36 protein-coding genes and 3 pseudogenes (2 of these 39 only partly in view) are annotated in these 57,671 nt (G+C 67.7%); 20 read left to right on the top strand and 19 right to left on the bottom strand.

What is annotated here, in order from left to right; genetic code table 11:
• From BCR55_RS22910 to BCR55_RS22895, 4 genes and pseudogenes are all read right to left on the bottom strand, one after another.
• Nucleotides 1-350 carry the start of a choline ABC transporter substrate-binding protein gene (locus BCR55_RS22910; protein WP_006409742.1) on the bottom strand. Its footprint begins 601 nt before the window's first position, so the window shows 350 of its 951 coding nt (coding positions 1-350); it begins with the start codon at nucleotides 348-350; its stop codon lies beyond the left edge, outside the window.
• A 99-nt stretch (nucleotides 351-449) separates the two neighbouring features.
• Complete coding sequence (locus BCR55_RS22905) at nucleotides 450-1,448, bottom strand: GlxA family transcriptional regulator (RefSeq protein ID WP_006396291.1); 999 nt, start codon at nucleotides 1,446-1,448, stop codon at nucleotides 450-452.
• A gap of 109 nt (nucleotides 1,449-1,557) precedes the next feature.
• On the bottom strand, nucleotides 1,558-2,454 hold the full coding sequence (choW, locus tag BCR55_RS22900; protein ID WP_006405970.1) for a choline ABC transporter permease subunit: 897 nt from the start codon (nucleotides 2,452-2,454) through the stop codon (nucleotides 1,558-1,560).
• A pseudogene (locus BCR55_RS22895) lies at nucleotides 2,447-3,732 on the bottom strand (glycine betaine/L-proline ABC transporter ATP-binding protein); the annotation flags it as partial. The pseudogene BCR55_RS22895 and the gene choW, both read right to left, overlap by 8 nt.
• A gap of 447 nt (nucleotides 3,733-4,179) precedes the next feature.
• On the opposite strand from BCR55_RS22895, the gene BCR55_RS22890 reads away from it, so the two are divergent.
• From BCR55_RS22890 to BCR55_RS22845, 10 genes are all read left to right on the top strand, one after another.
• Nucleotides 4,180-7,140 carry a DUF2339 domain-containing protein gene (locus BCR55_RS22890; RefSeq protein ID WP_065496039.1) on the top strand — a complete coding sequence of 987 codons (2,961 nt, stop codon included), beginning with the start codon at nucleotides 4,180-4,182 and terminating at the stop codon, nucleotides 7,138-7,140.
• Nucleotides 7,137-8,531 carry a DUF3999 domain-containing protein gene (locus tag BCR55_RS22885; protein ID WP_006405967.1) on the top strand — a complete coding sequence of 465 codons (1,395 nt, stop codon included), beginning with the start codon at nucleotides 7,137-7,139 and terminating at the stop codon, nucleotides 8,529-8,531. The genes BCR55_RS22890 and BCR55_RS22885 overlap by 4 nt, the downstream gene beginning before the upstream one ends.
• A 269-nt stretch (nucleotides 8,532-8,800) precedes the next feature.
• The gene (locus BCR55_RS22880) at nucleotides 8,801-9,451 is read left to right on the top strand and encodes an NADPH-dependent FMN reductase (RefSeq protein ID WP_006411298.1); all 651 of its coding nucleotides are present in this window, start codon (nucleotides 8,801-8,803) and stop codon (nucleotides 9,449-9,451) included.
• Between the two features lie 223 nt (nucleotides 9,452-9,674).
• A complete protein-coding gene (locus BCR55_RS22875; protein WP_006396283.1) occupies nucleotides 9,675-9,893 on the top strand; it encodes a hypothetical protein in 219 nt (72 codons plus the stop codon).
• Between the two features lie 96 nt (nucleotides 9,894-9,989).
• Nucleotides 9,990-10,892 (top strand): aminomethyltransferase, encoded by a 903-nt coding sequence (locus BCR55_RS22870; RefSeq protein WP_065496037.1) that lies wholly within the window; start codon nucleotides 9,990-9,992, stop codon nucleotides 10,890-10,892.
• A gap of 942 nt (nucleotides 10,893-11,834) precedes the next feature.
• The gene (locus BCR55_RS32710; protein ID WP_065496733.1) at nucleotides 11,835-18,482 is read left to right on the top strand and encodes an ESPR-type extended signal peptide-containing protein; all 6,648 of its coding nucleotides are present in this window, start codon (nucleotides 11,835-11,837) and stop codon (nucleotides 18,480-18,482) included.
• 121 nt (nucleotides 18,483-18,603) lie between these two features.
• A complete protein-coding gene (locus BCR55_RS22860) occupies nucleotides 18,604-19,266 on the top strand; it encodes an OmpA family protein (protein WP_045593467.1) in 663 nt (220 codons plus the stop codon).
• Nucleotides 19,267-19,535: 269 nt separating this feature from the next.
• The gene (locus BCR55_RS22855) at nucleotides 19,536-20,681 is read left to right on the top strand and encodes a DUF2827 domain-containing protein (RefSeq protein ID WP_006396278.1); all 1,146 of its coding nucleotides are present in this window, start codon (nucleotides 19,536-19,538) and stop codon (nucleotides 20,679-20,681) included.
• 14 nt (nucleotides 20,682-20,695) lie between these two features.
• Nucleotides 20,696-21,850, top strand: coding sequence for a DUF2827 domain-containing protein (locus tag BCR55_RS22850; RefSeq protein WP_065496731.1), 1,155 nt, complete (start codon nucleotides 20,696-20,698; stop codon nucleotides 21,848-21,850).
• Between the two features lie 148 nt (nucleotides 21,851-21,998).
• The gene (locus tag BCR55_RS22845; protein WP_060043764.1) at nucleotides 21,999-23,135 is read left to right on the top strand and encodes a DUF2827 family protein; all 1,137 of its coding nucleotides are present in this window, start codon (nucleotides 21,999-22,001) and stop codon (nucleotides 23,133-23,135) included.
• 327 nt (nucleotides 23,136-23,462) lie between these two features.
• Here BCR55_RS22845 and BCR55_RS22840 read toward each other — a convergent pair whose 3' ends face one another.
• The 7 genes from BCR55_RS22840 to BCR55_RS22810 form a co-directional block, all read right to left on the bottom strand.
• Nucleotides 23,463-23,837: a hypothetical protein gene (locus tag BCR55_RS22840; protein ID WP_006410096.1), complete on the bottom strand. Its 375-nt coding sequence runs from the start codon at nucleotides 23,835-23,837 to the stop codon at nucleotides 23,463-23,465.
• Between the two features lie 119 nt (nucleotides 23,838-23,956).
• Nucleotides 23,957-24,772 carry an EAL domain-containing protein gene (locus BCR55_RS22835; RefSeq protein ID WP_006405956.1) on the bottom strand — a complete coding sequence of 272 codons (816 nt, stop codon included), beginning with the start codon at nucleotides 24,770-24,772 and terminating at the stop codon, nucleotides 23,957-23,959.
• A 708-nt stretch (nucleotides 24,773-25,480) separates the two neighbouring features.
• On the bottom strand, nucleotides 25,481-26,623 hold the full coding sequence (locus tag BCR55_RS22830; protein ID WP_006405955.1) for a DUF2827 domain-containing protein: 1,143 nt from the start codon (nucleotides 26,621-26,623) through the stop codon (nucleotides 25,481-25,483).
• A gap of 264 nt (nucleotides 26,624-26,887) precedes the next feature.
• Nucleotides 26,888-28,900, bottom strand: a complete 2,013-nt coding sequence (locus BCR55_RS22825) for an acetyl/propionyl/methylcrotonyl-CoA carboxylase subunit alpha (protein WP_006396269.1) — start codon at nucleotides 28,898-28,900, stop codon at nucleotides 26,888-26,890.
• A 59-nt stretch (nucleotides 28,901-28,959) separates the two neighbouring features.
• The gene (locus tag BCR55_RS22820; protein ID WP_006396268.1) at nucleotides 28,960-29,745 is read right to left on the bottom strand and encodes an enoyl-CoA hydratase/isomerase family protein; all 786 of its coding nucleotides are present in this window, start codon (nucleotides 29,743-29,745) and stop codon (nucleotides 28,960-28,962) included.
• Nucleotides 29,746-29,764: 19 nt separating this feature from the next.
• Nucleotides 29,765-31,372 (bottom strand): carboxyl transferase domain-containing protein, encoded by a 1,608-nt coding sequence (locus BCR55_RS22815; protein WP_006396267.1) that lies wholly within the window; start codon nucleotides 31,370-31,372, stop codon nucleotides 29,765-29,767.
• 30 nt (nucleotides 31,373-31,402) lie between these two features.
• Nucleotides 31,403-32,584, bottom strand: a complete 1,182-nt coding sequence (locus BCR55_RS22810) for an isovaleryl-CoA dehydrogenase (protein WP_006396266.1) — start codon at nucleotides 32,582-32,584, stop codon at nucleotides 31,403-31,405.
• A gap of 170 nt (nucleotides 32,585-32,754) precedes the next feature.
• Here BCR55_RS22810 and BCR55_RS22805 point away from each other — a divergent pair, with 170 nt between their 5' ends.
• Complete coding sequence (locus tag BCR55_RS22805) at nucleotides 32,755-33,501, top strand: TetR/AcrR family transcriptional regulator (protein ID WP_175403844.1); 747 nt, start codon at nucleotides 32,755-32,757, stop codon at nucleotides 33,499-33,501.
• A gap of 44 nt (nucleotides 33,502-33,545) precedes the next feature.
• Here BCR55_RS22805 and BCR55_RS22800 read toward each other — a convergent pair whose 3' ends face one another.
• On the bottom strand, nucleotides 33,546-35,468 hold the full coding sequence (locus tag BCR55_RS22800; RefSeq protein ID WP_065496034.1) for an SMP-30/gluconolactonase/LRE family protein: 1,923 nt from the start codon (nucleotides 35,466-35,468) through the stop codon (nucleotides 33,546-33,548).
• Between the two features lie 531 nt (nucleotides 35,469-35,999).
• Nucleotides 36,000-37,193, bottom strand: a complete 1,194-nt coding sequence (locus tag BCR55_RS22795) for a porin (protein ID WP_035946791.1) — start codon at nucleotides 37,191-37,193, stop codon at nucleotides 36,000-36,002.
• A gap of 273 nt (nucleotides 37,194-37,466) precedes the next feature.
• Between BCR55_RS22795 and BCR55_RS33590 the strand changes: the two are divergent.
• Both BCR55_RS33590 and BCR55_RS22790 read left to right on the top strand, forming a co-directional pair.
• A pseudogene (locus BCR55_RS33590) lies at nucleotides 37,467-37,650 on the top strand (GNAT family N-acetyltransferase); the annotation flags it as partial.
• A gap of 98 nt (nucleotides 37,651-37,748) precedes the next feature.
• On the top strand, nucleotides 37,749-38,483 hold the full coding sequence (locus BCR55_RS22790; protein ID WP_065496729.1) for a metallophosphoesterase: 735 nt from the start codon (nucleotides 37,749-37,751) through the stop codon (nucleotides 38,481-38,483).
• A gap of 107 nt (nucleotides 38,484-38,590) precedes the next feature.
• Here the strand turns inward: BCR55_RS22790 and BCR55_RS22785 are convergent, their stop codons facing one another.
• On the bottom strand, nucleotides 38,591-39,919 hold the full coding sequence (locus BCR55_RS22785) for an ATP-binding protein (RefSeq protein WP_065496033.1): 1,329 nt from the start codon (nucleotides 39,917-39,919) through the stop codon (nucleotides 38,591-38,593).
• A complete protein-coding gene (locus tag BCR55_RS22780; RefSeq protein WP_006396259.1) occupies nucleotides 39,916-40,656 on the bottom strand; it encodes a response regulator in 741 nt (246 codons plus the stop codon). The genes BCR55_RS22785 and BCR55_RS22780 overlap by 4 nt, the downstream gene beginning before the upstream one ends.
• Before the next feature lie 228 nt (nucleotides 40,657-40,884).
• Here BCR55_RS22780 and BCR55_RS22775 point away from each other — a divergent pair, with 228 nt between their 5' ends.
• Nucleotides 40,885-41,466: a thioredoxin family protein gene (locus BCR55_RS22775; protein WP_006410104.1), complete on the top strand. Its 582-nt coding sequence runs from the start codon at nucleotides 40,885-40,887 to the stop codon at nucleotides 41,464-41,466.
• A 75-nt stretch (nucleotides 41,467-41,541) separates the two neighbouring features.
• On the opposite strand, the gene BCR55_RS22770 is transcribed toward BCR55_RS22775, so the two are convergent.
• Nucleotides 41,542-42,180, bottom strand: coding sequence for an FMN-binding negative transcriptional regulator (locus tag BCR55_RS22770; protein ID WP_065496031.1), 639 nt, complete (start codon nucleotides 42,178-42,180; stop codon nucleotides 41,542-41,544).
• 162 nt (nucleotides 42,181-42,342) lie between these two features.
• Here BCR55_RS22770 and BCR55_RS22765 point away from each other — a divergent pair, with 162 nt between their 5' ends.
• Nucleotides 42,343-43,848 (top strand): PLP-dependent aminotransferase family protein, encoded by a 1,506-nt coding sequence (locus tag BCR55_RS22765; protein ID WP_065496030.1) that lies wholly within the window; start codon nucleotides 42,343-42,345, stop codon nucleotides 43,846-43,848.
• 162 nt (nucleotides 43,849-44,010) lie between these two features.
• Nucleotides 44,011-46,242, top strand: a complete 2,232-nt coding sequence (locus tag BCR55_RS22760) for a penicillin-binding protein 1A (RefSeq protein WP_065496029.1) — start codon at nucleotides 44,011-44,013, stop codon at nucleotides 46,240-46,242.
• 4 nt (nucleotides 46,243-46,246) lie between these two features.
• Here BCR55_RS22760 and BCR55_RS33970 read toward each other — a convergent pair.
• Nucleotides 46,247-47,586: pseudogene (locus BCR55_RS33970) on the bottom strand (hypothetical protein).
• Between the two features lie 199 nt (nucleotides 47,587-47,785).
• Nucleotides 47,786-49,204: an MFS transporter gene (locus BCR55_RS22750; protein ID WP_006405936.1), complete on the bottom strand. Its 1,419-nt coding sequence runs from the start codon at nucleotides 49,202-49,204 to the stop codon at nucleotides 47,786-47,788.
• Nucleotides 49,205-49,633: 429 nt separating this feature from the next.
• Here BCR55_RS22750 and BCR55_RS22745 point away from each other — a divergent pair, with 429 nt between their 5' ends.
• On the top strand, nucleotides 49,634-52,081 hold the full coding sequence (locus BCR55_RS22745) for a DUF3772 domain-containing protein (RefSeq protein WP_006405934.1): 2,448 nt from the start codon (nucleotides 49,634-49,636) through the stop codon (nucleotides 52,079-52,081).
• A gap of 112 nt (nucleotides 52,082-52,193) precedes the next feature.
• On the opposite strand, the gene BCR55_RS22740 is transcribed toward BCR55_RS22745, so the two are convergent.
• The gene (locus BCR55_RS22740; protein ID WP_065496725.1) at nucleotides 52,194-53,705 is read right to left on the bottom strand and encodes an aldehyde dehydrogenase family protein; all 1,512 of its coding nucleotides are present in this window, start codon (nucleotides 53,703-53,705) and stop codon (nucleotides 52,194-52,196) included.
• 605 nt (nucleotides 53,706-54,310) lie between these two features.
• Between BCR55_RS22740 and BCR55_RS22735 the strand changes: the two genes are divergently transcribed.
• The 3 genes from BCR55_RS22735 to BCR55_RS22725 all read left to right on the top strand — a co-directional run.
• A complete protein-coding gene (locus tag BCR55_RS22735) occupies nucleotides 54,311-55,891 on the top strand; it encodes an amino acid permease (protein ID WP_065496025.1) in 1,581 nt (526 codons plus the stop codon).
• Between the two features lie 134 nt (nucleotides 55,892-56,025).
• On the top strand, nucleotides 56,026-57,294 hold the full coding sequence (locus tag BCR55_RS22730) for an FAD-binding oxidoreductase (protein WP_065496023.1): 1,269 nt from the start codon (nucleotides 56,026-56,028) through the stop codon (nucleotides 57,292-57,294).
• Nucleotides 57,295-57,419: 125 nt separating this feature from the next.
• Nucleotides 57,420-57,671 carry the 5' end (the start) of a TetR family transcriptional regulator gene (locus tag BCR55_RS22725; protein WP_012468043.1) on the top strand. The gene runs 423 nt beyond the window's last position, so the window shows 252 of its 675 coding nt (coding positions 1-252); its start codon is at nucleotides 57,420-57,422; the stop codon falls past the right edge of the window.

Genomic DNA, 57,671 nt, shown 5'->3' with positions numbered 1-57,671 from the left:
TATTTCGCGCCGGTCAGGTTCGGCGTCGCGAGCACCTTGATCGTGCCGGCCTTCGTGAACGGCTGGATGATCGGGTCCATCGTCGGCGACCAGTAGCCGAGGAACACGTCGATCTGTTTGCTCTTGATCCCCGCGAACGTGATCGGCACCGACGCGATCGTCTTCGTCGGGTTGTAGCCGAGACCTTGCAGCATCGTCGACGCGAGGCCCGTGGTCGCCGCAATGTCGGACCAGCCGACGTCCGCGAACCGGACGTTCTTGCACACCGGCGGATCGGCCGCGTAGACGGCCGATACCGGCGCGGCGGCGATCCCGACGCCACATGCCGCTGCGATCAATAGGCGCTTCATCTTCTTCTCCTCAAAGTGATGCTGTTTGCACGAGTGCGGGATCGTTGATGGACACCGCGCGCCGCGATCCCGGCGGCGTCGCGGATGGTGTTGAAGCCGTCAGCGGCCGGGCAGCCGGCGCTCGTAGCTCGGCGCGTGGCCGAACTGCGCGCGATAGGCCTTGCTGAAGTGACACGGCGAATGAAAGCCGCACACGGTCGTCACGCGCGCGATCGACGCGTCGGTCGTGCGCAGCAGATCGCGCGCGCGCTTCAATCGCAGCGTCAGGTAATAGTGCGTCGGCGACACGTTCAGATACACCTTGAACATGCGCTGCAGATGCCGCTGCGACAGCCGCACGAGCCGCGCGAGCTCCTCGAGCGACAGCGGTTCCTCGATGTTCGCCTCCATCAGCCGCACGACCTCGATCAACTCCGCGCGCGAAAAGCCGACGCGCGCATCGACCGGAATCGGCTGCGTATCGGTCGAGCTGCGGATGCGTTCGAGGATGAACTGCTCGGACACCTGCGCGGCGAGCTGCTGCCCGAAGCGCATGCCGACGAGGTTCAGCATCAGGTCGAGCGGCGCGGTGCCGCCGGTGCAGGTGAGCCGGTCGCGATCGACGACGAACAGCTCGTCCGCGAAGCCGACCTGCGGAAACTCGGTATGTAGCGCCGACAGGTTTTCCCAGTGCACGGTGCAGCGGTAGCCGTCGAGCAGCCCGCTCGACATCAGCGCATAGGCGCCGGTGCAGATGCCGCCGAGCGGCAGCCCGCGTTCGGCGAGCGCGGCGAGCGTGTCGCGCGCGACGTCGTCGACGACGTCGCGGATGCGAATGCCGCCGCACACGATCATCACGTCGGGCAGGCGCGTGTAGTCGAGCGCCTGCGTGGGCCGCACCGCGATGCCGTTGCTCGCGTGCACGGGCGCGCCGTCGAGCGAATAGATCGACCAGCGATAGTGGTCTTCGCGCGCGACGTAGTTCGCCATCCGCAGCACTTCGACCGCGCTCGAGAACGCGATCATCGAGAAGTTCGGCAGCGTCAGGAAACCGAAGTGTGCGAGGGACGAAACCGGTGAAACGCAGGCGGCGGGCGCGACAGCGGCGGCGGACGTCACATCGCTCTCCTATCGAGAGGTTGCACGAAACCTGCCCCGCGGCGCGAACCGCGGGAGCAGGAACTGGACGAGGGAGAGGCGGCGGGACGAGGCGCCCGCCGCCGGGCGATCAGGCCTGCGCGGGCGCGGCCTTCACGCGAAACAGCTGCTTGAGTCCGGCGAACAGCGGTGCCCGCGCGGCGCCCGGCGCACGGCCGAAGCTTTCGGTGATGCGGTCGAGAATGATCGCGAGCAGCACGACCGACAGACCGCTTTCGAAGCCGAGGCCGATATCCAGGCGCTGGATGCTCGCGAGCACGTCGTTGCCGAGGCCGCCCGCGCCGACCATCGACGCGATGATCACCATCGACAGCGCCATCATGATCGTCTGGTTCACGCCCTGCATGATCGACGGCAGCGCGTTCGGGAACTGCACCTTGTACAGCAGCTGCCACGGCGTGCAGCCGAATGCCTGGCCGGCTTCGACGATCTCGCGGTTCACGTGGCGGATGCCGAGGCTCGTCAGACGCACGGCCGGCGGCATCGCGAAGATCACCGTCGACAGGATCCCCGGCACGCGGCCGAGACCGAACAGCATCGCGGCCGGAATCAGATAGACGAAGGCAGGCATCGTCTGCATCAGGTCGAGGATCGGACGCACGATGGCGGCGACCCACTTGCTCTTCGCGGCCCAGATGCCGAGCGGAATGCCGAGCACGAGGCTGATGATCGTCGACGACAGCGTGAGGCCCAGCGTGATCACCGTCTGATCCCAGAAGCCGGTCGCAAAAATCAGCAGCAGCGACAAGGTGGTGAACAGCGCGAAGCGCCAGCCCACGCGCCACAGCCCGATGCCGATGAAGAACGCCATCATCAGCCACATCGGCACGGCCTGCAGGCCGTGCTCGATCAGTGCGGCCAGCCCTTCGATCGCGCGACCGATCGCATCGAACGTCGCGGCATCATGGTCGAGCAGGTAATGAACGGACTGGTCGACCCAACTACCGAGCGGAATCATTTCAGACATGGGAGCCTCGCGAACGCGTGATGGCCTTCAGGATGAGCGCGCGGTCGACCGAACCGCAGTAGCAGCCGTCGTCGTCGACGACGGGCAACGCGTTCGGGCTCGCGACCACGCGCGCGACGACGTGCTCGAGCGACGCGTCGCGGCGGATGCTTTCGATCGGACGCAGCGCCGGCGTCGTGCTGCCGATCGCGTCGCGCGTGACGAAGCCGCGGATCTTGCGTTCGGCGTCGAGCACGAATGCGTATTCGGCGCTGCCGTTCAGCGATGCGGCGACGTTGGCCGCGTCGAACTTCGACACGAGCGGCACCGCGCCCGTCTGCATCAGGTCGCCGGCCGTCAGGTAGCGGCTGGTGTCGATGCCGTCGAAGAACGCGCGTACGTAGTCGTCGGCCGGGTTCGCGATGATGTCCTGCGGCGTGCCGACCTGCACGAGCCGGCCGCCTTCCATGATCGCGATGCGGTTGCCGATGCGCAGCGCTTCCTCCAGATCGTGCGACACGAACATGATCGTGCGGCGCTGTTCCTTCTGCAGCTGAAGCAGCACGTCCTGCATTTCGCGGCGCTTGAGCGGATCGAGCGCGGAGAACGCCTCGTCCATGATCATCAGCGACGGGTTCACGGCCAGTGCGCGGGCGAGGCCCACGCGCTGCTGCATCCCGCCCGACAGCTCGGACGGCAGCTTGTGCGAGAACGGTGCGAGGCCGACCTGCTCGAGCACCTCCATCGCGCGCCGTTCGCGCTCCTTCTTCGCCATGCCGGCGACCTCGAGGCCGAACGCGGCGTTCGACAGCACGGTGCGGTGCGGCATCAGCGCGAACGACTGGAACACCATGCTCATGTCCTTGCGGCGCAGCGCGGTGAGCGCCGAGCGGCGCGCCGACGCGACGTCGAGCCCGTCGATGAGCACCTTGCCGGCGCTCGGATCGACCAGCCGGTTCACGAGGCGGATCAGCGTGGATTTGCCGGAGCCGGACAGGCCCATCAGCACGAAAATTTCGCCTTCCTGCACGTCGAACGATACGTTATGCACGCCGACAACCTGGCCCGTGCGCTTCAGTACCTCGTCCTTCGTCGCACCGGCAGCGAGCATGTCGAGCGCCTGCTGCGGGTTGCTTCCAAACACCTTGCACAGACCTTCGACTACGACCTTGGGGGCATCCATCGAAACCTTCTCCTCGTGTAGCGGGGACTCACGCGTGTCACAGCGTGCCTACATAGTTGCCAGAAAAAACCCGGGCCTGCCGACGAATTACGACAAACGCTTGCGCAAATACGACACGGCCCGCGGCCGCGCCGCGCCTCGCGCCACACGGCGCGGCATCCGATTGCGGCGATGCAAAACCCGCTGGGCCAGCAGCGACGGGCGATCGCGTACGCGCTTGTGCGCAGCAACGCACGATTCGTCTGACGACGTTTTGCGACAAGCGCGTTCGCCTGCGCGTCGCTTTACGACAATTTCACGTCCGATCGGCCGCATCCGCGGATAAAAGCATGACCGTGCAAAAAGGCCGCGCGCGCGTCGCGGCCAACGCGGCAATTGCGGGCGGCCGCTGTGATACATTCCGGGCAAACCCGCAGCCCGCCATGACGGCGCGATCGCCGCGACACAACGATCGCGCACACACGACACCGCATGCCGGTTCGCCTGCCGGCTGCAGCATACCGCCTCGATCCGCACGCGTAGCGATCGAAGGACGATAACGATATGAGAGAGGGAACTAGGCGATGAACTGGGCCTTTGCCGCAATCGGCTTCATCGTGGGCGGCATCGCCGCCCTGATCGAGAACGTGTCGCTCGAAACGGGCGCGCTGCTCGGCGCGGCCGCCGGCTTCTATCTGGGTCACCTGCTGAAACGACGCGGTCGCGACGATCGCGCCGCCGCTGCGCCGGAGCACTTCGGCGCGCACGACGCGCAACCGCCTGCCGCGACGCTCGCCGAGCGCGTCGCGCGCCTCGAAGCGACCGTCGATACGCTCACGCGGGAGCTCACGTCGTTGCGCGCGCAACTTGCCGGTGCGAAGACGGGCGCGCCATTGGAGAGCTACGAAGATGCGGCGCCGGCCGGGTCGTCCGCTGCATCGCCTTCCGAAGCGGACGACGTCGCACCGGTCTCGCCGTCGCCGGCCATCGCCGCGACGCCGGTCACCGCCGCCGTGCAAAGCACCCGCGCGCAAACCGTTGCGCACGCACCCGCTCCTGCCTCTGCCCCGGCTACCGGGAGTGCCGCAACGCCGCCCGATCGCACCGGCGCCACGCCGACGCCTCGCGAACCGGGCCTCGCCGCCCGCGCGCTCCGGGCCGCGCGCGAGTGGCTGTTCGGCGGCAATACGGTCGTGCGCGTCGGGATCGTCGTGCTGTTCTTCGGCGTCGCGTTCCTGCTGAAGTACGCGGCCGACAACGATCTGCTGCCGATCGAATTCCGCCTCGCCGGCACCGCGCTCGCCGCGACCGTGCTGCTCGCGCTCGGCTGGCGGCTGCGCGCACGTCGCGCCGCTTACGGGCTCGTGCTGCAGGGCGGCGGCGTCGGCCTGCTGTATCTCACCGTGTTCGCCGCGACGAAGCGCTACGAGCTGCTGCCCGTCGGCGCCGCCTTTGCGCTGATGGTCGCGATCTGCGCGCTGAGCGCGTTCCTCGCGATCCGGCAGAACGCCATGTCGCTCGCGACGATGGGCAGCGCGGGCGGCTTTCTCGCGCCCGTGCTGCTGTCGACCGGGCACGGCAACCATGTCGCGCTGTTCGGCTACTACGCGCTGCTGAATGCCGGCATCTTCGCGATCGCATGGTTCAAGGCGTGGCGTCCGCTGAACCTGCTCGGCTTCGTGTTCACGTTCACGATCGGCTCGCTATGGGGCGCGATGTCGTACCGCCCCGCGCTGTTCGCCAGCACCGAGCCGTTTCTCGTGCTGTTCTTCCTCATGTATGTCGGCATCGCGTTGCTGTATGCGGTGCGGCGCGAACTTGCGCTGCGGCACTACGTGGACGGCACGCTCGTGTTCGGCACACCGCTCGTCACGACCGCGCTGCAGGCGGCGCTCGTCGCGGACGTTCCGTTCGCGCTCGCGTGGAGCGCCGTCGCGTTGTCGGCGTTCTACGTCGCGGTTGCCGCATGGCTCGCGCCGCGGCGCGCACGGCTCGCGCTGCTGTTCGGATCGATGCTCGCGCTCGCCGTGATCTTCGCGACGCTCGCGGTGCCGCTCGCGTTCTCCGGCCCGACGACGAGTTCCGCCTGGGCGCTCGAAGGTGCGGCGCTCGTCTGGCTCGCGGTACGCGAGAAGCGCATCGTGCGGTTCGGCTTCGGCCTGCTGATGCAGCTCGCGGCAGCCGGCGCGCTGTTCGTGGGCCTGCTCGTCCGCGACGATGCCGCCGCGTTGCCCGTGCTGAACAGCGTGTATGTCGCCATGCTGCTGATCGCGCTCGCCGGCGTGTTCACCGGCTGGTGGCTGCACGGCCGCGACGATGCGCGTGCGTGGCACGCGTGGATGCCGGCGATCGGCATCGCGGCGGCCGCGTGGGGACTGCTGTGGTGGATCGGCGGCGGCGTGCATGAAATCCTCGCGTACGCCGCGCGCCGCATCGATCCGCATCGCGATCGCTTCGTCGTCGACGCGTTCGTGCTGTTCGCGGCCGGCACGGCATCGCTCGCGCATATTCTCCGCCGCCGGCTCGCATGGCCGATCGCCGAATGGCCCGCACTCGCGCTCGCGCCGGCCCTCGCGTTGCTCGCGGTGTACGCGTACGCACTGTATGAAGCGCCGCTGTCCGGGATCGGCGCACTCGCGTGGCCGATCGCCGCGATCGCATGCTACGTGCTGCTGTGGCGCCAGTCGCGCAGCACGGTGAACGGCGATCCGGCCACCGCCTCGGCGCCCGATCGCATCGTGCGCGCGCAGACGTTTGCGATCGCGCCGCTGCATACGCTGATGTTCTGGACGCTGTGCGGACTATGCGCGCTGGAAGGGTTCTGGCGCCTGCGCGCGTTCGTGCCCGAAGGCGCATGGAGCTGGAGCGCGTGGGCATACGGCTTCGGTGCGCTGCTGCTGCTCGTCGCCGGGCCCGGCGCGCGGCTGCGCTGGCCGGTTGCCGCTTTTGCGCACGCCTATCAGATCGGCGGCGCCGCGCCGCTCGCCGCGCTGCTGTGGCTCTGGAGCATCGCGAGCGTGACGAGCGACGGCGACGCCGCGCCGCTGTTCTGGCTGCCGCTGCTCAATCCGCTCGACGTCGCGCAAGGCGTCGCGTTTGCGGCGGTCGCCGTATGGCTGCGCCGGCTGACGGCGCTCGGCATCGCGTGGCGCTCACGCGCAGTCGACTATGCGATCGGGGCGACCGTATTCCTGTGGTTCAACGCGCTGCTGCTGCGCACGCTGCATCACTGGACCGGCGTGCGCTACGCGCCCGGCCCGATGGTCGAGTCGATGCGCGTGCAGGCCTCGGTCTCCGTGTACTGGACGCTCTGCGCGCTCGCGACGATGATCTGGGCGACGCGCCGCGGACGGCGCGCGCTCTGGTTCGTCGGCGCGGCGCTGCTCGCGCTGACGGTCGTCAAACTGTTCGTGTTCGATCTGTCGCACGTGACCGGCATCGAACGCATCGTGTCGTTCATCGGCATCGGCGTGCTGCTGCTGTTGATCGGCTATTTCTCGCCGCTGCCGCCGAAGGCCGCGGCCCATCGGGAAGACACGCGATGAAACCGTTCGCCGCCCTGCTTGCGCTGAGTCTGTCGACGTCGTTCGCGACGGCCGACGCCGCGACGCCCGCCGAACGCGTCGCACAACGGTTTGCGCTCGACCTCGACGGCAGCGCCGCGTACTACCAGCTCACCGTGCCGCAGGCCGTCTATGCGGCGAGCCGGCGTGACGATCTCGGCGACGTGCGCGTGTTCAACGGCGCGGACGAGCCCGTCCCGTACGCGCTCGACGCACGCGCGGCCGCGGCGCCGGCCGCGCCGCCGTCGCGGGCGCCGGTGCACTGGTTCGCGCTGCCGCCCTCGCGCACGGCGCGCGACAACGCGCCGCTCGGCGTGTCGGTCGGCCCCGACGGCGCGCTGCGCGCGGCCCTCGCGGCCCCGGCGCCCGCGAAGCGCGGGGGCGATCTGGTCGATCTGTCGCATGCGGACGGCGAGCCCGATGCGTTGCTCGTGCATCTGCGCGACGACAGCTATCAGGGGCGCGTCGCCGTCGATGCGAGCGACGATCTGCGCACATGGCGTCCGCTCGGCGAGACGCAACTGCTGAAGGTCGGCACTGGCGCGGATCTCCTCGTGCAGGAGCGCATCGCGCTCGACGGCGCGCGGCCGCGCTATCTGCGGCTCAACTGGCTCGACGGCGCGCCGGAGATCGCGTCGATCGACGTCGAAACGCGCCCGTCCGATCCGTCCGCGACGGATGCCGCGGCGGTGCCGCGCCAATGGCGCAACGCGGTGCGCGTGCAGGCCGACGACGTGCGCGGCGCGTACCGCTTCGATACCGACGGCGCGTATCCGATCGACCGCGTGCGCATCGATCTGCCGCAGCCGAACACCGTCGCGCGCGCCACGCTGCAAAGCCGCGCGACGCCGCAGGCACCCTGGCGCGACGTCGCGACTGCCGTGCTGTTCCGGCTGCAGCGCAACGGCGGCGAGCAGCGCAATCCGCCGCTGACGTTCGCCGCGAACACCGATCGCGCATGGCGGCTCGTCGTCGACATGCGCAACGGCGGGCTCGGCGGCGGGCAACCGACGATTGCGGTCGGCTGGCATCCTGCGGTACTGACGTTCGTCGCGCGCGGCGCGCCGCCGTTTACGCTCGGCGTCGGCAATGCGTCGCTCGCGTCGACCGCCGCGACGCGCGACGCGCTGCTGGTCGGGCTCGCACCGGAAGTCCGGCCCGCGCGCGTCGGCGCGGCGCTGCCGGTGGCCGAACCGCCGCCGGCACCGGTCGATATCGATACCGACGCGACACGCCGCTACGTGCTATGGGGTGCGCTGGCGGTCGCGGTTGCGATGCTCGGCGCGATCGCATGGCGTCTCGCGCGCGGCACCGGCACCGGCACCGGCGACGACAGCCGCGACAGCAGCGATATTCGCGACGGCGGCAACTAGCGCGACGGACGAAAAAAAGCCCCGCCTGCATCCGCGCGGCGGGGCCAACCCATGTCAGTCGAGACATCATGGAGGAGACGGTTTCATCATATCGACGGCGCCGCGCCGGCCCAACCAAGCATTTCTGCTATCGTTCTGCGCCGCACTGCACACGCCGCGTCGGCATATCGATAGAACGAAAAGTCGTTTTCACAGTGGCGACGCGGTCGTTACCATGCAGTTTTAAGCCTGTGCTTAGCCGGGCAAGCCATTCCCGAGAGGAGCGCCCCTTGACTGCATTCGATCAACATCGCCGGCCGTTCGTCGTCGGCATCGGCGGGACCACCCGCGCCGCGTCGTCGACCGAGCGCGCGCTGTCGTTCGCGCTGCGCGGCGCGCAGGCGGCCGGCGCGCGTACGCGCCTGTTCGACGGCCCGTTCCTGCATACGCTGCCCCACTACGCGCCCGAACAGAACACGCTGACCGACGCGCAGCGCGAACTGATCGACGCCGTGCGCGAGGCCGACGCGATCATCATCGCGACGCCCGGCTATCACGGCGGCGTATCCGGTCTCGTGAAAAACGCGCTCGACACGCTCGAGGAACTGCGCGGCGACGCGCGGCCCTACCTCGACGGACGCGCGGTCGGCCTGATCGTCACGGCGTACGGCTGGCAGGCGGCCGGCACCGTGCTCACGTCGCTACGCTCGATCGTCCATGCGCTGCGCGGCTGGCCGACGCCGTTCGGCGCAACCGTGAACACGCTCGAGACGCGCTTCGACAGCGCGGACAGCTGCTCGGACCCGAAAGTGGTCGCCCAGCTCGAAACCGTCGGCGCGCAAGCGGCCGAATTCGCGCTGGCGTTCGCTTCGCATCGCGCCGCCACGCATGCGGCATCGGTCGACGCGCTCGCGCCGGTGCTGAAGATCGCGAATCAGTAATCGCCCGTTCTCTGCGCCGCCCGCGCCCGGCCGACGTTCGCCGCGCGCGGGCGGCGCGTTTTCGGACGCGCGCCGCGCGCGTTGCACGCGCGGATGCGGTCGTCCGATGCCGTGCAGCGATAACGATCGCGCGCGGCGCATGATTAGCATTGGCCGAAAGATTGGTTCACGCACGCGACCGATTTTCGTACGCTGACAGCCCGAACCTTCTTTGCACAGGCCCATGAACCGCACGATCCGCTACAAGGGCTACGAAGTGGCCCCCGCCGCCGCCCGGCTGCCGAACGGGCTGTTCGCCGCCAACCTGACGATCGAGAAGGCAAGCGGCGGCCCGTCATCGCACGCCGTTTCGTTCGACGCGATCGATTTCTTCTTCGAGGAAGAGCACGCGCTCGCCTATGCGTCCCGCTGGGGACGGCTATGGGTCGACACGCACGCGTGACATTCGTCAAGCGACGCGCGTCATGGCCGTACGAAAAATACGCGAAACCGGAACCTATGTGAGAATCTTTCGTTCCGTAATCGCATAACAACAGCCATGACTGACACGCTGCAGGAAGAGCACGCAGCAGCAGATCACGCAATGCGCAACTGGACCTTCGAGAGGCACGGTCCCGTCAAGATCGGTTCCGACGCGCACAAGCAGATGTTCTGCCGCATGCTGCTCGACACGCACAACCCGTACAAGCCGGCCGTGATCGACTGGCCGCCGCTGAAGCCGGACGAGCTCGAACGGCTCACGTCGCTGCCGATCTGGGACATCGCGGTCCAGACCGAAGGCCGCGCGTCGATCCGCGTCGCGACGTTCGCGGCGACGGTCGACGATCCGCTGCTGCGCCAGGCGCTCGAGATGGACGGCGGCGAGGAAGCGCGCCACAAGGTCGTGCTGTCGAAGCTCGTCGAGGCATACGGGATCAAGCTCGCACCCGAGCCGCCGTATCCGGCGCCGAACGATCCCGAATGGTCGTGGATGGTCACGGGCTTCAGCGAATGCATCGACAGCTTCTTCGCGTTCGGCCTGTTCCGTTCCGCGCAGCGCTCCGGCTACTTCCCGCCCGAACTCGTCGAGACCTTCGAGCCGGTGATCCAGGAAGAAGGCCGTCACATCCTGTTCTTCGTGAACTGGTTCGCGTGGTACTGGCGCAACATGCCGTGGTGGCGCCGCCCATGGTTCTTCGCGCGCGTCGCGGCCGTGTGGGCGTTCCTGATCTGGGAGCGGATCGGCATCGCGCGCGGTATCGACGCGGACGGCGTCGCGCATGACGCGAACTTCCCGGCGACCGGCACGGCCGCCGTCGGCGATGCGCTGAACCCGCGCGAACTGCTGGAACTCTGCCTGACCGAGAACGACCGCCGGATGGCGGGCTACGACACGCGCCTGCTGCGACCGATGTTCGTGCCGCGCCTGGCGCGCTTCGCGCTGCGTTTCCTGCGGAAGTAAGCCTCTACGCGCGGCCCCGCCGGAATCGGCGGCGCCCGCTCCATGTGCGCCACGCATCCCGAACCTTTGGGCTCCGCGGCGACCATCCTCCCGTTCGTCATCGCGCCGCTCCGTGGGCGCGCATTCGTCCGACGATTGCGCTGCGGCCTCGTTGCTGCAGCGCCTCTGCTCGTCGTCCAAGCCCCATTTGCGTCGCTTCTGCGTGCCGGCTGCGGCGGGCGGGCATCGCGTGTTCGGGCGATTTTCCGGCGCGACCTGCCGAAATCTTCCAATTGGGAGAAATTCGCCAAATTCGACGAGATGTTCGCAGCGCGGTCAGTTGCATTTTTTTACATCTTTGTGAAGCCGGCACGACGCACGTATCGGCCGCAAGCGCCCGCCGGACGGGCCGCCGACGGTCGCCACATGCGTATTTCGGCATAGTCGATCGTTACTTTAATCGGCTTTTGAGATTTAAATTATTATAAAAATGACGTCATCAAAACGATTAAGACAAGCACATCGCAAATCACGAAATTCAACATCCGCGATTATCAAAAAGATTTACGCAATAACATTACATACAAGAAAGGTTCGCCCACCCCGCAAACGTTTGCGGTTTCATTTTCCTTTCATGATGGTAAGAAAGATAACCAATGGCTTGGCTGGACGCATCTCTACCTGATTGATTTTACGCAACTTTCACATCAACCCCAGGTCTCCCGTCAATCTTTCTCTCCGCCTTTCACGATGTTTCATAGGCATTACGATCAGAAGTGCCTGAACTTCATCCATTGACGATCTTTTAACTTTCGACCGAGCGAATTTTTCACTCCTTTGCAATCTCGAAAATGCACCTCCCATAAACTCCGCTCGTCATTTTGAGATTGGCGCGAGCGCACGGCAGATTCGACGACCGAAAAGAGCCAAGTGTGTTGCGTGCTTATTTGGAGGTAGCAGGACATGAACCGCACATACCGCTCGATCTGGAACGAGGCGCTCGGCGCCTGGGTCGCGGCATCCGAACTCGACGCCGCGCGCGGAAAGCCGAACAAGTCCGCCGTCGCGATCGCCGCCGCCGTCGTGCTGGCGGCGCTGCCTGCCCTGGCAAGCGCCAACACGTTCGTGCCCGGCACGACGAACGGCTCGCAGTTCACCGTCTCGTCGTGTACGTCGAGCGGCGGCAACGGCACCGTCGGCCGCACGACCACCGGCAACACGAACGCGTATGCGTCCGACGGCTCGGGCACGTATTCGACCGTCGCCGGCTGTAACGCGAGCGGCAACAACAACCTTGCGGCCACCGCCTACGGCGCGTTTGCGCAGATCACCGGCACCGGCGGCACCGCGACGGGCTTCCTGTCGTCGGCCGCGCTGTGGGGCACGGCGGCCGGCCTCGAATCGACCGCGAGCGGCGCCGGTTCGACCGCACTCGGCTTCGGCGCAACGGCGAACGCGCTGAACTCGGTGGCGATCGGCGGTGCGGCCGGCAACGGCACGACGCCGCTGTCGTACGCGAACTCGACGATCGCGTCGGGCGCCGGCGCGGTCGCGATCGGCAGCAACGCGACGAAGGGCGCGCAAGCGGCCGCGTCGGACGGCATCGCGATCGGCGGGCAGTCGTCGGTTGCGTCGGCGGCCACGTCGGGCATCGCGGTCGGCCGCGGCGCAACCGTCACCGGCGCATACGGCATCGCGCAAGGCGACGGTGTCGTGTCGGGCGCAACCGGCCGCAACGTCGCGATCGGCTCGACCGGCACGACGGCGAACAGCGGTACGGCAAGCGGCGGCGCAGTCGCGATCGGCCGCGGTCAGACGGCTGCCGGCGACGGCGCAGTGGCGATCGGCGACCCGAACAGCGCGACCGGCACCGGTGCGCTCGCGATCGGCGCGAACAACACGTCCAACGGCCAAGGCGCGGTGGCGCTCGGCAACGCGAACTCGGCGAGCGGTACGGGCTCCGTCGCGATGGGCAACAGCAACACCGCGTCGAACAGCTCGGTGGCCATCGGCAGCGCCGCGAATGCGACGGGCACGAACGGCTCGGTCGCGATCGGCAACGCCGCGACGGCGAACGGCACGGGCGCGATTGCGCTCGGCAATGTCGGCAGCTTCGCGGCCAATACGCAGGCGACCGGCGCAGACGCGCTCGCACTCGGCAACGGCGCGACGGCGAGCGGCAGCGCGGGCGCGGTGGCCGTCGGTGCGGCAGCGGTCGCGTCGAACTCGTACGCGACCGCGTTCGGTTCGAACTCGACTGCGTCGGGCGCGGGTTCCGTCGCGTTCGCACAAAACGCGACGGCGTCGGTGACGAACGCGATCGCGCTCGGCGTCGGGTCGACCGCGAACGTCGCGAATTCGGTCGCGCTCGGCAGCAGCTCGGTGACGAGCAGTGCGCTGACGTCGACGTCCGGCGGCACCACGTCGGTCAGCAACACGACGATCGGCGGCCAGACCTTCGGCAACTATGCGGGGGCGGGCGCGGCAGGCGGCGTCGTCAGCGTCGGCCAGCCGAACGCGGAGCGCCGCGTGCAGAACGTCGCCGCGGGGCTCGTCAGCTCGACCAGCACGGATGCGATCAACGGCAGCCAGCTCTATGCCGTGGCGAGCACGACGACGTCGAGCATCTCTTCGCTGTCGACTTCCGCTTCGACCGGGATTTCGTCGGCGAATAGCTCGATCGGGTCGCTGTCGACGGCGACGTCGAGCAGCATCTCTTCGCTGTCGACCTCGGCTTCGACGGGTATCTCGTCCGCAAATAGCTCGATCAAGTCGTTGTCGACGGGGCTGAGCTCGACCAATAGCTCTGTTACGTCGCTGTCGACTGGCCTTAGCTCGACCAATAGCTCGGTTACGTCGCTGTCCAGCTCGGCTTCGACCGGGATTTCGTCGGCGAACAGTTCGATCGGGTCGTTGTCGACTGCAACGTCGAGCAGCATCTCTTCGCTGTCGACTTCCGCTTCGACGGGTATCTCGTCGGCGAACAGCTCGATCGGATCGCTGTCGACGGGCCTTAGCTCCACCAATAGCTCGGTTACGTCGCTGTCGACTTCGGCTTCGACCGGCATCTCTTCGGCGAATAGCTCGATCGGATCGCTGTCCACGGGCCTGAGCTCGACCAACAGCTCTGTTACGTCGCTGTCCACCTCGGCTTCGACCGGCATCTCGTCGGCGAATAGTTCGATCGGCTCGTTGTCGACTGCAACATCGAGCAGCATCTCTTCGCTGTCGACTTCCGCTTCGACGGGTATCTCGTCGGCTAATAGCTCCATCGGATCGCTCTCGACTGCAACGTCGAGCAGCATCTCTTCGCTGTCGACTTCCGCTTCGACCGGTATCTCGTCGGCGAACAGCTCGATCGGGTCGCTGTCGACGGGCCTTAGCTCCACCAATAGCTCGGTCACGTCGCTGTCCAGCTCCGCTTCGACCGGCATCTCGTCGGCGAACAGCTCGATTGGCTCGCTGTCGACGGGCCTCAGCTCGACGAACAGCTCCGTCACGTCGCTGTCCACGTCGACCTCGACCGGCATCGCGTCGCTGTCGACCTCCACGTCGACCGCAATCGAAGCGGCGAAAACGCACTACTACAGCGTCAACGACGGCGGTACGCAAAAGGCGAACTACGCCAACGACGGGGCAACGGGCGTCAACGCGCTGGCCGCGGGCGTCGCGGCGAGCGCCGCCGGTGCGAGCAGCGTCGCGGTCGGCGATAGCGCAAACGCGAAAGCCAACGGCACGGTCGCGATCGGTCGGAACGCGGTCGCGAACAACGTCGGCGACGTCGCGCTCGGCAGCGGCTCCGTGACGGCGGCGCCGAACCCGACGCCGACAGGCAGCGTCGGCGGCGTCACCCACACGTTCGCAGGCGGCAACCCGACCAGCGTCGTCAGCGTCGGCGACAAGGGCGCCGAGCGTCAGGTGACCAACGTCGCGGCCGGCCGCATCACCGCCGACAGCACCGATGCGATCAACGGCTCGCAACTCTTCGCGACCAACTCGGCCGTCGACTCGCTGTCGACCACGGTGTCGTCGTCGAGCAGCGCCATTTCGTCGCTGTCGACGGGATTGTCGTCGACCAATAGCTCGGTCGCTTCGCTTTCGACTTCGACGTCGACGGGTCTGTCCTCGGCTAACAGCTCCATCGCCTCGCTCTCGACGTCGACTTCGACCGGTCTGTCGTCGGCCAACAGTTCGATCACTTCGCTCTCGACTTCGACCTCGACGGGTCTGTCGTCGGCCAACAGCTCGATCACGTCGCTCTCGACTTCGACTTCGACGGGTCTGTCATCGGCCAACAGCTCGATCGGATCTTTGTCGACCGGCCTCAGCTCGACCGATAGCTCGGTCGCTTCGCTTTCGACCTCGACCTCGACTGGCCTCTCGTCGGCTAACAGTTCGATCGGCTCTCTGTCGACCGGCCTCAGCTCGACCGATAGCTCGGTCGCGTCGCTCTCGACTTCGACTTCGACGGGTCTGTCGTCCGCTAACAGCTCAATCACGTCCCTGTCGACATCGACCTCGACCGGTCTGTCATCGGCTAACAGTTCGATCGGTTCTCTGTCGACAGGCCTCAGCTCGACCGATAGCTCGGTCGCGTCGCTTTCGACCTCGACCTCGACTGGTCTCTCGTCGGCGAACAGCTCAATCGGCTCTCTGTCGACCGGCCTCAGCTCGACCGACAGCTCGGTCGCTTCGCTTTCGACCTCGACTTCGACCGGCCTCTCGTCCGCTAACAGCTCGATCGGCTCTCTGTCGACGGGCCTCAGTTCGACCGATAGCTCGGTCGCGTCGCTTTCGACCTCGACTTCGACCGGTCTCTCGTCCGCGAACAGCTCGATCGGCTCTCTGTCGACCGGCCTCAGCTCGACCGATAGCTCGGTCGCGTCGCTTTCGACTTCGACTTCGACTGGTCTCTCGTCGGCAAACAGCTCGATCGGTTCTCTGTCGACCGGCCTCAGCTCGACCGATAGCTCGGTCGCTTCGCTCTCGACTTCGACTTCGACGGGGCTCTCGTCGGCCAATAGTTCGATCACGTCGCTCTCGACTTCGACCTCGACGGGCCTGTCATCGGCCAACAGCTCGATCGGATCTTTGTCGACCGGCCTCAGTTCGACCGATAGCTCGGTCGCTTCGCTGTCGACTTCGACGTCGACTGGCCTCTCGTCGGCGAATAGCTCGATCACGTCTCTGTCGACTTCGACTTCGACCGGTCTCTCGTCGGCGAACAGCTCAATCGGCTCTCTGTCGACCGGCCTCAGCTCGACCGACAGCTCGGTCGCTTCGCTATCGACCTCGACCTCGACCGGTCTCTCGTCCGCGAACAGCTCGATCGGCTCTCTGTCGACGGGCCTCAGCTCGACCGACAGCTCCGTCGCTTCGCTGTCGACCTCAACGTCGACCGGTCTCTCGTCGGCGAACAGCTCAATCGGCTCTCTGTCGACGGGCCTCAGCTCGACCGATAGCTCGGTCGCGTCGCTTTCGACCTCGACTTCGACCGGCCTCTCGTCCGCGAACAGCTCGATCGGCTCTCTGTCGACAGGCCTCAGCTCGACCGACAGCTCGGTCGCTTCGCTTTCGACCTCGACTTCGACCGGCCTCTCGTCCGCTAACAGCTCGATCGGTTCTCTGTCGACCGGCCTCAGCTCCACCGACAGCTCGGTCGCTTCGCTGTCGACCTCAACGTCGACTGGTCTCTCGTCGGCAAACAGCTCGATCACGTCCTTGTCGACCTCGACCTCGACCGGCCTCTCATCGGCCACCAGCTCGATCGGCTCGCTGTCGACCGGCCTCTCCTCGGCCAACAGCTCGATCGGCTCCCTGTCGACCGGCCTCAGCTCGACCAACAGCTCGGTCGCTTCGCTGTCGACCGGCCTCAGCTCGACCGATAGCTCGCTCGCTTCGCTGTCGACCTCGACCTCGTCCGGCCTCTCGTCCGCCACCAGCTCGATCGGCTCGCTGTCCACCGGCCTGAGCTCGACCGACAGCACGCTCACGTCGCTGTCCACGTCGACCTCGTCGGGCATCGGCTCGCTGTCCACCGGCCTGAGCACCGCGAACGACTCGATCACGTCCCTCTCCACGTCGACGTCGACCGCCATCCAGGCAGCCAAGACGCACTACTACAGCGTCAACGACAACGGCACGCAGCAGGGCAACTACAACAACGACGGCGCAACCGGCATCAACGCACTCGCAGCCGGCACGAACGCCGCTGCGACGGGCGCGAGCAGCGTCGCGGTCGGCGACGGCGCGACCGCATCGTCCGACGACGCAGTCGCGATCGGCCACGGCGCCACGGCGACCGGCGGCAAGGCCGTATCGATCGGCTCGGCGAACGCCGCGAGCGGCGACGGCGCGGTCGCGCTCGGCGCAAACAACGCGGCGACCGGCAGCGGCGCCGTCGCACTCGGCAACGCCAACACGGCGACCGGCGACGGCTCGCTCGCGATCGGCAACACGTCGACGGCTGCCGGCGCAGGCTCGCTCGCCTTCGGTACGAACGCGGTCGCGAAGAACGTCAACGACGTCGCACTCGGCACCAACTCGGTCACGGCAAACGCGAACCCGACGTCGAGCGCCACGATCGGCGGCGTCACGTACCTGTTCGCCGGCAGCGCGCCGACGAGCGTCGTGAGCGTCGGCGCGCCGGGCGCGGAACGCCAGATCACGAACGTCGCCGCCGGCCGGATCTCGGCCGACAGCACCGACGCGATCAACGGCAGCCAGCTCAACGCGACGAACCAGGCGGTCAACAGCCTGTCGACGTCGACCGCATCGAACATCTCGTCGCTGTCGACCGGCATCGGTTCGCTGTCGACGGGCCTGAGCTCGACGAACAGCACCGTCGCATCGCTGTCCACGTCGACCTCGACGGCGATCGGCTCGCTGTCGACCGGCCTCAGCGCGACGAACAGCAACCTCACGTCGCTGTCCACGTCGACGTCGACCGGCATCGGCTCGCTGTCGACCGGCCTCAGCTCGACGAACAGCACGGTCGCGTCGCTGTCGACGGGCGTGACGAACATCAACAACCAGCTGACACAGCTCTCGACGACGCTGAACAACAACACGACGCGCTCGCTCACCACCAACGGCGTTACCGCCGACATGAACGGAACGGGCAACGATCGTCCGGTCGTCGCGGCCGGCTCGAACTCGGTCGCGATCGGCGCGAATTCGACGGACGGCGGCCGCTCGAACGTCGTGTCGGTCGGCAGCGACACGCAGCAGCGCCAGATCACGAACGTCGCGCCGGGCACGCAAGGCACCGACGCGGTGAACGTGAACCAGTTGACGGCCGTGCAGTCGACGCTGTCGACGGCGTTGTCGGGCCAGCAGGCGCAAATCAACTCGCTCGGCTCGCAGCTGCAGCAAACGGACCAGATGGCGAAGCAGGGTATCGCGGCTGTCGGCGCGATGGCGTCGATCCCGCAGCTCGACCGCGACGCCAACTTCGGGATGGGGATCGGCGCATCGACGTTCCTCGGCCAGAAGGCGATGGCCGTGAACATGCAGGCGCGCATCAGCGAGAACCTGAAGGCGTCGATCAACGGCGGCTTCAGCGGCAACCAGAAGGTGATCGGCGCAGGCATGCTGTACCAGTGGAAGTAACGCGCCGCGCCGCCCGCGCGGTCGGCCTGCGAGGCCGGCCGCGTCGCGGCGGCCGGCTGCACGATGCGCGCGGCACGATCAGCGGCGCGCTTGTGTCCATTCAGGATTCGAGGACGAAACCGTGAACAAACTCGCTCTTGCGCTCGCACTGTCGAGCGCGGCGCTCGCCGCCTGCTCGACGGCATCGGGCCCGACCTTCAGCGCCTCCGAACTGCAGCCGCGCGATGGCGTGCGGACGTTCCAGGTGGACTGCCACGGTCTGCTGTCCGGCCCGCAAACCTGCATGAAGGCCGCGCGGAAGATCTGCGGCGAACAACCCGTGCGCGCCGTCGACACGATGCGCGCGCTGCGCGACGGCAGCGATCCGGCCACGCTGGTGTTCCAGTGCGGCGCCCCGCCGGCCGACGCCGCCCCGGCCGCCGAGCCCGCGCCCGCCGCGGTCGAACATGTGAGCCTCGCCGGCGACGCGCTGTTCGCAAGCGGCCTCGCGACGCTGACGCCGGCCGCCCGCGCGTCGCTCGACAAGCTGCTGAACGCGTACGGCGACCGCTCGTACACGCAAGTCAGCGTCACCGGCTATACGGATTCGGTCGGCAGCGACGCATCGAATCTCGCGCTGTCGAAGCGGCGGGCGGAAGCCGTCGCCGCCTATCTGCAGCAGCGCGGGCTGAATGCGCGCACGCTGACGGTGACGGGGCGCGGCAGCGCCGATCCGATCGCGACGAACGCGACGGCCGAAGGCCGCGCGACCAACCGCCGCGTGGAAATCTCGCTGCAGCGCTGACGCGCCGCGGCCGGCGGCCGGCGCGACGGCGGCGCATGGACCGACGACACCGTCGCGAACGGCCGCCCCACTCCACAAACCGGCGACTTCCGTGCCACAATCGCCGCAGCCGCCGAGCGGGGCCCGTCGGCGCACGCCGCCGCGCCATGCGCGGCACGTCGGCTGCCCCGCTCGCGCGTACGCAACCATGACGATCCACGGCGCGCCGTGTTCGTGCGGCGCGCTCGGCGCCGCGGCCGAACGCGCGCCGCCGTAGAGGAAAAAAGCTGGTGACGGACATCAATGAAACCGCTTCGGGCCGCGCCCGCAAGCAACGGCCGGCGGTCGGCATCTCGCTGTTCGCGCGCGACGGCCAGGCGATCTGGGAAAACGGCATCCATCAGAACATCGCATTCCTCGCGATGATGCTCAAGCGCTCGGACCGCGTGGGCCCGGTCTATTTCCTGAACGGCGGCGACGCGAAGGCACTGCCGGCCGGACTCGATCTCGACGGCCTCGACGTGCCGCTCGTGAATCCGGCCGACGTCACGCACGACATCGACGTCGTGATCGAAATGGGCGCGCAGCTGCCGGTCGAATGGCTCAGACATGTGAAGGCGCTCGGCGCGAAGCTCGTCGCCTGCTATGTCGGCCATACGTACAGCGGTCTGGCCGAAACGCCGATCTTCGACAAGCCGTCGGGTCACATCTTCAACGGCACGCAATTCGACGAAGTCTGGGTGCTCGAGAAGTCGCAAAAGATCGACGTGCCGCTGCTGCGCACGCTGACGCGCGCGCCCGTCTATACGATTCCGCATCTGTGGTCGCCGTATTTTCTCGATCGCCGCATCGCCGCGCTCGCGGCCGAAGGCGCGACGTTCGGCTATCGGCCGGGCCGCCGCCCGTGGCGGCTCGCGACGCTCGAGCCGAACATCTCGGTCGTGAAGACCTGCCACTATCCGATGCTCGTGTGCGACGAACTTTATCGCGCGCGCCCCGATACGGTGCAGCACCTGTTCGTCGTCAACTCGATGCACATGAAGGAACATCCGACCTTCGTGCACTTCGCGAACAGCCTCGATCTCGTGCGTCAGCACAAGGCGACGTTCGAGCCGCGCCTCGATCTACCGGGCTTCATGGCGCGCCATGCGGACGCCGTCGTGTCCCACCACTGGGAAAACGCGCAGAACTACCTGTACTACGACGTGCTGTACGGCGGCTACCCGCTGCTCCACAACTCGCCGCTGCTCGGCGACGCCGGCTACTACTATCCGGACTTCGATTCCGCCACGGGCGGGCGCGTGCTGCTCGATGCGTGGCTGCATCACGACGAACGGCTCGACGACTATCGCGCCAAGGCCGACCGGCTGCTGCGCGCGGTCTCGATCGACAACCCCGCGAACCTCGACGCGTTCCTCGCGCGTCTGGTCGCCTGAACCGGAGCATGCACATGTCGGACTCCACTGCCCGCCACGCATCCGGCGACGGCAAACGTCTCGTCGTCGGCGTGTCGCTGTACGTACGCGGCGCCGGCCAGTCGCTGTGGGAAAACGGCATCTTCCAGAACTGCCTGCTGCTGATCCTGCTGCTGCGCCAGTCGCCGCTCGTCGCCGAAGCCGTGATGGTGAACGGCGGCGAGCAGCTCGCCGATCCGCAGATGATGCTCGGCGAATGGGACGTGCCGCTGCTGTCGATGGACGAAGCGCTGCAGCGCTGCGACGTGCTGATCGAAATGAGCGCACAGTTCGGCGCCGATTATCTGCGCGCGTTCCGCGAACGCGGCGGCAAGGTCGTGACGATGCGCGTCGGCAACGACTACGTGATCGACATCGAGCGCGCGATGTTCAACAAGCCGTCGGGCTTCCTGTTCTCGGGCGCGCCGTACGACGCGGTATGGACGATTCCGGAATTCGAGCGCTCGTGCCTGCATTACTACCAGACGGGCCTGCGTGCGCCCGTGACGATCGTTCCGCACATCTGGCATCCGATGCTGTTCGACAAGGCGCGCGCGACGCTCGGGCAAGGCCTGTCATACGGCTATCGGCCCGGTCGGCCGCGCTGGCGCGTGACGATGTTCGAGCCGAACATCTGCATGGTGAAGACGAGCATCATCCCGATGCTCGTCACCGAAGAAGCGTATCGCGCGCAGCCGGCGTTCCTCGACATCGTGCGCGTCTGCAACACGCTGCACATGAAGGAGCACGCGACTTTCGTGCACTTCGCGAAGAGCCTCGACATCGTCAACCACGGCATCACGACGTTCGAGAGCCGCTACGCGGTGTACGAGTTCATGGCCGCGTACGGCGACGCCGTCGTGTCGCACACGTGGGAAAACGCGCAGAACTATCTGTACTACGAGCTGCTGTACGGCGACTATCCGCTGATCCATAATTCGCCGTTCCTCGGCAAGGCCGGGTATTACTATCCGGACTTCGACTGCCAGGCCGGCGGCCGCGCGCTGCTGCAGGCCTTTGCCGAGCACGACGCGAACCTCGACGCGTATCGCGAGCAGTCGAAGCACGTGCTCGACTCGGTCAGCATCTACAACCCCGACAACGTGGCCGCGTATACGGACGCGATCGCCGCGCTTTATCGCGACGCGTGACGCGCCGCGGCCGTCCGACTCGAACATGAATCCGAAGCCCATGCTCTCCTGCAAACGATATCCGGTCGGCCGTGCCGTCGCTGCCGTCGCGCGCGGCGCGCACGCATTTTTCGCGCAGTAAGCCGCGCCGACCCTTCCGGAGCCGCCGATGAAAATCAATGTCGCGATTACGATGAACGTGCAGCGCGACGCGACGCAGTCGATCTGGTATAACGGCGCGAACCAGCATTGCGTCTATCTGTACATGCTGCTGAAGCGCTCTCCGCTGATCGGCGAGGTGTGGCTCGCGCACGACGACGGTATCGCCGAGTATCCGCAGGCGCTGATGATGGACGCGTTCCGCGATGCGCTGCGGCCGCTTTCCTCGGTGATCCATCAGACCGACCTGCTGATCGAGATGAACGCGTTCATCGATTCGACGCACGCGCAGGCGGTGCGGCAGCGCGGCGGCAAATGCGTGTCCTACCGGTTCGGCAACGACTATGTGATCGCCGTCGAAACGATCAACTTCGAGAAGAACAACTGGCGGCCGAATCCGCACCGCGTGCAGTTCGACGAAATCTGGACGAACCCGCAGCACATGCATACGTGCGCTGCGTACTTCCAGGCCGTCTATCGCGCGCCGGTGGTCGAACTGCCGCACATCTGGTCGCCGTATTTCATCGAGCGCAGCCTCGATTCGGACCCTGAACTGAAGGCGCGCTTCGGCTACCGCAATCACGGCCGCGCGAAACGGATCGCGTTCTTCGAGCCGAACCTGAACGTCGTGAAGAGCGCGCTCGTGCCGATGCTCGCCGCGAACGCCTGCTATGTCGAGCATCCCGAACTCGTCGAGCACGTGTACATGACGAACACGTTCGACAAGAAGGAAAACGTCGCCTTCAAGCATCTCGCGCTCGGGCTCGAGATGGTGCGCGACGGCAAGGCAACGGCGGACGTGCGTGCGCCGTTCGTCGCGTGGGCGGCGCATCACACCGACATCGTCGTCTCGCACCATTGGGAAAACGGCCTCAATTACCTGCTCTACGACGCGCTGTACGGCAACTACCCGCTCGTGCACAACTCGGCGTTCCTGCGCGACGTCGGGTACTACTATCCGGACTTCGAGATCTTCGACGCGGCGCGCGCGATCGCCACCGCCGCGCAGACGCACGACGAACGGCTCGACGACTACGCCGCAGCCGCGCGCCGCTGCCTGCAGCAGGTCGATGCGCTCGCCGAGCACAACGTCCGGATCCATACCGAACACGTGCAGCGCCTGTTCGCGGGGCGCGCGCTCGGCTGAGCGTGTCGGCAGGGCCTCCTGCGATCGCAGAGTTCAGCGATCTCGCGGCACTGAGGCGCGCGGCGGACGTCGTCGCGACGACCTGCCCCGCGCATCACCGTCTCGCGGGCGCGCGCGTGCTGCCGGCCGTGCGGCTACTGCCGAGCCGAAACGCAGACGCGCACCAGGCAACGGAAACGCGCTCCGCGCAATATCGGGGCAACCGGATCGCGCGCTCGGCGCGCGCCGGACAACGGGACGATGCGGTCGATCGCGCCATGCCAACGATGGCGACGATGGCGATCGTCCACGGCGGTTTCGCGCACGCATGGCGCCGACGCCGTGCCGCTACGGGCGTGCGCGCCGCTCGCAGTGCGCGGCGAACGCACGGCCGTGCAGCCGACCGATGCGCATGAGCACCGCGAAGCGACGCATCGACGCGCGGCTGGCGCCGCCGGCCAGCCGCGCCAGCCGTTCGGCCACGCCGAGCGCGACGGCCGACTCGTCGCCGCACGCGCCCGCCAGTACGCCGGCGTAATAATGCCGCGCGGCCAGTTGCCGGTCGGCCGCATCGAGCGGCTTGATGCGATGAATGCGCGCGGACACGGTCGTCAACCCGTCGAGGAACGGCGCGACATCGATCGGCCGGCCCGACGACGCGGCGCCGAGCTGGCGCAGCATGTCGGCCAGTTCGACGATTGCCGCGAGCGAGCGCGCATCCATTACCGGTAGCGCGGCTTCTTCCGTGGCCGCCTGGTTCGTCCCCGCCATGCCGATGCCCCTGTTGCGATCGCGCGGCCGTGCGCGGGCACACGCGACGCCATGCGACCGTGCGTGCGCCGTCATGCGGCAGCCGGCGAACGCCATGAGAAACGAATGCCCTGCGCCCACGCGACGCCGGCCTCTACGATCATCTGCCGATCCATTTCGTTTTCGACGCCCTCGACGACGACGTGACGCGCACCCTCGTGCGCGAACGCGATCAGCCGCCGAAGCTGGTAGCGCCCGATCGCGTTGCGCTTGATCATCGGCAGAATCGAGCGGTCGAGCTTCACGATGTCGGGGTTGCCGACCGCCAGATTGTTCAGTGCACTGAAGCCGATTCCGAAGTCATCGATCGCGATGCGGCATCCGGCCTGCCGGAACCGCGCCACGAACGTGCGGCCCGCGACCGGATTCAGCGGCCCCGTCTCGGTGATTTCGACGACGAGCCGCGCGGCGACGGAGGGCTCGCGTTCGAGCCGCGCGAAGGTCGGCCGCCACGCGTCGTCCATCACCGCGCTCGAGGCGGACATGTTGCAGCCGTAGACGGCCGTTGGATCGGCGCGCAGCTGATCGATCGTGCGGTTCACGACCAGCCGGTCGAACCAGCGCATCAGCCCGAGCGATTCGAGGCGCGGCAAAAAGGCGATCGGCGGCCATGCGCCGCGCGCGTCGCGCCGCAGCCGCGCGAGACATTCGTCATACAGGACGCCGCCCGACAGGTCGGCGCGGCACACCGGCTCGTACACGAATTCAAGCCGGCTTTCTACGAAACTGCGTACCGAAGCGAGGTCGACAGGACCGTCCGGCACGCCGAACACCTTACCGATTTCATCACGACTCGCTTCCCGATTCTGTTCCCTGTCCGCCGTCAGGCGACGTTCGACCGCATTCATCCGGTGCTCCGGCTAGTGGTGGGCCGCCGCTGGCGACCGACCCGACGCGACACGCGGAGCGCAACGATCGCGCTCCGCCGCTTACCCGGCTCATCCCGTGTCTTCGATCTTCTTCGGAAGCGTACTTGCCATTTCAGCACACCGTCGAATTCGTTATTTTCAACCGTATTCATCCGCCGAAAATACGCGACGCGCTTTGCATGGACTGTACGAAAGCTTACACAATGCGGGACGCGGCTCCGCTACCGTTCGATTCGATATCGCGAAGAGAAAACGGGACGTTATTATGCACGGCAGGGGAATGATTATGCCGGCGTGCGACCCGGCGCGTTTGATCGGATAAATCGCATCGCGAACGGCCGGCGGGCCATTATGTGGGACACGTCCGCGACGTGCTTTGCACATGGCGCAGATGATTTGGAGGTGCCACACTCCGTATACTCGTTCGCACCGCCAGCTAATTATCGCGTTTAATACGATATTATTAAATATATAGACATAATGACCGGAATTTAAAACAGGCAATCCGAACGCATTATATAAAAATTGCCGATTGAAAACTATTTAACAAATTTTCAGAATCGTTCACCTATAAAATGATTTTCGACGGATTCCTCGGAACCGTCGAATTCGTGCCTTGAAAGCCGTCGAACCGTCGAGGTTCGGCGGTTCCTTTTCAGCGCGCCCCCGCGCCCGGCACGCCGCGCCTTACGCGGTTCTCGCACCGGTCAGGTTCGCGAGCAGCGCATCGTATTCGGCCACGAGCGCCGGGCTCGCCGACGTATAGCGGCGCAGAATCTCGCGCTGGCGGCGCGTATAGGCTTCCCAGTCGTCGTCGTGCGCATGCAGCGCGCGCAGCAACGCATCGGCGCCCTGCTGAACGTCGTTGTCGGGATAGTAATAGCCGAGATCGGGCGCGAGGCTCGCGTTATGCACGAGCGGATAGCCTTGCCAGCACACGTCGAAGTAGAAATAGTTCAGCGGATTCGACCACTGGTGCGACACGACCACATCGGTCAGCTCCGCGAGGAAAACCGGCGTGTCGAAACGTCCGACGAAGCTCGCCTTGCCCGCGCGCACGATGTCCAGATAGTTCATCAGCATCACGAATTCGGGGCTCTCGTGCGCGAGGCGCTCCGCGTTCGTCACGTGCGTGAAGGCGATCGCATCGGGATCGCGACGGTACGCCTCGTCGATGATCAGCATCGGATAGACACAGAACTTCACGACGTCGTGATTCGGCTCCATCACCGTCAGCCGCTTGCCGCGCTCGCCGCGCGGCCGGTATTCGCCGTGTTCCGGCAGCGACTGCGCGCGCTCGGTCAGGAACATCGGATCCCACACGAACGGCACGACGCGGCCCGGGCAGCGGCGCAACGACTGCAGGAACGGCAGCGACGACGGCGCGATCTGCGGAATCGCCCACACTTCGTCGTAGCCGCGGTTGATGAACAGCGTGTCCCAGAGCCGCCGGCCGAACAGGATCGACTCCATCGCATTGATGTACTCGACACCGCAGCAATAGCTGACGATCTTCGCGCCGCGCGCCTTCAGGTATGCGGTCTGTTCCGCGTCGATCTGCCCGCCGAGCTCGATCAGCACGTCGAGCGCATCCTTCATGTCGGCGAACGCGCGCGTGTCGAACACGCGGCGATCCCACGGCAGCGCGTCGGTCAGCGGTACGGCCGTCGTGTTGACGAGCGTGACGCGGTAGCCGTGCGGCGACGCCATCAGCAGCTTCGCGAGAAACAGCGCGTTCTGCTTGATGCCGTTGATCCACAGGCTTTCGTCGGGGGTGCGCAGACCGATCGTGATACCGATGCGCAGGCCGTTCAGGACAGGAGACGTCATCGTCGGCGGGACAGGAAAGGAAAGATCCAGTGTAGCGTGCGCGTCCGCGCAGGCCGAAACGACTCGCATTCTAGCCGAGCATCGACGCGCCGACTGTCATGGATCGTCAGCAGCGACCGGGCGATGTATCGCCCGGTCCAAGCGCGCCTGCGTTCCGGCGCGCGGCTTCGCCGGCAGCCCCGATCGTCGCGACGATCGCGCGCCGGGACGCCGCCCGCCGCGTTTCAGCCGCGCGCACCGATGCGCGAGGACCGCCGACGGTCCTCACGCACGCGCAGCTTCGGCTTCCGCCATCACGAGCAGTTGCGCGCCGTCGGCGACCTGATCGCCGACCGCATACAGCACTTCGGCGACGACGCCCGCGCTCGGCGCGCCGATCGTGTGCTCCATCTTCATCGCCTCCATCACGATCAGCGGTGTGCCGGGCTCGACGCGCTGGCCGGGCTCGACGAGCACCGCGATCACCTTGCCCGGCATCGGCGCGGTCAGGCGGCCGCCGCCGTGCTCGGCATCGCCCGCGTGCGCGAGCAGGTTGCGCCACTCGAACGTTTCGGCCGTGCCCTGCGTGAACACGTGGAAGCTGTCGCCATCGACGATCACGCGGCCGCTGCTGCGTACGCCGTCGAGCAACACGTCGAAGTCGAGCGGCGTCGCGCCGCGCGACCACGCGAACGACTGCGCGGCGCCGTCGCCGACGGCGATTCGCGCGGCGGCGCCGTCATGGTCGTACGCGACCGTCACGTCAGCCTCGCGCTCGACCGCGTGCCATTCGAACGTGCGCCGATAGCCGGCGTTCAGCCGCCAGTCCGACAACGCGCTCCACGGCGACGAACCGTCGCCGGCCGCGTCGCGTTCGCGCGCGAGCAGCGCCGCGCAGGCCAGCGCGAGCGACGCACGCGGCGGCTGTTGCGGCGCGAACAGCACATCGTGATTGCGCTCGATCAGCCCCGTGTCGAGATCGGCCGTCGCGAACGGCTCGCACGCGACGATCCGCTGCAGGAAACCGGCGTTCGTGTGCAGGCCGACTACCTCGCACGCGCGCAGCGCGCGCAGCATCCGGCCGAGCGCTTCGTCGCGATCGGCGCCGTGCACGATCAGCTTCGCGATCATCGGATCGTAGAACGGCGTGATCGCATCGCCTTCGCGCACGCCGCTGTCGACGCGCACGGGCGCGCCGATATCGAACTCGACGCCGTCCGGCAGCCGCAGATGCTTGAGCGTGCCGGTCGACGGCAGGAAGCCGCGCGACGGATTTTCCGCATAGAGCCGCGCCTCGATCGCATGGCCCTGCACGCGCAGCTCGTCCTGCTTCAGCGGCAGCGGCTCGCCGGCCGCGACGCGCAGCTGCCATTCGACGAGATCGAGCCTCGTGACCATCTCGGTGACCGGATGCTCGACCTGCAGACGCGTGTTCATCTCCATGAAGTAGAACGCGTCGCCCGTCATGATGAACTCGACGGTACCCGCGCCGACATAGCCGACCGCGCGAGCGGCCGCGACGGCCGCCTCGCCCATCGCGCGGCGCACGTCGTCGGACAGGCCCGGCGCCGGCGCTTCCTCGAGCACCTTCTGGTGACGGCGCTGCACCGAGCAGTCGCGGTCGAACAGATACACGGTGTTGCCGTGCGTATCGCCGAACACCTGCACCTCGACGTGGCGCGGACGCGTCAGATACTTCTCGATCAGCACGCGATCGTTGCCGAAGCTGCTCGCCGCTTCGCGCTGGCACGAGGCGAGCGCCGCGGGGAAATCGTCGGAACGCTCGACCACGCGCATGCCCTTGCCGCCGCCGCCCGCGCTCGCCTTCAACAGCACCGGGTAGCCGATCGCATCGGCCTCGCGGTGCAGCGTCGCCGGGTTCTGGTCGTCGCCGTGATAGCCGGGCACGAGCGGCACCGCGGCCGCGTGCATCAGCGCCTTGGCCGCGGCCTTCGAGCCCATCGCGGCGATCGCGTCGACCGGCGGCCCGATGAACACGATGTCGGCCGCCGCGCACGCCTGCGCGAAATCCTCGTTCTCCGACAGGAAGCCGTAGCCGGGATGAATCGCCTGTGCGCCGGTCGCGCGCGCGGCTTCGATGATGCGCTCGATGCGCAGATAGCTGTCCGCGGCCGCCGAGCCGCCGATATGCACCGCTTCGTCGCACGCGGCGACGTGCTTCGCATTCGCATCGGCGTCGGAATAGACGGCGACGCTGGCAATCCCGAGACGTTTGCACGTCGCGGCGACGCGGCACGCGATTTCGCCGCGGTTGGCGATCAGAATCTTGTCGAACATGGCTGTCGTCCGGAAAAGGTTGGGGTCACGCGACACGGGCGGCGCCGGCCGCCGCGCGTTCAATCACGCCAGGACGGCGTGCGTTTCTCCAGGAAGGACGCGATCCCTTCGCGCGCTTCCGCGCCCGCGCGGGTACGCGCGATCCAGTCCGCGGTCTGCTCGATCAGCGCCGCATCGAGCGGACGGCCCGCGACGTCGGCGACGAGCCGCTTGCACGCGCGCACCGCATCGGGGCCGTTCGCGACCAGCGTCGCGGCCAGCTTCGCGACGGTCTCGTCGAGCGCCGCGGCCGGCACCGCATCGTGGATGAAGCCGAGCGACGCCGCACGCGCGCTGTCGAACACCTCGGCGGTCGTGAAGTAGCGGCGCGCCGCGCGCTCGCCCATCGCGCGCACGACGTACGGTGCGATCGTCGCCGGAATCAGCCCGAGCCGCGCTTCGGACAGGCAGAACTTCGCGGTGTCGGCCGCGATCGCGATGTCGGCCGCGGCCACGAGACCGACACCGCCGGCGTACGCATCGCCCTGCACGCGCGCGATGACCGGCTTGCCGCAGCGGTGGATCGCCTCGAGCATCCGTGCGAGCTTGCGCGCGTCGGCGCGGTTCTCGTCGTCCGAGTAGCCCGCCATCTTCTTCATCCAGTTCAGGTCGGCGCCCGCGCAGAAGGCCGGGCCTTCGGCCGCGAGCACGACCGCGCGCACGCCCTCGTGCGCGTCGAGCCATTCGAACGCGGTGGTCAGCTCGGCGATCGCCGTCTCGTTGAACGCGTTGCGCACGTCGGGGCGCGCCAGCGTGACGGTCGCGACGCGGCCGGCTTCGCTTACCTTGATCGTTTCGTATCGCATCGGTCAGTCCTCCCCGGCATCACATGCGGAACACGCCGAAGCGCGTCTCGTCGATCGGCGCGTTCATCGCCGCGGCGAGCCCGAGGCCGAGCACGTCGCGCGTCTGCGCGGGGTCGATCACGCCGTCGTCCCAGAGCCGCGCGCTCGCATAGTACGGATGGCCTTGACGCTCGTACTGCTCGCGGATCGGCTGCTTGAACGCCTCCTCCTCCTGCGCGGACCACGTGCCGCCCTTCGCCTCGATCCCGTCGCGGCGCACGGTCGCGAGCACCGACGCGGCCTGCTCGCCGCCCATCACCGAGATCCGCGCGTTCGGCCACATCCACAGGAAGCGCGGACCGAACGCGCGGCCGCACATCCCGTAGTTGCCGGCGCCGAACGAGCCGCCGATGATCACCGTGAACTTCGGCACCTTCGCGTTCGACACGGCCGTCACCATCTTCGCGCCGTGCCGCGCGATGCCTTCGTTCTCGTACTTGCGGCCAACCATGAAGCCCGTGATGTTCTGCAGGAACACGAGCGGAATCTTGCGCTGGCAGCACAGCTCGATGAAGTGCGCGCCCTTTACCGCCGACTCGGAAAACAGGATGCCGTTGTTCGCGACGATCCCGACCGGATAGCCCCAGATATGCGCGAAGCCCGTGACGAGCGTCGTGCCGTAGCGCGCCTTGAACTCGTCGAACTCGGAATCGTCGACGATGCGCGCGATCACCTCGCGCACGTCGAACGGCTTGCGCGTATCGACGGGAATCACGCCGTAGAGGCTCGCTGCGTCGTAGCGCGGCGGCTTCGGCTCGCGTACCGCGACCGGCGACGGAATCTTCGGCGCCAGATGACCGACGATGCTGCGCGCGATCGACAGCGCATGCGCGTCGTTCTGCGCGAGATGATCGGCAACGCCCGACAGCCGCGTATGCACGTCGCCGCCGCCGAGATCCTCGGCGCTCACTTCCTCGCCGGTTGCCGCCTTCACGAGCGGCGGGCCGCCGAGAAAAATCGTGCCCTGGTTCTTCACGATGATCGACTCGTCGCTCATCGCCGGCACGTAGGCGCCGCCCGCCGTGCAGGAACCCATCACGACCGCGATCTGCGCGATGCCGGCCGCCGACATCGTCGCCTGATTGAAAAAGATGCGGCCGAAGTGGTCGCGATCGGGGAACACGTCGTCCTGGTTCGGCAGGTTCGCGCCGCCCGAATCGACGAGATACACGCACGGCAGCCGGTTTTCCGCGGCGATTTCCTGCGCGCGCACGTGCTTCTTCACCGTGATCGGATAGTACGTGCCGCCCTTGACCGTCGCGTCGTTGCAGACGATCACGCATTCGCGGCCGGCGATCCGGCCGATGCCGGTGATGATGCCGGCGCCCGGCGCGTCGTCGTTGTACATCCCGTTCGCCGCGAGTTGCGACAGCTCGAGAAACGGCGAACCCGGATCGAGCAGCTGCGCGATCCGGTCCCGCGGCAGCAGCTTGCCGCGCGCCAGATGCTTGTCGCGTGCGGCCTGACCGCCGCCTTGCGCGAGCTGCTCGATCTTCGCGCGCAGATCGGCGACGACCGCCTCGAGCGCCGCGGCATTCGCACGGAATTCTTCCGAACGCGGATTCAGTTTGGATTCGATGATCGGCATCGACGGAGCTCCGTTCGCGTGACGTGGGCGTTACATCGTTTCCGCGAACAGCTCGCGGCCGATCAGCATCCGGCGGATCTCGCTCGTGCCGGCACCGATCTCGTACAGCTTCGCGTCGCGCCACAGGCGGCCGACCGGGTATTCGTTGATGTAGCCGTTGCCGCCGAGGATCTGGATCGCCTCGCCGGCCATCCACGTCGCCTTCTCGGCCGTATAGAGGATCACGCCCGCGCAGTCCTTGCGCACCTGGCGGATATGGTCGCTGCCCGCCGAGTCGAGATGGCGGCCGACCGCGTACAGATAGGCGCGGCATGCCTGGAACGTGGTGTACATGTCGGCGACCTTGCCCTGGATCAGCTGGAACTCGCCGATCGACTGGCCGAACTGCTTGCGGTCGTGGATATAAGGAACGACCGCATCCAGACACGCGGCCATGATGCCCGTCGGGCCGCCCGACAGCACCGCGCGCTCGTAGTCGAGGCCGCTCATCAGCACCTTCACGCCGCCGTTGAGCTGGCCGAGGATGTTCTCTTCCGGCACCTCGACGTCCTGGAACACGAGCTCGCCGGTATGCGAGCCGCGCATGCCGAGCTTGTCGAGCTTCTGCGCGACCGAGAAGCCCTTCATGCCCTTCTCGACGATGAAGGCCGTGATGCCGCGCGGACCGGCGTCGACGTCCGTCTTCGCATAGACGACGAGCGTGTCGCAATCGGGACCGTTCGTGATCCACATCTTCGTGCCGTTCAGCACGTAGCGGTCGCCGCGCTTGTCCGCACGCAGCTTCATGCTGACGACGTCGGAGCCGGCATTCGGCTCGCTCATCGCGAGCGCGCCGATGTGTTCGCCCGAGACGAGCTTCGGCAGATACTTGCGCTTCTGCGCTTCGGTGCCGTTGCGGTGGATCTGGTTCACGCAGAGATTCGAGTGCGCGCCGTACGACAGGCCGATCGACGCCGATGCGCGCGAGATCTCCTCCATCGCGACCATGTGCGCGGTGTAGCCCATGTTCGCGCCGCCGTACTCCTCGGCCACCGTCATACCGAGCACGCCGAGATCGCCGAACTTCTTCCAGAGATCCATCGGAAACTGGTCGGTGCGGTCGACCTCGGCCGCGCGCGGCGCGATTTCCTTCGCCGCGAATGTCGCGACGGCATCGCGCAGCATCTCGATATCTTCACCGAGCATGAATTGCACGCCGGGCAGGTTGCTCATGTCTCCTCCGTCTCCAGAAAGTGCGTCGCATGCGCCGATTTCTGAGTTTTGCTCAAATCGGGCAATACGCCGATTCATTGACCATTAATGCGGAAATTTCGCACAGTTTCGCGCGGCGTCGTGGTGGGCGTCAATAGCTTTTTTGAGTGACACTCAGTTATCATGCGGAGATGACAGCCGCTACCGCCCGCACCATGACCGCCACCGACAAAGCCGAGCGCGCCGACGCGCCGCGCGCGCGCGCCGGCCGCAAATCCCAGCAGCGCGTGCAGGACATCCTGCGAGCCGGGCGCGACGTGTTCGCCGAAAAGGGTTACGAGCACGCGACGGCCGCCGAGATCGCGCAACGCGTCGGCGTGTCGGAGGCGACCGTGTTCAGTTATTTCCGCGGCAAACGCGAGCTGTGCGCGCGCGTGATCGCCGACTGGTATGACGAAATCATCGCGGCGTTCGAGCACGGGATGCCGCAGGAGGCGACTGTGCAGCAGCAGTTCGCGTTCATCGTGCGTACGCATCTGCGGCTGATGCTCGTGAACGGCACGGGGCTCTGCGCACTGGTGCTGTCCGAAGGCCGCGCGAAGCAGCACGCGCTCAGCGACGAGCTCACCGCGCTGCAGCGCCGCTACACGGCGCCGCTAATGAGCGTGCTCGCGCGCGGCCAGGCGGCCGGACAGGTGCGCCGCGACATGCCGCTGAGCCTGCTGCGCTCGATGGTGTTCGGCCCGATCGAGCACGTGCTGTGGGACGCGATCCTCGGGCACCGCAAGCTCGATACGGAAACGACCGCGACGCAGCTGATCGACATGCTCTGGGCGGCCGTGCAGCCGCCCGCGCCCGAGCAGGCCGCGCTCGTGCGGTTCAGGAACGAGGTCGCGGAGGCGATGAAGCGGCTGGAAGCGTCGCCGGAACGAGAATAGGTCGGTGCGTCAGGCCTGCCGTCGACAATCGCCCGCGCCGTCCGTCACGGCCGCCAGCGGTACACGACGAGACTCGAGCCGTTGTAATTGTCCTTCGTGATCACGTATTCGCCGGTCGAGCGCAGATAGGCGCGAATGCCGTACATCGAGTCGACGTCGTTGCCGACATCCATCGCCGATGGGTTCGAGTTCGTCAGCGTCGTGACGAGGCCGCCCGTGTTCAGGTCGTACACGTCGATGTTCGGCACCGTGTGCACGTAGCCGACGAACAGATAATGGCCGGCCGCCGCGATCGACTTCGGGTTTGCGCTCGTCAGGTCGATCGCGAGGCTCGGCGTAGTTTTGTTGCCCGCTTTCCAGCCTCGATAGATCTCGATATGGCCGTTCATCGCGGTCCAGTCCCAACTGCCCGAAATGCCCTGCGCGAGGATCATCGTGTCGCTGTCGGACTGGTAGATGATGCGCGTGAGCGGCAGCACCGAACGCGGAATCTGGATCTGCTCGGGCGCACCCCACGAAGGCTTGCCGTTCGCGTCGAAGCCCGTCATCGGGTAGTGCGAGATGTTGTTGGTGCGGTCGAGCCCGGCCCACACGTCGCCGTTGCCGTCGATCGCGAAGCCGGCCGTCACCTGCAGGCTCGTGTTGAACGGCTTGCCGGGAATCGAGCCGTCGGGAATCGCGATGTAGCCGCTCGCCGGATTGAAGTGATAGAAGTTGAAGTTGCCGGGATTCTGACCGGACGCGACCAGAATCCGGTTGCCGCCGACCGTCACGAGCTGCCCGAAATGCTGGCCGCGCTGATAGTCGTTCATGTCGAGGCGCGGGTCCTTCGGATAGGTGAACGGATCGATCGTATTCGCGACGAACGTGCCGCCCGCCGTGCCCGTATAGACGTTGTTGCCGCTATAGAAGAACGCGCCGTCGGTCGCCGGATCGGGGGCGGCGGCGCCCTCGAAGTTCAGCGCCTGCAGTTTCCATTGCAGCGCGCCGGTCGGGCTGTATGCGTGGATGTCGGTGCTGCCGTTGCGCCCGAGATCCCAGCCGCCGCCCCACGCGTTGTTCAGCACGTACAGATTGCCGGCCGCATCCTTGCCGATGCCGACCACGCGCGTGAAGCGCTTGTCGCCGACCTGCCCCTTGATCCCCGTCGTCGTGTTCAGATAGCCGCCCTGCACGCCGAAGGTGCCGATCTGCAGCGGCACGCCGATGAGCGCGTAGATCTTGATGTTCATGTCGGGCCCTTGATCGCCCACCATCAACTGCCCGGTCGATGCGTCGAAGTACAGCGACGACGGCCGCGCCCCGGCCGCCATCTGGATCGTATTCATCTGCGTGCCGGTCGGGCTGAACTGGACGACCACGCCCGCGCTCATGCGCGCGACCCATAGATTGCCCGCCGCATCGATCGCGAGTGCGCCCGGCCCTTGCACGCCGATGTCGCGCTGCCACACGCCGTCGGTCGTATAGACGCGCACGCGATTCCCGTAGAAGTCGCTCGCATACAGCAGATTGCCGGCCGTCGCGAGGCCTGTGATGACGTCGGCGTACTGAATGCCCGTCCACGTGCTGACCGGAATGCGCAGATCGCGCGCGTTGGTGCTGCGGTTGTAGCGGCCGACCGAGCCGCTGCCGAACGTACGGTTGTAGCCGAGGGCGACGAACAGCGACGTCGCGTTGCCCGTGATCGCGCCGCCCTGGAATTCGTCGTGGATGCCGATCGTGCCGAGCGACTGCCCGTTCTGGTAGATGGCGACGCCGCCCGCGTTTTCGTCCCAGCGCGAGGCTGTATAGATCACGCCTTCGGGCGCGACCCACATCGAGCGCGCGCCGTTGCCGACGTGGGCGGCCAGTGTGCCGAACGTGTTCGCGAGCCAGTCGGTCGTGTATGGCGTCTGCGCATGCGCGACCGGCGCGAGCAGGATCATGCACATTACAAGCAATGGCGCGCGGACTTGTTTCATCGACATGAACGATTTCCCCTAAAAACGCATCAGTTTCGACACTGTCAATCGACGGACATCCGATATTCGTGATACTGCAAAAACCATTTTTTTGCCGACGCGAATTATCTCATTCATTTTTTACCATCCGGAGACTACGGCTTCGCGCGACGCAATGGTCGTTCGGGCCGACGCAATGCCGAATTCGCGCGGTCTTGCTCATGCAATTGTGCCGTTTAATTTCTTACGGAATTTTCTGCCGATTCTTTCAATGGAAATGCGTCAATTTTTCTGATGCGTGCGCATCCAACTGAATTGCCGTGGCAACGCATCGATGATTACAGACAGAAATTCGAATGAAAGAAAAAATATCGTCCGGAGCGCCGGAAGCGACACGGCAATGCCGGCAACGGGAGCGGTGCGTGCCGCGCACGCGCGGTCGCACGATGTCCGCCGCGGGCGCGGCGGAGAGCGGAGAATGAACCGGCGTGGCGCGGCTCGTGTCGACGAGCCGCGCGCCGCGCCGGCGATCGGAAGGGTTCGACGCTGCGCGCCGCGTCAGAACCGCTGACGCAACCCGAGGCTGACGATCGCCTGAGACTGCGTATCGGACGAATGGCCGTTCGCCTTGTCCGACACCGACGCGGTCGCGGCCACCGGCCGGCCGAGCGCGTCGAGCGTCATCCCCGACGCATGCTGGTACGCGCCGAGCAGATAGACGCTGGTGCGCTTCGACAGGTCGTAGACGGCGCCGAGCGTCACGTTGTGGTACTGCGCGCGATCGTCGATGCCGTCGACGTCGCTGCCGCGCGTGTAGCTGTAGCCCGCGAACAGCTGCGTCTGCGGGCGCACGTTCCAGCGCGCGAACACGCCGGCCACGTTGAACGTCGCGTGGCCGCTGAACAGCGAGCGGTCGCCGCTGCGGTACTGCACGTTGCTGTAGTTCACGCCGACCACCGCCGGCCCGAAGTCGTACGTCGCGCCGGTCGCGATGATCTGCTGCGATTGCGCGCTCGCATAGCCTTCGTTGATCGACGAGTTGAACAGGCCGTCGTCGGTGCTCTGCCACTTGCCGAGCGTCGTGTCGGTCGCGCCCGTCTTGCTGTTGTCCGAACGCTCGTAGCCGACGCCCACACGCAGCGGCCCCGCCGCATAGGCCGCGCCGACGCTCCACGTATTGCGCTGCTTCATGCTGCCCGGCTGGCCGCCGAAGCCGTACAGCGCGCCGAACGTGAAGCCCGCATAGTTCGCGCTCGTGTACTTGATCGAGCTGTCGACGCGCGCGGTCTGGTCGAGATCGTCGATGTCGCCCGGATGCGCGCCGAAGCCGCCGATGAACGACGACGGGCCGACCGGGCTCACGAAGTCGTCGAGCGACGTGTACTGGCGGCCGAGCGTGATCGAGCCGTAACGGTCGCTCCCGACGCCGACGAACGCCTGCCGGCCGAACTGGCGTCCGCCTTGCCCGGACGTGCCGTTCGTGATGTCGAAACCGTTCTCGAGCACGAACAGCGCGCGCAGGCCGCCGCCGAGATCCTCGCTGCCCTTGATGCCCCAGCGGCTGCCGGACAGGTTGCCGGTCGTCAAGCCGACGTTCGAGTGCCCGGTGTACGCGCCCGGCGTGCCGACGCGTTCGTTGCTGCGATACGTCACGCCCGCATCGACGATCCCGTACAGCGTGACGGAGCTTTGCGCGGATGCGAGGCCCGCGAGCGAGAGGAGCAGCGGCGCTGCGATCAGTTGCTTGTTCATGATTGTGATGTCTCCGGGCTCGGGCCCGTTGTTGTAGCTGTGTTCGGCCGCCCGGGGCGGACGGCCGGCGAGTAGTCGCGCGGCGCTGCGAGTCGCCGGCGTGCCGCACGCATCGACGCGCGCAGGCGCGCGCGATGGCGCATCGGGCATGCCCGGTGCGGCCGCCATCGTAGTTGGAACCGGTTCCCGTCGAAAGGGCAATAATGAAAAAAGTTTATTTCGAAAATAGAGATAGTCTGCGGCGCGGCAGAAATGCCCTGGGGCTAACGGAGGATCGCGCCCACGCATTGGGGCCGCGGCATCGCGCGTGCAGTGTGTGCGAGCGTCACGGCCTGGGCATTCACCGAAGGCGGCTTCATGCGCATGCAGGGCGTCGTGCTGACCGACAACATACGCGGCGCGAGGCGTGCCGGGCGATTTCGCGATGTACGCCCGCCTCGCAACCGACACCGCCTGAGCGCAGCGCAGTCGCTGCCTGGCATCGCCCGCATCGCCGATTGGACGGCACACGCCGAATTCGCGACAATCGTCGCGCCCCCCTTTCCGACGCCTGCCATGAAAATCGCCGCGCTCTCCGACATCCACGGCAACCTCGCCGCGCTCGACGCGGTGCTCGCGGACATCCGCCGCCGCGGCGCCGACGTGATCGTGAATCTCGGCGACATCGTGTCGGGCGCGCTGCATCCGGCCGAAACGGCCGACCGGCTGATCGCGCTCGACCTGCCGACGATCAAGGGCAATCACGAGCGGCAGCTGCTGAGCGGCGATCGCGAATCGCTGCGGCTGTCCGATCGCTGGGCGCGCGACACGCTGCGCGATGCGCATCTCGCGTGGATCGCCGCGCTGCCGCCGCGGCTGATGCTCGACGACGACGTGCTGATGGTGCACGGCACGCCGGCCAGCGACCTCGTCTATTTCCTCGAAACGGTGACGCCCGACGGCTGCCGCGCGGCGACGCCGGACGAGATCGCGCAACGCGCGGGCAACGAAACGGCGTCGCTGATCCTGTGCGGCCACACGCACGTGCCGCGCGCCGCGACACTCGAAGACGGCCGGCTGATCGTGAATCCCGGCAGCGTCGGATTGCAGGCGTACGCGGACGATCATCCGCATCCGCACCGGATCGAAAACGGCACGCCGCATGCGCGCTACGCGATGGTGTCGCGCACGGCGGCCGGCTGGCACGCCGAATTCCATGCGGTCGACTACGACTGGGACGCTGCCGCCGCGACGGCAGCGGCGCGCGGGCGCGACGACTGGACCGTCGCGCTGCGCACTGGCCGCTGCTGATAGGCGCAAACGCCATCCGAAGGCCTGTCGCCCGTCTGTTCCCGCACGCGCGACGCGGCCGCGCCGCGCCGGAACGCTAAAGCGACCGGCCACACGCCATGCGTTCGCTACGCCGCCGCATTCACGAGCGTCAGCCGCGCATCGAGTCCGCCACCGCCATCCTGCCGATTGCTCAGCGTCAGCGTGCCGCCCATCGCGAGCGCGAGCTGGCGCGCGATCGCGAGGCCGAGGCCCGTGCCGCCCGTCTCGCGATTGCGCGACGTCTCCACACGGCGGAACGGTTCGAACACCGCGTCGAGCTGATCGTCCGGAATGCCGGGCCCGCGGTCGCGCACGACGATCACCGCGCCGCCGTCCGGCGCCGGCTGCACGTCGATCTCGGCTGCACCCGCGAACTTCAGCGCGTTGTCGACGAGATTGCCGACGATCCGGCGCAGCGCCTTCGGCCGCGTGACGAGCGCAAGCGGCGCGCGGCTGTGCAGCGCGACGTCCTGCCCCGCATCGACGTAATCGCAGACGATGCTGTCGAGCAGCGCATCGAGATCGATGCGGCGCGCCGCCTCGTCGGAGCCGTGCAGCGTACGCGCATACGCGACGCCCTCCTTCACCAGATGCTCCATCTCGATCAGGTCTTGCCGCAGCTTCGCGCCTTGCGCATCGTCGTCCATCACGTCGACGCGCAGTCGCATCCGCGTGATCGGCGTCTGCAGATCGTGCGAGATCGATGCGAGGATCTGCATCCGTTCGGTCATGTACTGCGCGATGCGATCCTGCATCGCGTTGAATGCGCGCGCCGCGCGTGCGACTTCGGACGGTCCGTCCTCGCTGAGCCGCTCGCCCTTCAGGTCGGGGCCGAGCGCGTCGGCGGCGAGTGCGAGCTGCTTGAGCGGCCGCGTCGCGAGCCGCACCGCGAGCCAGCAGCACGCGGCCAGCACCGCGAGCTGCAGCGCGAGCACGGCCGGCAGCCAGTCGGACAGCGGCACCGTCGACATCGGATGAATGTCGATCGTGAGCGGCGAGCCGTCGCTCAGCCGCAGATGCACTTGCAGATGTTCGCGATCGCCGGGAATCGCGTTCGCGGTCAGCGGATACCGGCCGCCGATGCCGTCCGAGATCGACCGCTCGACGCGCGCCGACAGCCGCGCCTCCGGCGGCGTACCGGTTTCGCCGGGCCCGAGGATGAACGTATAGCTGCGTCGCGCGAGACGCGGCAGCCACGCGGCGCGCTCGTCGGGCGGCAGATGATCGAGCAGCGCGACCGAGCTCGCGACTTCGCGCTCGATGTAGCCCATCATCAGGTTGGTCGTCGCCTGATCGCGTTCGGTGACGGTGAGCCAGAACGACAGCGTCTGCGCGAGCGCGAGCCCCACGCACAGAATCAGCGCGAGCCGCGCAAACAGCGAGCGCGGCCAACGCCACGGGATGCGCGCGTTCACGATGTGCCTTCGATCGCGGTGACGGCCGACGAAAACACGTAGCCTTCGTTGCGCAGCGTCTTGATGTAGCGCGGCTCGCGCGCGCCGTCGCGCAGTCGCTGGCGCAGCCGGCTCACGAGCAGGTCGATCGAGCGGTCGAACGGATCCGACTGGCGGCCCTGCGTGAGATTCAGCAATTGATCGCGCGTCAGCACGCGCTGCGGATGATCGAGAAATACGCGCAGCAACCGGTATTCGGCGCCGCTCAGCGCGACGAGCGTACCTTCCGCATCGAGCAGATGGCGCCCTGTCGTGTCGAGCCGCCATTCGCCGAACGCGAGCATGCCGGCCGTCTCCGTCACCTGCATGCCGGGCGGCAGCATCCGCGCGCGGCGCAGCACCGAACGGATCCGCGCGAGCAGTTCGCGCACCGCGAACGGCTTCGCGAGATAGTCGTCCGCACCCATTTCGAGGCCGACGATCCGGTCGGTTTCCTCGCTGCGCGCGGTCAGCATCAGCACCGGCACCGTGCGGAATTTGCCGGCGCGCAGATCGCGGCACAGCGCCAGGCCGTCCTCGCCCGGCAGCATCAGGTCGAGCACGATCAGGTCGGGCGCGCCGTCGTCGAGCACGCTGCGCATCTCGCGCCCGTTCGCGGCCAGCGACACGCGCATGCCGTTCTTCTCGAGATAGTCCGCGATCAGTTCGCGAATGGCGCGATCGTCGTCGACGATCAGCACGTGGTCGGGCTTGTCCATGGATCGGTGTCGTACTCGTGAAGGGCGGCAGGGCGATGTCCGCCTTTATACCGCGGCGAACCGGCGCGTTTGTATCGCACTGTATCGCGCCGCCGTCGCGACACACAACATTGCACACGCGTGGCTCGCCGGACACATCGCAGATACGTCGCAGCGGCCCAATGACGGCTATCGCAACCCGACCGGCCGGCGCCCGCGCGCAGCAGCCGGCCGCACCGGAGAAACGCCATGCTGCCCCGATTCAGGACCGCCGCCTTCGTGATCGCCCTCGCCGCCACGGCCGGCCTCGCCGCGTTCGCCGGCACACGCGACGAGGCGGGCACGATGGCCTCGTTCGCCGGCTCGCGCGCGCCCGAGTTCGCCGGCATCGACCGCTGGCACAACAGCGCGCCGCTCACGCTCGACCAGTTACGCGGCAAGGTCGTGCTCGTCGACTTCTGGACGTACTCGTGCATCAACTGCATTCATACGATTCCGTACGTCAACGACTGGTACCGGAAATACCGCGATCGTGGGCTCGTCGTCGTCGGCGTGCATACGCCCGAGTATCCGTTCGAACGCGACGCGAAAAACGTCGCCGACGCGATTGCGCGCTTCGGCATCCGCTATCCGGTCGCGCAGGACAACCGTTACGATACGTGGCGCGCGTACGGCAACCAGTACTGGCCCGCGCTGTATCTGATCGATGCGAACGGCAAGATCGTCTATACGCGGTACGGCGAAGGCGCGTACGACAAGACGGAGGCCGCGATTCGGGCCGCGCTGGCGCAAGCCGGCGAACGTGCGAAGGACGCGACGCGCACGCAGTAGCGTCGCCCGCGCCCGCGTGCACCAGCACGTGCATGAGCGCTTGCGGCCGATGCCCGTCCGTGATCGGCGAACGCGTCATTCGCGTTTCGCGTCGGCCGCCGCGAGCATCGCGCCGCCGATCGCGACGTTCCCGCTCGCGACCAGCGCTTCGCCTGCGCCCCGAATATCGGCGGCCGCCTTGTTCTGCCCGAGCTTGCGCTTGCCGACGAGCCGCGTGATCTCGATCTGCAGGCCGACGATCGATTGCAGCATCGCCCCGAGATAGTCGGACGGCGCGTCGCCCATCTTCCACGGCACCGGCTGCGATGCCTCGTGCGTGCGCGTGAGCCGCGCGGCGACACCGCGCACGAACTTCTCGTCGTCGCGCACCGTAATGCGGCCGTGCGCGTGCACGACCACGTAGTTCCACGTCGGCACCTGGCGGTGCGTCGCATGCTTGCTCGGATACCAGTTCGGCGAGATGTATGCGTCGCCCGCGTGGAAGATCACGAGCACGTCGTCGCCGTTCGCGACCGCCTGCCACACCGGATTCGCGCGCGCGACATGCGCGTGCAGCTCGCCGAGGCCGCCGTCGCCGGGCAGCCATTCGAACGGGAGGTGGTTCGCGTCGAGCCCGTCTTTCCCGTGCGTGATCAGGCTGCCGAACGGATGGCGCACGATCAGCTCGCGCAGCAAGTCGGGGCGGGATTCGGCGAAATCGGCAGGGACATACATGCGGCGGCTCCACGATCGGACAGGATTCTTCGGACGACGCGCGGGCCGGCGGGATGCGGCTCACGGCACGCCCGTCGCGCGGCTTGCGCAATGCGCCGATTGTGGCTGCAAACTGGTTTATGCTGTAGAGCCGGTTTCGAACAATTTTGGTAGACCAGAATCATGGCAAGAACGGCGCGGATCGTCGACATCCCGTCGCTCGGCGCGCTCGATCGCGCGACCGGCGACCTGAGCCGCCAGCTCGCGCAGGCGCTGCGCGAAGCCGTGCGTCGCGGCGATGTCCGACCCGGTGACACGCTGCCGTCCACGCGTCTGCTGGCGGCATCGCTGCAGGTTGCGCGCGGCACCGTCGTCGACGCGTATGCGCAGCTCGTCGCCGAAGGCTTTCTCGAGTCGCGCGCCGGCGCCGGCACGCGCGTCGCGCATGCGCTGGCCGCGCCGCCGCCCGCGCGTTCGGCCGTGCGCCGGCCGCGCACTCGCACGGGGCTGCCGGAGCCGGCCGCGACGTTCGCGCGCATCGCGCAGGAGTTCCGGCCGTTGCCGCCCGCGCCGTTCGCGATCTCGGTGCCGGCTGGCCTCACCGCGCCCGACGACGTATGGCGCCGCCTCGGCAACCGGCTGCGCGCACGCGGCGCGGGCGCGCCGTCCGGCTACGCCGATCCGCAAGGCGCGCTGCCGCTGCGCGCAGCGATCGCCGATTACGTGCGCCGCTCGCGCTCGGTGCGCTGCGAAGCCGATCAGGTCGTGATCACGAGCGGGACGCAACAGGGGCTCCATCTGGCGACGCAGGTCCTGCTCGGCGCACACGATCGCGCGTGGGTCGAGAATCCCGCTTACCGCGGCATCACGGCGCTGCTCGACAGCACGGGCCGCCGCGACGCGATGGTGCGCGTGCCCGTCGATGCGGACGGCATCGACGTCGACGCCGGCATGCGCGCAGCGCCCGATGCGCGCATCGCGTTCGTGACGCCGTCGCACCAGTATCCGCTCGGGATGCCGATGAGCATGGCGCGGCGCAATGCGCTGCTCGCCTGGGCGCGCGCGCATCGCGCGTGGATCGTCGAAGACGACTACGACAGCGAGCTGCGCTATGAAGGCCATCCGTTTCCGTCGCTGCAGGGGCTGGACCCCGAGCGCGTCGTCTATCTCGGCACGTTCAGCAAGGTGCTGTTTCCATCGCTGCGGCTCGGCTACGTGATCGCGCCGGACGATCTGGTGCCCGCGTTCTGCGGCGCACGCGTGCTGATGGATCGTCATGCGCCGACCGCCGATCAGTACGTGCTCGCTGCGTTCATCGCCGAAGGCCATCTCGACCGGCACATCCGTCGCGTGCGCGGCGTCTATGCGGAACAGCGCACGCTGCTGATCGACACACTCGGCGCACGGCTGCCGCGCGCGCTCGCCTGGGTGCAGCCCGGCGATCAGGGCATGCATGTCGTACTGTGGCTCGCCGTCGGCATCGACGATCTCGACGTCGTCGCACGCGCGGCCGACGCCGGCATCGCTGTGCGCGCGGTTTCGCCGATGTTCGCGCCGGGCACCGCGCGGCCCGGCCTCGTGCTCGGGTTCGGCGGATTCGGCCGCGCCCGGATGGAAGCCGCGGCGCAGCGGCTCGCCGAGGTGATCGTCGAGGCCGCCGGCGCGGCGCGCCGCCGACGCGCGCGGTAAATCGCGTGCCGGGTCGCGCACCGATACGTGCATGGCACCGCGGAAAGGTTGTCGGCGCGCAACAAACGTAATCGTCTGTAAATCCTGCAAGCGAAACGCCGTTTGCGCCGCATTCGCCGCGCGCGCGTTTGCTAGCATCGCGGCTTTTTCCGCCCTTCCGCCGTGAATCGCTTCGTGTCGTTCCTTCGCCTCGCACTGGCGCGCTGCCGCGCGCGCGTCGCGCCGTTCGCCGCCGGCTGCGCGGCCCGCCTGCGCGCAGCGCTGCGCGGCGCCGCACACGCGCTTCGCCATCCGACGCGCCGCGGCATTGCGCTGACGCTCGCCGCGATACCGACGCTCGCGGTGCTGGTGCTGCTCGCGTTCGTGCCGTTCACGCCGAGCATCGGCGACATCCGCAAGGCACGCATCGAGCGGCCCGCACGCGTGCTGTCGGCCGACGGCAAGCTGATCGCCGAGTTCCGGCCGGTCAACCGCGAATGGGTGCCGTTGAAGCTGATTTCGCCGCACACGGTCGACGCGTTGATCGCGACCGAGGATCGCCGCTTCTACGCGCACCACGGCATCGACTGGCGCCGCACGCTCGCGGCCGCGTTGCACACGTTCGGCGGCGAGCGCCAGGGCGGCTCGACGATCACACAGCAGCTCGCGCGCAATCTCTATCCGGACGAAGTCGGCCGCGCGCCGACGCTCACGCGCAAGCTGAAAGAGCTCGTCACTGCGTTCAAGATCGAGATGGTGTACAGCAAGGCCGAGATTCTCGAGACATATCTGAACACGGTGCCGTTCCTCTACAACGCGTACGGCGTCGAGATGGCCGCACGGACCTACTTCGGGAAATCCGCGGACCAGCTCGACGTCGTCGAAAGCGCGACGCTCGTCGGGATGCTGAAGGGCAACAGCTACTACAACCCGGTGCAGAATCCCGAACGCGCATTGCAGCGTCGCAACGTCGTGCTCGAGCAGATGGCGAAGGCCGGCATGCTGTCGGCGAGCGAACTCGCGCGGCTGCAGCGCCGGCCGCTGCGCGTCGACTTCGAGCGGCAGACCGCCGAGCCGGGCCTCGCGCCGCATTTCGCGGTGCAGGTCCGCAAATGGCTGATCGCGTGGGCCGACAGCCACGACTACGATCTGTACTCGGACGGCCTCGTGATCCGCACGACGCTCGACGCGCGTCTGCAGCAGATGGCCACGCGCGCGCTCGTGCAGCAGACCGACCGCTTGCAGGCCGTCGCCGACGCCGCCTGGCGCGGCCCGTCGGGATGCGGGCTGCGCAACGCGCTGTTCCGCGGCTTCATCCGGCAGACGCCCGATTACCGCGACGCGCGCGACGCGGGGCTCACCGATGCGGCGGCACTGACGCAGCTCGGCGCGAACCGCGCCTTCGTGCGCGCGCTGTGCGAACGCAAGACACAGGTGCAGGCCGGCTTCGTCGCGATCGATCCGCGCAACGGCGCGATCCGCGCGTGGGTCGGCAGCCCCGATTTCGGCGACGAGCCGTTCGACCACGTCGAGCAGGCGCGGCGCCAGCCGGGCTCGACGTTCAAGCCGTTCGTCTACGGCGCCGCGTTCGCGGACGGCGCCCGGCCGAGCGACACGTTCGTCGATCGCGACGTCGCGATTGCGCTCGGCGATGGCACTGTGTGGCGCCCCACCGACGCGGAGCCGCCGACCGGCGCGCCCATGACGCTGCGCGATGCGCTCGCGCTGTCGCGCAACCGGATCACCGCACAGCTGATGCAGCGCGAAGGCGCGGCGAAGGTCGCGCGGCTCGCGCGCGCGATGGGCGTGCGCGACAGCCCGCTCGAGGCGGTGCCGTCGCTCGCGCTCGGCACGAGCCCCGTCACGCTGAAGGAGATGGTGTCTGCGTACGCGACGATCGCGAACCGCGGCGTCTATGTCGCGCCGCAGGCGATCACGCAGATCGAGGATCGCAACGGCAAGGTGCTCGCGCGCTTCGCCGACGCGCCACCGCAGCGCGCCCTGCCGGCCGACGCGGCGCTCACGCTCGTCGACGTGATGCGCGACGTCGTCGACCGCGGCACGGGCGCCGACATCCGCACGCGTTACGGAATTCGCGGCGACGTGGCCGGCAAGACCGGCACGACGCAGGACAACGCCGACGGCTGGTTCATCCTGATGCATCCGCAGCTCGTCGCGGGTGCGTGGGTCGGCTTCGACGACGGCAGCGTGACGCTGCGCAGCGACTACTGGGGTGCGGGCGCGCATAGCGCGTTGCCGATCGTCGGTGCGTTCTATGTCGACGCGCTGCGTGCACGCGCGATCGATCCGCACGCGCAGCTCTCGCCCGATTTCCGCCCGCGCGCCGCGCCGGCATCCGCGCCGAAGCGGCGCGTGCATCCGGGCCCGTTCGACTGGCTGCGACTGTTCCGCTAGCGCGTCAGTCCGCCGTATCGCCGCCCTTCGGCAGCTTCGACCACGCGCCGCGGCCCGGCAGGGGCGACCACGCGGGGCGCGTCTTGCGCGCGCTGTCGATCACGACCAGATAGCGGCCGGCGATCGGCGAGATCGCGCGGTCGCCGCGCAGCACCCACAGCGACTTGCCGGCCTCGACGCGCGCCTGATAGTCGTCGTCGAGAATTCCGTGCCGGTCGAGGAACGTGTTGAGCGACGCGGGAATCCGCACGCAGCCCTTCGAGTGGCGGATGCCGAGCAGCGGCTCGAGCCGATCGGGATCGGTCGCATGCATCTGAAAGCGCATCGCCGACTTGCCGCCCTTGCCCCAGCCACGCTCGCCGTCGATCCAGCCGAAGTCGAAGATGCGCATGTCGCGGTGGCCGTAGCCGCGAATGCCGTTCTCGTTCGTCGTGCCTTCCGCGCGGAAGTCCATGTGGTCCGGTGAATGATGGAACACGCCGAGCGGCGTCAGGAAGTGATCGTACTGGCCCGGCAGCCCCGTCGCGACCGGCGCGGCGCCGATCAGCAGCCACGCGTTCGCGGGCGTCGCGCGGAAGTAGATGAACAGCGCCTGCACGTTCGGCGCGCGATCGACCATCACCACGTATTCGCCGGCCAGATCCGCGAGATCGGCGGCGGCGAGTGCGCGCTGAAGCCGTTCGCCGTACGCGCGCTGTTCGTTCGCGGGCACGTTCAGGCGACGCGTGACTTCCTGCGCGAAGCGCTTGCGCATGTCGAGCGCGCGGGCCGTCGCGCTTTCGGCTTCGTGGGCGGACAGCGGCGGATGCCGGCGCGGCGGCGTCGGTGCCGCCTCGCTGGCCGGCGTTTCGGATGCGGCCGATGCGGGTGTCGCGCCGGATGCGCCGGACGCGGTGGACGCGCCGGACGCGGTGGACGCGGTGGACGCGGTGGACGCGGTGGACGCGGTGGCCGCCGGCGCGGCCGCCGATGCACCGCTTGCCGCATGCGGACGCGAAGCTGCGGGCGCGGCCGAAGCGGCCGACGCACCGGACGCTCCGCTTTCGGCATGGGGACGCGAAGCCGCGGGCGCCGCCGAAGCGGCCGGCGACGATCCCGCCGTCGCGGACGACGGCGTATCGGACTCAGCCCACGCGGCAGACGGCGCGACGACGGACAGGGACGGGACGGCAGCGAGCCACATGCAGGCGGCCACTGCGAGGGTACGGCGACGCGGTCGAGCAACTCGCCGCGTCAGGTCGGAAAGCATCATGCGGTCGTTGACCATCGGCCGGGCCGGCGCTCGCGCAGGGCGAGCGGCACGCATTGCGCGAAAAGCCATCGAGACGGTCGGCGCAACGCCATGCGCGCGATGTCGACGCCTCTTCGCGGCGGAAGCCGTGCGCCGATGCCGCGCGCCCGGTCCGATGGTGAGCTAATGAGTCGTCAGGGCTACGATTCTACGCGTGCACGGCGAAATCGGCAGCGACGCGGCGCCCGTTTCGCCGCGGATTTGCGTTTCGTTACGGTTGTTTCAACGCGTGACCGTGCCGCGCGCACCGTCTCATCGCGAGATCGCTTCGAGCGCGATGCCCTTCGTGCGCGGCCCCATGATGCCGATCGCGGCCATCACGATCGCCATCGCGCCCGCAATGAACGCGAACACGCCGACCGTGCCGAAGCCCTTGAGCACCGCGGCAATCACGAACGACGAGAAAATCGCCGAGAAGCGGCTCCACGAGTAGACGAAGCCGACCGCGCGCGCACGGATCGACGTCGGGAACAGCTCGGCCTGATACGCATGGAAGCTGTACGACATGATGTTGCTCGCGAGCGTCAGGCCGATGCCGAGCACGATCAGCAGCGCGCCGATCGTCGTCTGGCTGAACAGCAGCCCGCAGACGAGCACCGTCGCCGCCATCGCGACGATCACCGACTTGCGCTCGAAGCGGTCCGCGATCACGAGCCCGATCAGCGGGCCGATCGGCGCGGCGAGCGCGATCACGCTCGAATACATCAGGCTCGACGTGATCGTGATCCCCTGCTTGATCAGCAGCGTCGGCACCCAGTTCGCGAACCCGTAGAAGCCGACCGTCTGGAACACGTTGAAGATCGTCATCATGATCGTGCGGCTACGATACGGCGGCACCCACATGTCGCGGAAGCTGCCGCGTTCGGCAACCGGCTCCGCCGGGGCGGGCGCCGGCAGCGGCCGCCCGTATTCGGCCTCGACCTTCGCTTCGAGCGCACGCATCACGCGATCGGCTTCGTCGAGCCGGCCCTGCTGCGCGAGCCAGCGCGGGCTTTCCGGCAGTTCGCGGCGAATCCACCAGACGAAGATCGCGCCGTGCGCGCCGATCAGCACGACCCAGCGCCAGCCGTCGAGGCCGAACGGCGCGCGCGGCACGAGCAGATACGCGAGGAACGCGACCACCGGCACGGCGACGAAACCGACCGCCTGCTCGCACGCGAACGCGCGGCCGCGAATCTGCTTCGGCACGAGCTCGGAGATGTACGTGCCGATCGTCACCATCTCGACGCCGAGGCCGAGCCCGACGACGAAGCGCCAGAAATTCAGCCCCGTCGCGGTGTCCTGAAACGCCATCACGACGTTCGCGGCCGTGTACCACAGCAGCGACCACGTGAAGATCGCACGGCGCCCGAAGCGATCGGCGAGAAAGCCGCAGGCGATCGTGCCGACGAACAGCCCCGAAAACAGCGCGGCGATGAAGCTCGCGACGCCCGTCGTGCCGAACAGCCCGTGCGTCGTCGCGCTGAGTATCCCGCTTTTCACGAGACCGGGCGCGACGTAGCCGCTGTACAGCAGATCGTAGAGTTCGAAGAAGAAGCCGAGGCTCAGCAGCACGACGAGCTTCCACACGCTGCGCGTCGGCGGCAGCCGGTCGAGGCGGGCCGAAATCGTGCCGGCGTCGATCAGCGGGGATCGGGCCGGCGCCTGCGGGATGCTGTCCGTTGAAGCCATCGTGATGCGTCTCCTGTCTTGTCGTCTGTTGTTGTCGCGGCCATCCGCGCCGCGCGAATCGCTGCATTGTACCGGCACGTGCCGCGCTTACGTGCCGCACGCGACGGCATGCGGCGGCGCGCGGCGGCGGCGCGGATGCGCTGGCGCGGCGGGAAAGATGTAAATTTCGTAACCGTCTGTCGGCCGCCGGCGCGCGGCAAAGGCCGCCGCATCGGCCGCCGCGGGCCACCGCCGCCGTGCGCGCAGCCCCCGCCGCACGGGGCACACGCGGCGCTCGCGGCCCTACGCGCCGCGCGCGCCATCGCATCGGACGGCGCGCCGACACGCCGTCGCCGCCGCCGTCGCGCCCCGGTAACATGCTACCGGGCCAACCGCCGGCCGCCCGATGCCTGTCGGCAAACAGGCGTGTCGGCAAATCGTAAGCAATCCATGTTCATACAACGACTTTCTCATTTCGCCCGCCGGATTGCGCTGATCGCACTGCTGCAGTTCGCAGTCGTCGCGACCGCGTCGGCGTTTCCGGCCGCCGCCTCGGCGCCGAGCGCGAGCGCCGTCGGCGCCGCACCCGTTCCGACGATTTCGCTCGGCGACGCGCTCGCGCAGCTCAAGCAGATGCAGGCCGAACAGGACCGCATCAAGCAGAAGACGTCGACGTCGACCACCAGCAAGGAGCTCGACGCGCTCGAAGACGCGACGCAGCAACTGAGCGCCGCGGTGGAGAAACTGCAAGGCGAGCTCACGCCGCAACGTGTGCAGTTGCAGGCGCAGCTCGACGTGCTCGGGCCGCCGCCCGCGCCGGGCGCTGCGCCGGAAACGCCGGCCGTCGCGCAGCAGCGCGCGACGCTGAATGCGCGCAAGGCGCAGATCGAGGCAGCGCTGAAACAGGCCGCCGATCAGAAGACCAATCTCGCGAACCTGTCCGATCAGTTCGCGAAGCTGCATCGCAGCCTGCTCAGAAACCAGCTCGCGTTCCGTTCGGCCAGCATTTTCAGCGCGCAGTTCTGGCTGCCGCTGTTCCATCTGCCGCCGGACGACGTCCAGCGGCTCGGCGCTTTCCAGCGCGAGCTGCGCGACATGCTCGGCTCGTCCTGGACGCCCGGCCAGCGCGCGACCACCGTGCTGCTGTTGATCGCCGCGCTCGCGGCGTGGCTGGGCGGACGCCGGCTGCTCGAGTACGGGCTCGCGTGGATCTGCCTGAACCGTCTGCCGCCGACGCGGCTGCGCCGCAGCGCGCTCGCGCTGTCGACGGCGGTCGCGACGCTCGTGGCGACCGCGGTCGCCGTGCAGATCCTCTATCTCGCGCTCGCGCGCCACTACACGCCGACACCGGCGATGAGCGATCTGTGGGACCAGTTCGTGAAACTCGCCGCGACCTGCGCGCTGATCGCGGGCCTCGGTCGCGCGCTGCTGTGTACGAAGCATCCGTCGTGGCGGCTGCCCGCGCTTGCCGATCCCGTCGCGCTCGCGATGCGACCGTTCCCCGGCGTGCTGGCCGCGTTGCTGCTGATATCGGGCACGCTCGAGTCGATCGACCGGATCGCGGACACGAGCCTGTCGGTCACGCTGCTCGGCCGCGGCTTCGTGTCGCTGGTCGTCGCGCTGACGGTGGGCGCGTCGCTGCTGCGCGCGAACCGCGTGCGCAGCGCGCTGGCGGCGGCCGGCGAATCGCCCGAGCAGCGCTCGACGCTCGCCGGGCTGATCCACGCGGGCGTGACGCTCGCGATCGTCGTGTCGCTGATCGCGCTGGCAATCGGCTACATCACGGTCGCGCGCTTCATCACGTACGAGCTCGTGTGGTTCGAGATCGTGCTCTGCAGCGTGTACGTGCTCACGCAGCTGACGCGCGACGCGAGCGAGAGCCTGTTCTCGGTGAACCTGTCGACGGGCAAGCAGATCAAGCATCTGTTCGCGCTCGACGACCGGCATCTCGAACAGGCACACACCGTCGTGTCGGGCGTCGGCACGAGCCTGCTGATGCTCGTCGCGGCGATCGCGCTGCTGACGGGCGGCTTCGGCACGACGCCGAGCGATCTGCTCGACAGCGCGATCGCGATGATCGGCGGCCAGCGGCTGCAGAGCCTGAACATCATGCCGGACCGCATCATGAACGCGGTGATCGGGTTCGCGATCGGCTTCTATCTGCTGCGCTCGGTGCGGCGCTGGCTCGACAACGAGTTCCTGCCTGCACTCGGCATGGACAGCGGCATGCGTGCGTCGCTCGTCACGCTGTTCGCGAACGTCGGCTACGTGCTGCTTGTGCTGATGACGCTCGGGCTGCTCGGCGTGAAGTGGAGCAACCTCGCGTGGATCGTCAGTGCGCTGTCGGTCGGTATCGGCTTCGGCCTGCAGGAGATCGTGAAGAACTTCGTGTCGGGGCTGATCCTGCTGACCGAGCGGCCGGTGAAGGTGGGCGACATGGTCAGCATCGCCGGTGTCGAAGGCGACATCCGCCGCATCAACGTGCGCGCGACCGAGATCCAGCTCAGCGACCGCTCGACCGTGATCGTGCCGAATTCGCAGCTGATCTCGCAGAACGTGCGCAACGTGACGATGGGCAACAGCACGCAGGGCGTCGCGACGCTGATGCTGACGTTCCCGCTGAACACCGATCCGGAGCAGGTGCGCGACCTGCTGCTCGAGGCATACCGCGCCCACCCGGCGATTCTCGAGAAGCCGGCGCCGTCGGTCACGTTCAGCCAGCTCGCGCCAGACGGCATTACGCTGAGCGTGACGGGCTACGTGGCGAGCCCGCGCATCGCGGGTTCGACGAAGAGCGATCTGCTGTTCGAGATCCTGAAGCAGCTGCGTGCGGCGAAGATCACGCTGTCGAGCCCGCAGGTGCTGGTGCTGCACAACGAGCCGGCGAGCGACGCATAACGCACGGCGCCGATCGCACCGGACGCCTCACAGACGAAACGGGCCGGCTGCCGCATCGCGGCAACCGGCCCGTCGGTTTTGATGCCGGCGGCGCGAAGCGCGCCGCCCGCGCTTACACGTCGAACTTCACGCCTTGGGCAAGCGGCAGTTCGCGGCTGTAATTGATCGTATTCGTCGCACGACGCATATACGCCTTCCACGCATCCGAACCCGACTCGCGGCCGCCGCCCGTTTCCTTCTCGCCGCCGAACGCGCCGCCGATTTCCGCGCCGCTCGTGCCGATGTTCACGTTGACGATCCCGCAGTCGCTGCCGGCCGCCGACATGAACTGCTCGGCCTCGCGCATGTCGTTCGTGAAGATCGCCGACGACAGGCCTTGCGGCACCGCGTTGTGCACCGCGATCGCATCGTCGAAGTTGTCGTAGACCATCACGTACAGGATCGGCGCGAACGTCTCGCGCTCGACCACCGCCGACTGCTTCGGCATCCGCACGATAGCCGGACGCACGTAGTACGCATCCGCATGACCGACGTCGACACGCTCGCCGCCCTTCACTTCGCCGCCCTGCTCGCGCGCATCGGCAAGCGCCTTCTGCATCGCGTCGAACGAGGCGCGATCGACGAGCGGGCCGACGAGCGTGCCTTCCTCGAGCGGGTTGCCGACCTTCACCGACGCGTAGGCCTTCTCGAGGCGCGGCAGCAGCTGATCGACGATGCTCCGGTGCACGATCAGGCGGCGCAGCGTCGTGCAGCGCTGGCCGGCCGTGCCGACCGCCGCAAACGTGACCGCGCGCACGACGAGATCGAGATCGGCGCTCGGCGCGACGATCATCCCGTTGTTGCCGCCGAGTTCGAGGATGCCGCGCGCGAGACGCTGGCTCAGCACCTTCGCGACCTCGGTGCCCATCCGCACGCTGCCCGTCGCGCTGACGACCGGCACCTTCTTCGACGAGGTCAGCACCTCGCCGACATCGCGCGTGCCGAGCACCAGCTGATGCAGCCCTTCGGGCGCGACGCCCGGATGGGTCTTGTCGAACTCGCGCAGCGCCTTGCCGAGCAGCACGTGGCATGCGATCGCGGTGAGCGGCGTCTTTTCCGACGGCTTCCACACGACCGGATCGCCGCACACGAACGCGAGCGCCGCATTCCATGCCCACACCGCGACCGGGAAGTTGAACGCCGAAATCACGCCGCACACGCCGAGCGGATGCCACGTTTCCATCATGCGGTGGCCCGGGCGCTCCGACGCGATCGTCAGGCCGTAGAGCTGGCGCGACAGGCCGACCGCGAAATCGCAGATGTCGATCATTTCCTGCACTTCGCCGAGGCCTTCCGACGCGATCTTGCCGGCCTCGAGCGTGACGAGGCGGCCGAGCGCGGCCTTGTGCTCGCGCAGCACGTTGCCGAACACGCGTACCAGCTCGCCGCGCACCGGCGCAGGCACCGTGCGCCACTTGAGGAATGCGTCGTGCGCGGCGTCGATCTTGCGCTCGGCCTCGGCGGGCGTGTCGACCGCCAGCGTCGCGAGCGTCGCGCCGTCGAGCGGCGAACGCGCGGTCAGCGCGTTGCCTTTCCACTGGGCGAGATCGATGTCGAGCGCAGCAAGAATGTCGTTGAATTGCATCACTTCCTCTTCAGGGACAGATTGATCGGTGCGGCGGCGACGCCGCCCGCGTGATTCGATTGGAGCGCGTTCGCGCGCCTTGTGCAAGCGGATGCGCGCACCGCCGCGCCGTTGCGCGATGCCGCGCACGAACTGCGGCATCGCCGCCGCCGAGGCGGCCGGCCGGCACGCCCATGCGCTCGCGGCGCACGATCCATGGACGACATTGTGGGTGGCCACAAGTCGGGCGGCTATTGATATTAACTCACCACTTCATTCGAAAAACGCAAGACCGCGGGCGTATCGGCGACCGTCTCGGGCTCGCCATACGTGCGCCGTGAACGCCGGGCGCGGGCTTGCACCACGCGCCGCGACGTCGCGCGCCTGCCTGGTGAGTTGATGACGAACCTGCATCACCCTGTGCGGAAATATCGTTTGCCGCACGGCGACCGGCCGCCCACAATCGGGGCCACGTCGAGGTGCGATCTGCACCCGGCGCGCTGACGGCCGCCGACGCGCGGCCGAACGGCGAACGAAGGCGATGCGCGCCGCCCGCACGATCCGCGCGGACGCACCGCCGCGTCGCATCGACAACAAAATTCCGGAGACAGCGCCCAGCGCCCGCCATGCATTCAGATGCCCGCCCCGATTCGTCCCGTCCGCCCGGTTCGCGCGCCGCGAAGCCGGCCCTCCACCGCCGCCTGCAGGCGCGCCATCTGCGGATGATCGCGATCGGCGGCTCGATCGGCACGGGCCTGTTCGTCGCGTCCGGCGCGTCGATCTCGCAGGCCGGCCCCGGCGGCGCGATGTTCGCCTACATGGTGATCGGGCTGATGGTGTATTTCCTGATGACGAGCCTCGGCGAAATGGCCGCATTCATGCCGGTGTCGGGCTCGTTCGCGACCTACGGCGCGAAGTTCGTCGACGAAGGCTTCGGCTTCGCGCTGGGGTGGAACTACTGGTACAGCTGGGCCGTCACGCTCGCGGTCGAACTGGTCGCCGCGCAGCTCGTGATGCACTACTGGTTTCCGCACGTACCGGGCGTCTGGTGGAGCGCGCTCTTTCTGACGCTGATCTTCGCGCTCAACGCACTGTCGGTGCGCGGCTTCGGCGAGGCCGAATACTGGTTCGCGCTGATCAAGGTGCTGACCGTGATCGCGTTTCTCGGGGTCGGTCTGCTGATGATCTTCGGGATCATGAAGGGCGGCCCGAGCGCGGGCCTCGCGAACTTCACGATCGGCGATGCGCCGTTCGTCGGCGGCCTGCCGGCGATGATGGGCGTCGCGATGATCGCCGGCTTTTCGTTTCAGGGCACCGAAATGATCGGCGTCGCAGCCGGCGAATCGGAAAACCCGCGCACGACGATCCCGCGTGCGGTCAGCCAGATCTTCTGGCGCATCCTGCTGTTCTACGTGCTCGCGATCTTCGTGATCGGCGTGCTGATTCCGTACACCGACCCGAGCCTGCTGAAGACCGACGTGACCGACATCGGCGTGAGCCCGTTCACGCTCGTGTTCCGTCACGCGGGCCTCGCATTCGCGGCCGGCGTGATGAACGCGGTGATTCTGACGGCAGTGCTGTCGGCCGGCAACTCGGGCATGTACGCGTCGACGCGCATGCTGTACAACCTCGCGACCGAAGGCCGCGCACCGAAGCTGTTCGCGAAGCTGTCGGCAGGCGGCGTGCCGCGCAATGCGCTGTACGCGACGACGGCGGTCGGCGCGCTGTGTTTTCTCACCTCGCTGTATGGCGACAAGACCGTGTACATGTGGCTGCTCAACACGTCCGGGATGGCGGGCTTCATCACATGGCTCGGGATTGCGGTCAGCCACTACCGTTTCCGCAAGGGACTGCTCAAACAGGGTTACCGTCTCGATCAGCTGCCGTACCGGTCGAAGTGGTTCCCGTTCGGCCCGATCTTCGCGTTCGCGCTGTGCGCGATCGTCGCGCTGGGGCAGGACTACCAGGCGTTCTTCGCGGCGCGGATCGACTGGGTCGCCGTCGCCGCTACCTATATCGGGCTGCCGTTCTTCTTCGCGATCTGGATCGGCTACGCGCTGGTGCGCAAATGCCGGCTGGTCCGCTACGAGGACATGGACATCGCCCCGTGGATCGAGCGCACCGCGCCACCCGAGCCGGCCGCCGACACCTCGGCCGGCTACGCCGCCTACGTCGCGCGGCCCGCAAACCCGACGTCCGGCGCATAAGTGCGCCGCCGCCGCGCCGTGCGCCGACGCTGCGCGCGGCCGGCGCCACCTAACACCATTCGACGCGGCGCGCGCGTTCAGGCAAGATCGACGCGCGCCGCCCGTTTTTTCGTCGTCACGACTTGCCGAATCGCATGCAGAACTTCTACGAAGCCACCGTTACCCGCCCGCCCTATCCGCAACTGAGCGGCACGCTCGACACGCAGGTCTGCATCGTCGGCGGCGGCCTTGCCGGCCTGTGCACGGCGCTCGGCCTCGTCGAGCGCGGTGTGCGCGATGTGATCGTGCTCGACGGCGAGCGCGTCGGCTTCGGCGCGTCGGGCCGCAACGGCGGCTTCGTGTTCGGCGGCTACAGCCTCGACAACGCGGATCTGCTGCGCACGCTCGGCCGCGACGAAGCGCGCCGCCTGTACCGCCTGACGGTCGACGCGGTCGACCTGATCCGCACGCGGATCGCGCGCTACGGGATCGACTGCGACATCGTCGATCGCGGCGTGATGCTCGCGAACTGGTTCGACGATCCGTCGCGGCTCGACGGCGTGCGCACCCTGATGAAGCGCGAATTCGACGTCGACTGGGAACCGGTGACGGCCGACGCGTTGCGCGCGCAACTGCATACCGCGCGCTACCACGGCGGCCTGTTCGAGCCGAACGCCTTCCACTTCCATCCGCTGAAGTACGTACTCGGCGTCGCGGCGGCCGCCGCACGCGGCGGCGCGCGCATCTACGAACGCTCGGCCGCGCTCGGCATCGCGCGCGAAGGCGCGGGCTACGTCGTGCGCACGGCGCACGGCAGCGTGCGCGCGAAGGACGTCGTGTTCGCGGGCGGCGGCTACGCGCGCGGCGTGTCGCCGCGCATCGAGCGCGCGGTGCTGCCGATCGCGACCTACGTGATCGCCACCGAGCCGCTCGGCGATCGGCTGAAGGACGCGATCGACGCGCCGTATGCGATCTACGATACGCGCTTCGCATTCGACTACTACCGGCCGCTGAAGGACACGCGGATCCTGTGGGGCGGCCGCATCTCGGTGCTCGACCGCGGCCCCGACGCGATCGCGCGGCTGCTGCGCCGCGACCTGCTGCGCGTGTATCCGCAGCTCGCGGACGTGAAGGTCGACTACGCCTGGGGCGGACTGATGAGCTATGCGCGGCACAAGATGCCGCAGATCGGCCGCGACGCCGACGGCGTCTGGCATGCGATCGCGTTCGGCGGCCACGGGATGGCGCCGACCACGGTGGCCGGCGAAACGCTCGCCGCTGCGCTGGCCGAAGACCGGCCGGTGCCCGACGGCTTTCGCGCCTTCGGCCTCACGCGCACGTTCGGGCTCGCAGGGCTCGCGGCCGCGCAGCTCACCTACGCCGCGTACCAGGCGCGCGACGCGCTCGCCGCCTACCGCCGATGAGCGTCGCGGGCCGCGCCGGCGCGTCCGGAACGGCGCCGGAAAGCGAGCCGGCGCTCGACGAATCGTCGATTTTCCGCATGCTAGAATGCCCGTTCCACGCCGCCGCGAAGCCAGAACAACCGCACATGAAAGCAGGAAGCAAGGCCGCCACGTCCGACAACCGCGCGCTTCCGTCCGATGCACGGCGCAAATACGATCCCGAGCAAACCAAGCGCAACATCCTCGACGTCGCCACGCAGGAATTCTCCGCGATGGGGCTCGCCGGTGCGCGTGTCGACGCGATCGCCGAGCGCACGAACACGACGAAGCGGATGCTGTACTACTACTTCGACAGCAAGGAAGGCCTGTACGAGGCCGTGCTCGAAAAGGTGTACGGC

This window comes from Burkholderia sp. CCA53 (assembly GCF_001685525.1).
Taxonomy (GTDB): domain Bacteria; phylum Pseudomonadota; class Gammaproteobacteria; order Burkholderiales; family Burkholderiaceae; genus Burkholderia; species Burkholderia multivorans.
Note: the sequence above shows the minus strand (reverse complement) of the source record. Positions and strands in the feature narration are given on the sequence as shown.

Bases quoted from the DNA above. Each gene is read 5' to 3' on its own strand.
- choW (WP_006405970.1), bottom strand. From the start codon at position 2,454: ATGTCTGAAATGATTCCGCTCGGTAGTTGGGTCGACCAGTCCGTTCAT.
- BCR55_RS22890 (WP_065496039.1), top strand. From the start codon at position 4,180: ATGAACTGGGCCTTTGCCGCAATCGGCTTCATCGTGGGCGGCATCGCC.
- BCR55_RS22885 (WP_006405967.1), top strand. From the start codon at position 7,137: ATGAAACCGTTCGCCGCCCTGCTTGCGCTGAGTCTGTCGACGTCGTTC.
- BCR55_RS22875 (WP_006396283.1), top strand. From the start codon at position 9,675: ATGAACCGCACGATCCGCTACAAGGGCTACGAAGTGGCCCCCGCCGCC.
- BCR55_RS22870 (WP_065496037.1), top strand. From the start codon at position 9,990: ATGACTGACACGCTGCAGGAAGAGCACGCAGCAGCAGATCACGCAATG.
- BCR55_RS32710 (WP_065496733.1), top strand. From the start codon at position 11,835: ATGAACCGCACATACCGCTCGATCTGGAACGAGGCGCTCGGCGCCTGG.
- BCR55_RS22850 (WP_065496731.1), top strand. From the start codon at position 20,696: ATGTCGGACTCCACTGCCCGCCACGCATCCGGCGACGGCAAACGTCTC.
- BCR55_RS22845 (WP_060043764.1), top strand. From the start codon at position 21,999: ATGAAAATCAATGTCGCGATTACGATGAACGTGCAGCGCGACGCGACG.
- BCR55_RS22840 (WP_006410096.1), bottom strand. From the start codon at position 23,837: ATGGATGCGCGCTCGCTCGCGGCAATCGTCGAACTGGCCGACATGCTG.
- BCR55_RS22835 (WP_006405956.1), bottom strand. From the start codon at position 24,772: ATGAATGCGGTCGAACGTCGCCTGACGGCGGACAGGGAACAGAATCGG.
- BCR55_RS22830 (WP_006405955.1), bottom strand. From the start codon at position 26,623: ATGACGTCTCCTGTCCTGAACGGCCTGCGCATCGGTATCACGATCGGT.
- BCR55_RS22825 (WP_006396269.1), bottom strand. From the start codon at position 28,900: ATGTTCGACAAGATTCTGATCGCCAACCGCGGCGAAATCGCGTGCCGC.
- BCR55_RS22820 (WP_006396268.1), bottom strand. From the start codon at position 29,745: ATGCGATACGAAACGATCAAGGTAAGCGAAGCCGGCCGCGTCGCGACC.
- BCR55_RS22815 (WP_006396267.1), bottom strand. From the start codon at position 31,372: ATGCCGATCATCGAATCCAAACTGAATCCGCGTTCGGAAGAATTCCGT.
- BCR55_RS22810 (WP_006396266.1), bottom strand. From the start codon at position 32,584: ATGAGCAACCTGCCCGGCGTGCAATTCATGCTCGGTGAAGATATCGAG.
- BCR55_RS22805 (WP_175403844.1), top strand. From the start codon at position 32,755: ATGACAGCCGCTACCGCCCGCACCATGACCGCCACCGACAAAGCCGAG.
- BCR55_RS22800 (WP_065496034.1), bottom strand. From the start codon at position 35,468: ATGTCGATGAAACAAGTCCGCGCGCCATTGCTTGTAATGTGCATGATC.
- BCR55_RS22795 (WP_035946791.1), bottom strand. From the start codon at position 37,193: ATGAACAAGCAACTGATCGCAGCGCCGCTGCTCCTCTCGCTCGCGGGC.
- BCR55_RS22790 (WP_065496729.1), top strand. From the start codon at position 37,749: ATGAAAATCGCCGCGCTCTCCGACATCCACGGCAACCTCGCCGCGCTC.
- BCR55_RS22780 (WP_006396259.1), bottom strand. From the start codon at position 40,656: ATGGACAAGCCCGACCACGTGCTGATCGTCGACGACGATCGCGCCATT.
- BCR55_RS22775 (WP_006410104.1), top strand. From the start codon at position 40,885: ATGCTGCCCCGATTCAGGACCGCCGCCTTCGTGATCGCCCTCGCCGCC.
- BCR55_RS22770 (WP_065496031.1), bottom strand. From the start codon at position 42,180: ATGTATGTCCCTGCCGATTTCGCCGAATCCCGCCCCGACTTGCTGCGC.
- BCR55_RS22765 (WP_065496030.1), top strand. From the start codon at position 42,343: ATGGCAAGAACGGCGCGGATCGTCGACATCCCGTCGCTCGGCGCGCTC.
- BCR55_RS22750 (WP_006405936.1), bottom strand. From the start codon at position 49,204: ATGGCTTCAACGGACAGCATCCCGCAGGCGCCGGCCCGATCCCCGCTG.
- BCR55_RS22745 (WP_006405934.1), top strand. From the start codon at position 49,634: ATGTTCATACAACGACTTTCTCATTTCGCCCGCCGGATTGCGCTGATC.
- BCR55_RS22740 (WP_065496725.1), bottom strand. From the start codon at position 53,705: ATGCAATTCAACGACATTCTTGCTGCGCTCGACATCGATCTCGCCCAG.
- BCR55_RS22735 (WP_065496025.1), top strand. From the start codon at position 54,311: ATGCATTCAGATGCCCGCCCCGATTCGTCCCGTCCGCCCGGTTCGCGC.
- BCR55_RS22730 (WP_065496023.1), top strand. From the start codon at position 56,026: ATGCAGAACTTCTACGAAGCCACCGTTACCCGCCCGCCCTATCCGCAA.